Genomic DNA, 57671 nt, shown 5'->3' with positions numbered 1-57671 from the left:
CGGCACCACCACGCTGACCGTCGCCCGCGCGATCGCCGGGCGGCGGCTCACCGTCGTCCCGCTCGACCTGCACGCGGCCAACGCGCTGAGCGGTGCGCCGCAGGTGCGGCTGCTGGTCCCCGGCGGGCGGACCGCGCCGGGCGCGCTGGCGTTCACCGGGCCGCTTACCGAGGCGTCGCTGGCCTCGCTGCGCGTCGACACCGCGGTCCTCGGGGTGTGCGGGCTGTCGGCCGAGCACGGGCTCACCGCCCACGAACTCGACGAGGTGCCGGTCAAGCGGGCCGCGATCGCCTCCGCCCGGCGCGTCATCGCCGTGTGCGACGGGGCCAAGTTCGGACGCACCGGCCTCGGGCTCGTCTGCCCCGCCGCCACGCTGGACATGGTGGTGACCGACCGCTCGGCGCCCGCGGCGGCGGTGGCCCGCCTCCGCGACGCCGGCGTGGACGTCCGCCTTGTCTGACCAGCGGAGGAAGTTGCGGGCGGGACGGGCGGCCACCTTCGCCTACTTCGGGCTGAACGGGTTCGTGCTGGGCATGTGGATCGTCCACATCCCGGTCATCGAGGACCGGGTGGGGGTGGGGCACGCCGTCCTCGGCTGGCTCCTACTGCTGCTCGGTGCGGGCGCGCTTGCCGGGATGCAGGCCGCGGGTCGGTTCACTGACCGGGTCGGCGCCCGCGTCATGGTGCCGCTGAGCGCGGTGTTGTGCAGCGCTGCGCTGGTTCTGCCGGCCCTTGCCGTGAACGCCTGGACGCTGGGTGCGGCGCTGCTGGTTCTCGGCATCGGTAACGGCACCCTGGACGTCTCCATGAACTCCCACGCCGTGCAGGTGGAGCGTGGTTACCGGCGGCCCGTCATGTCGGCGTTCCATGCGACGTTCTCGCTCGGTGGAGTGCTTGCCGCGTTGGTCGGTGCCCGCACGCTTGGGTGGGGCTGGTCCCCGGTGGTGTCGCTGGGGGCGGCGGCGGTCTTCGGGGTTGTCGTGGCCGTGCTGACCGCCCCGGCGCTCCTGCATAGTGAGTCTCCCCAAGGGACTGCTCCCGGGAGTGGAGCCCGCGCCCGGACGCCTAAGCGCATCTGGATGATGGCTGCCCTCGCGCTAATGGTCATGTTGTCGGAGGGTGTGGCCAACGACTGGAGCACCCTGCATCTGCGTGATGCCCTGGACGCGTCCGCCTCTACTGCCGCCTTCGCCTACGGGGCCTTCGCCACTGCCATGACCATCGGCCGTCTGCTGGCCGATCGGGTGGCGGCGCGCTTCGGGTCGGTCGCCGTCCTGCGGTATGGCGCTGCTCTGGGCGCGTTCGGTCTGGCGGTGGCGGCGCTGTCCCCGTGGGTCCCTTCGGCGCTCGCCGGCTGGGCCTTGGCCGGGGCCGGGTTGTCCGGCTGCGTGCCTCAGTTGTTCAGTGCCGCCGGTCACCACGACCCGGACGCCGTCGGCGCCAACGTCTCCCGTGTCGCCGGGCTGGGCTACCTGGGGATGCTCGCCGGGCCCGCCGTCATCGGCCCGCTGACGCACGTGATGCCGCTGAACCTGACGTTCTTCCTGCCAGTCGTGCTGTGCGCCGTTGCCGCCGCCACGGCGGGCATCCTGCGCACCCCGCAGAAGGCCCCGGGCGTCGTCCACCCTGCGGAGGCACCGAACGGCTGACATTTCCGGCGAACTTCCGAGGGGGTCGGTAGCGTCACAGCGGCTGGTGATCAAGCGCGGGTGACGCGACGGACGGAGTGATCGGATGCCGGATCCGCTGGAGCCGGGAGACCCCGAACGGATCGGGGAGTTCTGGCCGGCCGGGCGGCTGGGCGCCGGCGGGCAGGGGGTCGTCTACGACGCCTACGCCCCCGACGGGACGCGGGTGGCGGTCAAGGTGCTGCACGGGGCGCAGGAGTCGCCCAAGGAGCTGCAGGCGATGGCGGCCGAGGCCCGGGCGGCGCAGCGGGTCGCCTCGTTCTGCACGGCGCGGATCCTCCAGGTGCGGCTGGAGCCGCCGCGTCCCTACATCGTCAGCGAGTACATCGACGGGCTGAGCCTGCAGGCCGTCGTGCGGGGGACCGCCGACCGGGACGGGCGGCTGTTCGCCGGCGACGACCTGCACCGGCTCGGCATCGGGATCGCGACCGCGCTCACCGCCATCCACCGGGCCAAGGTCGTCCACCGGGACCTGAAACCGGGCAACGTGCTGCTCGGCCCGGACGGGCCGCGGCTGATCGACTTCGGGATCGCGCGGGTGCTGGACACCCGCTCGGCCGACGCCGGCACGTTCGCCGGGACGCTGCCCTACATGGCCCCCGAGGTGTACGCGGGACGGCAGGCCGGGGCCGAGGCCGACGTGTTCGCCTGGGGCGCGATCATGCTGTTCGCCGCGACCGGCGAGCACGCCTTCAAGGGCCTCACGCTGCCGGAGATCGCGCACCGCGTCCGCACGCACGAGCCCGACCTGGACGTGCTGCCGGAGACGCTGCGCCCGCTGGTCGGGGCCGCGCTGGCCAAGGAGCCGCTGGCCAGGCCGTCCGCGACGGAGATCCTCACCGCGCTGACCGGCGATCCGCGCGACGGCTCCGACCTGGTCGCCGCGGGGGCCGCGCAGGCCGTCCTGGAGGCCCGCTGGGAGCCGGGCGACCCCGCCCTCGGCAAGGTCGCCGAGGACGCCTATACCGCCCTGCCGCCCGCGGCGCAGCGGCTCGTTCCCGAGCTGTTCCTGCGGTTCGTGGTGCCGGGCGAGGACGGCGGTCTGACCACGCGCCCCATCCCGGAAGACGAGCTGTTCGACCGCCAGGACGACGCCGAGGCCCGGACCCTGCGCGAGGTGGTGCAGGCGTTCGGGCGGCTGCTGCTGATGTCGGGCGGCCAGTTCGTGCTGACCCGCCCGGCGCTGCTGCGGGCCTGGCCGCGGCTGCGGGGCTGGGTCGAGGCCGAGCGCGACGGCCTGCGCACGCACCACCGCATCCGCCAGGCCGCCCGCACCTGGGCCGAGCACGGCCGCCGCCGCGCCGACGTCCTGACCGGGGCGCACATGGACGAGGCCGTCCGCTGGGCCACCTCGGGCGCCCGGCGGCCCGCGCTGAGCCGCCTCGAACGGGACCTGCTGGACGCCAGCGCCCGCGCCCGGTACGCGCACAAGCGCCGCAACCGGGCGATCGCGGGCGTGCTGGCGGTGACCGCCGTGGTGGCGCTGGGCGCGACGGGATGGGCCGTCGACGCACAGCGGACGCGGAGCGAGGAGCGCGACATCGCAGCCTCGCGGCAGCTCGCCGCGCAGAGCCGGCAGTTCGCGGGCGCCCCGGAGACGGCGGCGCTGCTGGCCGTCGCCGCGCAGCGCGTCCACGAGACGCCGGAGAGCCGCGCCGCCCTCCTCGACGTCGTCACACGGTCCGGCCGGGGCGCGGTCGCCGGGTACGGGCCGAACCCGATCACGGTGGCGGCGGGCGGCGGGCGGCTCGCGTTCGGCAACGACGACGGCACGGTGGCGGTCTGGGACGTGAAGGCCCGCAAGCAGCTCGGAGCGCCGCTGCGGCTGCTGCCGGACGCCGACTACCGGGACGACCTCGTCCTCCCCGTGGCGCTGAGCCCCGACGGCCGGGTGCTGGCCGCCGCCGGCAGCAGGGGCAACCCCTCGGAGGCGCCGGGGGCCGCCGGTGACGTGGTCGGGGGCACCGTCCGGCTGTGGGACGTGACCACCGGCAAGCCGCTCGGCGACCTGCCCGTCGCCCATGCCTCCTCAGTGACCTTCTCCCCGGACGGCAAGACGCTGACCGTCATTGGCGCCGACGGAGTCACCGTCTGGGACGCGCAGACCCGCCGGCGCACACGCCTGGTGCCCTTCCCGCCGTCCTTCACCTATCAGCCCCGCTCCCACGAGGGCAGCAAGGCGGCCCTCAGCGCGGACACGGGAACAGCCGTCTTCGCCCTGCCCGGCGCACTGGAGATATGGGACGTGCACGCCGGCCACCGCAAAGGGACCATCCCCGGCCCGATCGATGAGGTCGCGCTAAGCCGGGACGGCCGGACCATCGCGGCACGGCACAACAAGACGATCCGGCTGCGCGACACAGGAAGCGGCCGGACGATCGGCACGCGCATCACCATGAAGACGGAGTACGTCCAGAGGCCACTGTTCACGCCCGACGGTAAGACCCTGCTCATCGGCACCGACATGTGGGACGTCGCGCGGGGCGTGCGCGCGGGGGCCATCAGCGGCACCGGCCAGGAGCAGGTCCTCGCGGGGGCCTTCACCGACGAGCGGACGCTGGTCACCGTCAGCGGCGTCGCCGGCCTGTCCGACAGCAAGAACGCCGTGCGGCTGTGGGACACGAAGGTCCATCAGCCGCTTCCCGGCCCCTTCGTCCCCGTCGAGAAGGCCGACGAGGTGATCCTCCCCGCGGCGAGCGGCGACGGGCGGGTCCTCGCGGTGGCCCACGCGCCCGGCGGCGCCGGCATCGCCTACGCGTCCTACAGCGCCGCGACCGGCGGACGCGTCGCCGGACCCGTCGGCCCGCCGCCGAACCTCGCCGACATCCTGGGGACGGCGATGGCCGTCAGCGCCGACGGGAAGAGCATCGCCTCGGGCAACACCTACGGCCAGATCTCCATGTGGTCCGGCGGCCGCTGGGCGGGGCCGTTCGAGGGCGGCCCGGGATCCATGCTCAACGTGATGGCGTTCAGCCCCGACGGCCGAACCCTCGCCACCGGCGGCGGCGCCCAGACCCAGATCTCGACGCCGGTCGTCGACGGCAAGGTGCAGCTGTGGGACGCCCGGACGGGCCGCATGCTCGCCGTGCTGGGGGACTCGTCCCAGCAGGTGGCCTCGCTCGCCTTCAGCCCGGACGGCCGCACGCTGGCGGCCGGGATGGGCGCGGCGGTGCACCTTTTCGACACCGCGAGCCGCCGCGACCTCGGCGTGCTCGACAACCCCTCCGGCTCGGCCACCGCGCTCGCCTTCAGCCGCGACGGCCGGACCCTCGCCACCGGCGGGAACGGGGCGGTCTCGCTCTGGGACGTCCGCACCCGGCAGTCGCGCGGTGCCCCCATCAGCGGCCACAACGGCCAGGTCACCTCCGCGGCCTTCGACGCTTCTGGCCGCACCCTCGCCACCGGCGGCGCCGACGGCACCGCCCTCCTCTGGGACGTCGCCAGCCACCGCCAGCTGGGCTCACCCCTCACCGGCCACACCAAGGCGGTGACCGCCGTGGCCTTCGACGCCGGGGACAAGACCCTCATGACGACCGACGGCGCCGCCGTCCTCCGCCACTGGAACATCGCCATGCCCGCGAACGCCACCGGCGCGGCCTGCGCCATCGCCGGCCGCTCCCTCACCCGCAAAGAATGGACGAAGTACGTTCCCTCCGGCGTCCCCTACCGGGCCATCTGCCCGACTTCCCGATAAGCCGGAAGAACGACAAGGCGGAAGAGAACGCATTCCATAAACCTATTGACCAGCGGTTGCCCCGCCGTGGAATATCAGGCGCCCACATTTTCCGGTGGGAGTCTTTCGTCGTGGTGGAGGTGCCTTGGACGGCTATATCGACGTGGTGCGGGAACGGGTGGTCGGTGATGGGTGCGAGGTGACCACCGAGGAGGTCGCCGGGGCTCCGGCCCTGGTCGCCTACCGGTCGAACTGGCGGGCGCTCTCCAAGATGCACCTGTTCACCGTCGTCGCGGAGAGGGAGAGCGTCGATGCCGCGACGCTGGAGCAGTTCACGCGCGAGGCGAGCCAGCTCGGGAAGAACCGCAAGGGGGCGATGCGCGGGGCGCAGTCGGGCGTCCTGGTGATCGCGGCGCTGGTCACGGAATACGCGGACGAGCCCGCCAAGGTGGTGGCGAGCAAGCCGTTCCGGCAGGGAACCGGCGGATTCGCCGCGCTCGTCCAGCCGGCGGTGGTCGACCTGACCGAGAAAAGCGTCTACTCGTTCCGGGGACGCAGGATCTGGGGCGCGCTGCTCGCCTCGTACCTTCGCAAGAAGAACATGTTGTACCTGCCGGACCCGCAGTAGCGAGCGCTGGGGGACGGGCGCCTCGCCCGTCCCCCAGTGGCGCGGGTCATTCGTGGGAGACCTTCATGGTGATCGAGCCGTCCCTGTTCAGCCTGGGGCTGAACGTGATGCCGTTGTAGGTCACGCTGGAGTTGGAGCGCGAGGCGTTCATCGAGCTGGACATCACGGTGCCCTGGCCCCGGCTGCTGAGGGTGATCCGGTTCTCGTCGACCCTGATGCGGATCGGCGCCATGCCGTACTTCTTGTCGAGCTTGATCACCTGGCCGTCGCGGACCTTGACCTCGCAGTCGGCGTCCGCGCACTCCTTGAGCTCCTTGGCGTGCTTGCCGTCCTTGCCGTCCTTGGTGTCCTTGGTGGACGGCTTGGATTCCGGCGGAGCGGCCTCCGACGGCTGCTCCGCGGCGGGCGGGGCCGCCTGCGACGGCTCCTCCGCCTCGGACGGCGGTGCCGCGTCGGACGGCTCGTCCGCCGCGGGCTGGTCGGCGGCGGGCTGTTCCGCCGCGGGTGGTTGGGCCACCGCGGGCGGGGCCGGGTCGGGTGCGGGCGGCGGCGCCGCGGCCGCGGCGGCGGCGATGCCGGCGGTGAGCGCCACCGAGGCGGCGGCGGTCGTGGTGAGCAGGCCGAGAATCCTTGTCGACATCCTCTGGTCTCCTGGATAGGTGACTTCGATCTGTCACTGATCCACTACCCAGAGTGATCAAGTGGGGAAACCTGGTCAGCGCCGCTCGTCCACCAGGAGCGTCTGCAGGGCCCGGCCGATCTCGCCGGAGCGGTCCGCGAGGGTCGCCTGGCAGAGGGCGCTGCCGCCGGCGCTGGCGTCCAGCGACGCGGCCATGCACAGCCACTCGCCGACCGGGTCGCGGTGCAGCGCGACGGTCAGGTCCGTGTTGATGATCAGCCATTTGCCGAGGTCGAGCTGGCTGCCGATGCCGGACGCGCTGTCGGCCAGCGTGAGCGCCCGGACGAGCGGCGTGTCGGGCTCGCCGGCGACCAGCGGGACGCGGGCGCGGGCCCACGTGGTGCCGGGGCCCGGCTGCCCGAAGTCGCCCGCGACCGGCCGCCACTCCATCGCGGACAGGTAGCCGTCCATGTGCAGGTCGCGCCATGCCTCGAACGGCGGCGTCGCGGCGGGGAGGGCCGGCGGGGCGGGCGCGTGCGTGACCGAGTCCAGGTGGGACGGGGCCGCCATGATCCGCCAGGCGGCGGCGCGGACGACCGTCCGGCCCTCGTGGGCGATCTCGCCTTCGAGCAGCGTGATCCGCTTGCCGGGCCGGACGGTCCGGACGCGGACGACCAGCTCGGCGACCGGGACGGGGCTCATGATCTCGACCGTCACGCGGGCCACCCGGGTGCCGGGGACGGGATCGTGCCGCTCGAACGCCCGGCCGATCAGGCCCGACACCGGACCGCCGTGCTGGAGGCCCGGCGACCAGGGCCCGGCGGTGGCGACCGTGCTGGCGAACCGGCCGTCGCCCAGCGGCTCGTAGAACGCCTCGGCGGGCACGTCCTCGGTCATGCGGCTCCCTCCCACGTCCACTAGAAGATTATTCTAGTGGCGGGGCGTCAGGCGCAAAGCTTGGAGGTCGCGGTGCCCGTCTCCACCTCGGGGGACGCCGACGGCGACGCGCTCGGCGACACCTTCACCTTCTCCACGCCGTCCCAGTCCGCGCCGACCATGACCTGCACGCGGGAGCCGAGCGAGCTCACCTTCTTCAGCTTGGCGCCCGGGATCGCCGCGGCCAGCGTCTTCGCCGAGTCGGCCCGGTCGGGGCCGTACTGGATCTGCGTCGTCTGCAGGCCGCGCCGCGCGACGCCCGGCGCGACCGTCACCTTGAAGCCGGCGTCGCGCAACTGGCCGCCCGCCTTCGTCGCGAGGCCCGGGGTGCCGATCGCGTTCAGCACGCGGACCGAGATCTCGTCCGGCGGCACGGTCAGCTCGTCCTCGGGCTTCTCCGTCGGCGTCGCGCTCGGCTTCGGCGTCTCCTTGGCCACCGGCTGGTCGCGCCTGATCCGGGTGAACAGGTCCTGCGCCTTCCCCCGGTCCCACTGGACGGTCGACTGCGGGGTCGGCGCGTTCCACAGCACGGCGTTGTAGTCCGGATTGGCGAGCGGCACCTTCGCGAACGTGAGGTCGTCGGTCGACAGGTTCTTCATCTGGTCGGCGAGCTTCGGCAGCTTGTCGGCCAGCTTGTCGTCCACGCGCAGCGACTTCAGCGCCGCGTTCAGGAACTTCGTCGACTTCACCGGGTCGCCGAGCGTCTTCGTCGACAGCGCCTGCTTCATCATCGCCGCCATGAACTGCTGCTGCCGGTCGATGCGGCCGAGGTCGCTGCCGCCCGTCAGCGTGTAGCGGGCGCGGGCGAACGCGAGCGCCTTCAGGCCGTCCACGTGGGACTTGCCGGCGGGCAGCTTCAACCCGCTCTTCGGGTCGTTCACGGCCTCCTCGGTGCACACGTCCACGCCGCCGAGCGCGTCCACCATGTGCACGAAGCCGAAGAAGTTCACCTCGACGTAGTGGTCGATGGACACGCCCGTCGCCTGCTTGACCGTGCTGACCGTGAGGTCGGGCCCGCCGAACTGGTACGCCCAGGTCAGCTTGCCCGGACGGGCCGGCACCCGCGCCCCCTTCGCGCCCTCCGACCCGTTCGACTTGTGCGCCGGGATCGTGACGTAGGAGTCGCGCGGCAGGCTGACGACCGACACCCGGTCGTGGTCACGGGACACGTGCACCAGCAGCATCGTGTCGGAGCGCTCGCCCTGGTCGTGCCCGAGCTTGGCCGCCTTCTGCTGCTCCTTCGTCAGCCCCTGGCGCCGGTCGACGCCCGCGACGAGGATCGTCATCGCGCCCTTCGGGCCGTCGCCGCCCTTGCCGAGCCCGTTCACCGACACCTTGTCGATCATGCCGGTGACGTAGTTCTGGAACGCCCACGCGCCACCCGAGGTCAGCAGCACGAACACCGACATCGTGCCGGTCAGGGTGAGGAAGCGCTTCTGCCGGCGGGCGCTCATCGCCGCGCGCGGGCTCAGCCCGCGGCCGGGCCGACGCGGCCCGCGAGGGCCGTCGACCGACACCCGCGGCGCCGGCATCCCGTCGATCGTGACGCCCTCGATGCCGTCGCCGGCGTCGCCGTCCGGCGCCGGGTGGGAGCCCGGCCGCGGCCGGAAGTAGCGCTCCAGCGGGTCGGGCTCCGGCGAGCGAGGGCCGCCGCGACCCGAATCGTGCCCGTCTGCCATGCCGGCCGCCGCCTCCCGAAGATCACGTTCCGCCGTGGGTCCCCACCACTCTAAAGTGGGGGACACCCGTCCGTTCGCTACCTGGACCTCGTGTCCTTGCAGTAACGTGGCGCCGTCTTGACCACACCCCGGCGGCCCGCACGCGAACCTGGGTGGCGTGGGCTGCGTCAGGCAAGCGAGCAAGAGAGAGGAAGGGGCGCCCGCCTCCGGAATCCGGACGGCGCGCGTCCGCGAGCCCACATGAATTCGTCTCCCCGTGCCCATCGCGCCACGAACCAGGAAACCCGCTACGCCGTGAAGACCCGTCCCGACTCCGGTGAACGCACCTGGCCCGCGGTCTCTGTGGTGATGCCCGTCCTCAACGAGGAACGGCACCTCGCCGAGGCCGTGGGCGGCATCCTGACCCAGGAGTACCCCGGCGAGCTGGAACTCGTGCTCGCGATCGGGCCGTCCCGCGACCGCACCGAGGAGATCGCCCGGAAGCTGGCCGCCGAGGACCCGCGCGTCCTCGTCGTCGCCAACCCCACCGGGCGCACCCCGCAGGGCCTCAACATCGCGATCAAGGCCTCGCAGTACTCGATCATCGTCCGGGTGGACGGGCACTCGCTGCTGCCCGCCGACTACGTCCGCGCCGCGGTCGAGACGATGGAGGAGACCGGCGCCGACAACGTCGGCGGCATCATGGCGGCGGAGGGCGTCACGCCCTTCGAGAAGGCCGTGGCGCGCGCGATGACGTCCAAGCTCGGCGTCGGCAACGCCCGGTTCCACACCGGCGGCGAGGCCGGCGAGGTCGAGACCGTCTACCTCGGCACGTTCCGCCGCAGCGCGCTGGAGCGGGTCGGCGGCTACGACGAGACGTTCGTCCGCGCGCAGGACTGGGAGATGAACCACCGCATCCGGGAGACCGGCGGCCGGATCTTCTTCACCCCGCGGATGCGGGTCACCTACCGGCCCCGCCCGAACCTGCGGGCCCTCGCCAAGCAGTACTTCCACACCGGGCGCTGGCGGCGCGTCGTCGGCCGCGAGCACCAGGGGACGCTGAACCTGCGCTACCTGGCGCCGCCGATCGCGGTGGTCGCGATGGCGGCGGGCGCGATCGCCGGGGCGTTCGGGTTCTGGCCCGGCTGGCTGCTGCCCGGCGGCTACGCGGCCGCGATGATCGCGGGCGCCGCCGTGGAGGGCCGCGGGCTGCCGCTCGCCGCCTGGGTCCGGCTGCCGCTGGTGTTCGCCACGATGCACGTGACCTGGGGCGTCGGGTTCCTGACGAGCCCGCCGCGGCTCGGCCAGCCGACCCCGGTGAAACCCGGCGAAAGCGTCCAGTAACGGGCAGACGGCATATCCATCGCCGAACCGACGTGCAATGCTGTGCGTCTCAGGGTTAGGTTCGACGGGATCTCGCCCGCGAACCTCGGGCCCTGGAGGGTGGACATGTCCAACGGAGCACGCCACGGCCTCGGCGTGTTGGTCGGTCTCGTCGTGACGCCGGCGATCGCCGCGTGCCTGATGTACGGGACGAACAAGCTGCGCCTGGTCCTCACCCTCGGCTACGCCAGATTCCAGAGCTACCACGGCAAGGAGATGTGGATCGGCGCCGGACTGGTCCTGCTGGTGGGGATCATGCTCGGCCTGGTGAGCGGCAGCCGGCTGTCGCCGCTCGCCTCGCTCGTCCCCGGCGCCCTCTTCACGGTCGTCGGCCTCATCTGGTTCGCGTCGCCCCGCTGGGCCGTGCTCCACCCCGGGCCGGACGTGCTGCCGCGCGACCTGGGCCTCGGCTACACCACGCTCGGCTCGCTCGGCGTCTTCTTCATGCTCGGCGTGATGCTCCTCGTGGCGTCGCTGGCGCCGTCCCGCTGGAAGGCCCGCACCTCCGCGGGCGCCGCACCGCACTTCGCCGGCCCGCCGCCCGCCCCGATGGGCCCGCCGATGCCCGGCGCCGCGCACCCCATGCCCGGCGCTCCGGCGCCCATGGGCGCCCCGGCGCAGAGCCCGTCCTGGCAGGGCGCGCCCCAGCCCCAGTTCGGCCAGCCGCCCGCGCAGCCCGCCTCGTCCGGCCCGCCGCCGCTCCCGGCGTCGCCGCCGCCCGCCCGGGAGAAGAAGGCGGAGCCGTCCGCCGACGACGAGGACGACGGCGGCCCCGGCGAGTGGACCCGCATGTACGGCGGCAACAAGTAGCTAGACGGCCGCGAGGACGCCGGGGACGTCGTTGACCACCATCGCGTCGAACCCGGCCTCCGCGTAGGTCGGCGCCGCCTCCGCGGACGGGCACCAGGCGATCGTCTCCAGGCCCGCCTTGTGGGCGACGTCCACGCAGTGCTCCAGCGGGCGCAGCCGCGTGTCGGGGTGCTCGATCCCGCACGACCCGGTGTGGACGGCGACGACGTCCAGCCCCAGCCCGGCGGCGGCCGGGACGGCGTGCCACAGCGGGAAGCGCAGCCACGTCAGCAGCCCCAGCGGGACGCCCGGCAGCTCCTCGCGCAGGAACATCAGCAGCGACGGGTCGAACGAGGTGACGAGCAACTGGCGCCGCTTCGCCTCCCGGCGCAGGACCGGGGCGAGCAGCGCGCCGGTGCGGCGGGACGGCTCGTCCAGCGCGTCCTCCAGGACGGTCTTGACGTCCACGTCCACCGCGACGTCCGCCGGTAGCGCGTCGAGGATCTCGGTGAGCAGCGGCAGCCCGCTGTCCGTGGCGGGCAGGTCGACCAGGTGGTCGCCCTCCACGGTCGTCGGGTCGTGCCGCAGGACGAGGTGGTCGTCGGCGGTCCGGGTCACGTCGATCTCGACCCAGGGCCCGCCGGGGGCGTCGCGGAGCGCGTCGGCGGCGGCGAGCAGCGACGGCAGCGTGTTCTCGGCGACCGGCATGACCGCACCCGGCGGCAGCAGATCGCCCGACCCGTACCCGCGATGCCCGATGACGGTGGGGGATTTCTCGAAGATCAAGAGTTCACCTGCCTTCTGGGGGTGGAGGCCCCGTCTTTGGGGGTGAGGAGGCGACATTTGCAAACGGCCATGTTCTGTCGGCCCTCCCCGCTAGCTTGGTGCGCATGCCTCGTTACCGTCTGCAGCCGACGCCGGCCCAGGAGGCCGGGCTGTTGGAGCATTGCGGGCACGCCCGGTTCGTGTGGAACCTCGCTGTCGAGCAGCACGGCCACTGGCGGCTGGGCCGCAGGGGTGCGCCGGGGTTCGCCGAGCAGTGCCGCCAGCTCACCGAGGCGCGCGCCGCGTTCGCGTGGTTGCGGGCCGGGTCGGTGATCGTCCAGCAGCAGGCCCTCAAGGACTTCGCTCAGGCCATGGCGAACTTCTTCGCCAGTACCCACCGCCGGCCGACCTGGCGCAAGGCCGGGCGGCACGAAGGGTTCCGGGTCGTCGGTCAGCGCGGCCTGCATTGGGACGTGCGGCGCCTGTCGCGCAGGACCGGTGAGGTGCGGATCCCGAAGGTGGGGTGGGTGCGGTTCCGCTGGTCCCGGCCCGTCCCCGGCGGCGTGAAGTCGTTCCGTGTCACCCGTGACCGTGCCGGACGCTGGCATGTGGCCTTCGCGCACATCCCCGCCCCGATTCCGGCACCGGGCAACGGGCAGGCGGTGGGGGTGGACCGTGGCGTGACCGTGTCGGCCGCGCTGTCCACCGGCGAACTCCTGCACGGTCCTTCCCTCACCGCCTGGGAGGCAGAGCGGTTGCGTCGGCTCCAGCGCAAGCTCGCGCGCGCGAAACGGGGTTCGAACCGACGCGCGCACCTCAGAGCCCTCATCGCGCGGCTCAGAGCGCGGGAGGCCGACCGGCGCCGCGACTGGGTGGAGAAGACCACCACCCGCCTGGCCACCGGCTTCGATCTGATCGCGGTCGAGGACTTGAACGTGCGGGGCATGACTCGGTCCGCCAAGGGCACCCTCGGTGCGCCTGGTACGGGCGTGCGGGCCAAGGCCGGTCTCAACCGGGCGATCCTTGCCGCCGGGTGGGGGCGGCTCGTCCAGCGGCTGGAGCACAAAGCCCCCGGCCGCCTCATCAAGGTCGATCCGCGCTACACCTCGCAGACGTGCCATGCCTGCGGGCACCGCGCCCCGGAAAACCGCGAGAGCCAAGCGGTGTTCCGGTGCGTGGCCTGCGGGCACCGGGCCAACGCCGACATCAACGCCGCCCGCAACATCCAAACCATCGCACGCAACATCCAAGACACCGCCGTGGGACGCACGGTGGCAGCGCGGGGAGCCCTCCAGCCACCAGGCGGGGCAACGAACCGCGAACCTCAACCCGACCTCCTCTCAGCGTGAGGAACGGTTGGAATCCTCCGCCCTCCGGCTGGGGGAGGACGTCAACTCGGTGGCGAGATGTTCGGCGACGACGGCGTCGAGGGGCTGGGTGACCTTGAGGTTTCGCTCGCTGCCCTCGACCACGCGGATGGGGACGTCCGGCAGGTAGCGGTGCACGATGCCGCAGTCGTCGGTGGCGCGCAGCGCGGGGTCGGCGAGCGCCAGCTCGTACGCCTTGCGGATGGTGCCGAGCCGGAAGCCCTGGGGGGTCTGGAAACGGCTCAGCGTCTCGCGGGGCGGCATCGAGGCGACCACGCCGTCCGCCACCACCACGATCGTGTCGGACGACGGGACCCCGACGGCGACGGCCTCGTGGTCGTCGAGGGCGGCCAGCACGCGGTCGATGACCGGGCGGTCGACGAAGGGCCGGGCCGCGTCGTGGAACAGGACGCGGACGTCGTCGGGGCGCCCGTCCAGCACGCGCAGCGCCGCGACCGTCGACGCGGTGCGGGTGTCGCCGCCCTCGATGACGGCGGCGGTCTTGGAGAAGGGCGCGGCGATCGCGGCGGCGTCGCGCAGGTGGCCGGCCGCCATCACGACCACGACCTCGTCCACGCCGGGATGGGCGTCGAAGGCGCCGACCGCGTGCGCCAGGATGGGCCGCCCGCCGACCTCGATGAGCTGCTTGGGGCGCCCCGCGCCCATGCGCTCGCCGACCCCGCCGGCGAGCACCACCGCAACCGTCCGCGCCGCCATGTCCTTCGATCCTCCGACAGGTCTCCCCGGCACCCGTTCCCGGCATCACCGGCCATGCTCAACGTACCGGACGGCCCCCGGGGCGGGACGGAAGAAGCGGCCCGCCCGCCCGATCGCGCGGGATCGAGTATGGTTACCTCGCCGTGCAGGGCTCAGTGCAGGCGGTACCGGCACCGCCGCTCCGCCGCGGCGGCGCCCGCGCGCCGCGCTCCCGCCGAGGGCCCGGCCCCGGTTCGCGCGCGCCGCGCCGACCGCCTACTTTGGCGTCCTGACCCGGCGGCGGGAACGCCGCCGCGCGCGGACCCGTTCGACCTGTGAGGAAAGAGGAAGCATGATCGGCATGGTGCTGGCGGCGGGTGCGGGCCGGAGGCTGCGGCCCTACACCGACACCCTCCCCAAGGCCCTGGTCCCGGTGGACGGCGAGACCACCATCCTGGACATCGCCCTCCGCAACCTCGCCGAGGTCGGGCTGACGGACGTCGTCATCGTCGTCGGCTACTGCGCGGGCGCGGTCGAGGAGCGCAAGGCCGCCCTTGAGGAGCGGTACGGCGTGAGCATCACGCTGGTTCACAACGACAAGGCCGAGGAGTGGAACAACGCCTACTCCATGTGGCTGGCTCGGGAGCACTTCTCCAAGGGCGTCCTCATGGTCAACGGCGACACGGTCCATCCGGTGAGCGTCGAGAAGACGCTACTGGCGAACCGCGGGCCGGACATCCTCCTCGCGGTGGACGACGTGAAAACTCTCGCCGACGAGGAGATGAAGGTCATCCTCGACGGTGCGGGCCACCTGAAGACCATCACCAAGCTGATGGACCCGTCCGCCGCCGGCGGCGAGTACATCGGCGCCACCCTGATCGAGCCCGCCGCCGCCGGGCCGCTGGCCGACGCGCTCAAGGCCACCTGGGAGCGCGACCCCGACCTCTACTACGAGGACGGCTACCAGGAGCACGTGAACCGCGGCGGCGTCATCGGCGTCGCGCCGATCGGCGACGTGGCGTGGGTCGAGGTGGACAACCACGACGACCTGGAGAAGGCCCGCGGCATCGCCAAGGGTTACTGACCCGGCGGTACTCCCGGACACGCAGACCCCCGGACGACGCGGATCCCGGCGAAGCAGGCCCCGGAACCAGGCGCCCGACCCCGAGCGAGGAGGCTCATGCCCCTGCTGACGCGGATGCTCAACGCGCCGCTCTCCATCGACGTGCGGCGCGGTGCCGTCGCGGCCCTCGGCGAACTGCTCGCCGACCGGCGGATCGTCACCGAGGGACGGGTGGCGATCGCCGTCGGCCCCGGCCAGGGCGACCAGATCGCCGAGCAGGTACGGCCGTCCCTGTCGGCCTGCGACGTGTTCCAGGTCGAGGGCGGCACCGTGGACGCCGCGGTCGCGCTGGGGTCCAAGCTGCGCGCCGGCTCCTACGAGGCCGTCGTCGGCATCGGCGGCGGCCGGACGATCGACGCCACCAAGTACGCGGCGACGCTGTCGGGCATCCCGATGGTGTCGGTCGCGACGAACCTGTCCCACGACGGCATCTGCTCGCCGGTCGCCTCGCTCGTCCACGACGGCGGCAAGGGCTCGTTCGGCGTGGTGATGCCGCTCGCGATGGTCGTCGACCTCGACTACGTGCACGCCGCGCCCGCCCGGCTGATCCGCGCCGGGATCGGCGACGTGGTGAGCAACTTCTCCGCGGTGGACGACTGGCTGCTCGCCGCCGAGCAGTGCGGCGAGCGGGTCGACCGGATGGCGCTGACCGTGGCGCGCACCGCCGCCGAGGCGCTGCTGCACCAGCCCGGCTCGATCGAGGACGACCGGTTCCTCACCGTCCTCGCCGAGAGCCTGGTGCTGTCGGGGATGTCGATGGCGTTCGCCGGCGACTCCCGGCCGGCGAGCGGCGGCGACCACGAGATCCTGCACGCCATCGACCAGCTGTTCCCCGACACCGCGAACCACGGGGAGCTCGCCGGGATCGGCACGGCGTTCTGCTACCACCTGCGCTCCACCCGCCTCGGCGTGGGCGGGGAGCGGCTGCACGAGATCCTCGACTGCCTCGCCCGGCACGGCCTGCCCCGCCTGCCGGGCGACATCGGGCTCAGCGTCGAGCAGTTCAGCGAGGCCGTGCGGCTCGCGCCGCAGACCCGGCCCGGCCGCTACACCATCTTGGAATACCTCGATCTCGACGAGGGCGAGACCCGCAAGGCGGTGGAAGAGTATGTCCAGGCCCATGGAGGCTGAGCTCCCGGGGCAGAACGACTCCGCGGCACCGCCCGGCGACGGCGACCACCGGCCGCACCGCAAAGGAGCCAAGGTCGCCGACGTCCGCCGGTACGGGCAGCCTCCCGGCCTGAAGGACCGGCGCAACGAGGAGCACTGGGCGGGCCGCCTCTACATGCGGGCCCTGTCGCCCTACTTCGGGTGGCTGGCGCTGCGGCTCGGCTTCAGCCCGAACCAGCTGACGTACCTGATGATGGCGAGCGGCGTCATCGCCGGCGTCGTCGTGTCGCTGCCCGCGCCCGAGCTGTGGACGGCGATCGGCGGCGCCGTCCTCATCCAGGTCTACCTGCTGCTCGACTGCGTGGACGGCGAGGTCGCCCGCTACCTGCGGCAGACCTCGGTCGCCGGGGTGTTCCTCGACCGCATCGGCCACTACCTGTCCGAGGTCTCGCTGCTGATCGGGCTCGGCTTCATGGCGCAGGGCGGCTGGAAGAACGGCGGCTGGGTGGAGCTCGGCCTCGTCGCCGCGCTCGGCGCCGCGCTGATCAAGGCGGAGACCGACAACGTCGTCGTCGCGCGGGCGAAGTCGGGGCTCGCCGCCGACCCGACCGGCGGCGACCGGGCGCTGCGGCCCCGCTCCACCGGCATCGCGCTCGCCCGGCAGGCGGCGTCGATGCTGCGCTTCCACCGGATCATCGGGGCGGTCGAGCTGTCGCTGCTGATCCTCGCGGCGGCCGTGCTCGACACCGTGCTCGGCACCGAGACCCCCGCCGCGGTCCGCGTCCTCACGGTCGCGGTGGCCGCCGTCGCGGTGCTGCAGACCCTGCTCCACCTCGTCAGCATCCTGGCCTCCCGGAGGCTGAAGTGAAACTCAGCGTCGTCGTCCTGACGATGGGCAACCGGCCGGCGGAGCTGGCCCGCGCCGTCAGCAGCGCCCTGGAGCAGGAGCACGTGGACGTCGAGGTCGTCCTCGTCGGCAACGGCGTCGACCCGGTCGGCGACCGCGCGGGCGTCGCGCCGTTCGACGACGAGCGCGTCAAGACCCTCACCCTCCCCACGAACCTCGGCATCCCGGGCGGGCGCAACCGGGGCGTGGAGGCGTCCTGCGGCGACGTCGTCCTGTTCCTGGACGACGACGGCTGGTACCGCTCCCCCCGCCTCGGCGTGCACCTGCGCGACCGGTTCTCCGCCGAGCCAGACCTCGGCGTCGTCTCGTTCCGCGTCCGCGACCCCGAGGGCGGGCGCGGCGAGCGCCGGCACGTGCCGCGGCTGCGCGCCGGCGACCCGGAGCGCTCGTCCCCGGTCACGACGTTCCTCGGCGGCGCCTGCGCGATCCGGCGGGCGGCGTTCGACGCGGGCGGCGGCCTCCCCGAGGACTTCTTCTACGCCCACGAGGAGACCGACCTCGCCTGGCAGATCCTCAACGCGGGCTACCGCATCGTCTACGACGCGTCCGCGGTGATGTTCCACCCGGCGGTGCTGCCGACGCGGCACGACATGTTCTACCGCTACAACGCCCGCAACCGGGTCTGGCTGGCGCGCCGCAACCTGCCGTGGCCGCTGGCGCTCACCTACCTCGCCGTGTGGGTCGGCATGACCGTCCTGCGCGAGCGCAGGCCGAGCGCGCTCAAGCCGTGGTTCAAGGGCTTCCTGGAGGGCTGGCGCAAGTCGGCCGGGCCCCGCCGCCCGATCTCCTACCGCACCGCCTGGCGGATGACGCGGACGGGCCGCCCGCCCATCATCTAGGGGCGGTTCATCTGGGTGCGGTGACCGCGGCCAGGATGAGGTGCGTGAGTTCGGCGGTGATGTCGTCGAGCGGGACGTCCTGGTCGCGGGCGGACCAGTGGTGGACGAGGTTGTTGACGGCCCCGATCACGGCGATCATCGTGAGCCGGTGGTCGCGGTCGGCGGCCTCGCCGCGCTCGACCGCCTCCCGGGTCATCGTGAGCAGGGTGTCCTCCCACCGGCCGCGCCAGCCGAAGCGGTGCCGTTCCAGGTCCGCGCTGACGCCGATGACCTCGACGAACGCGATGCGGGCCCAGCGCGGGTCGCTGGCGGTGACGGTGACGAACGCGCGGACGGCCCGCTCGACCCGGGTGGGGAGGTCGGCCTCGGCCGCGCCGGCGTAGGCGTCGGCGAGGGCCTGCGCGGCGCGCTCGTTGATGGCGGTGTGGAGCGCGGTGAGGAGTTCCTCGCGTCCGGAGAACTCCTCGTAGAAGTTGCGGGTCGACACGCTCGCGGTCGCGCACAGCCGCTCGATGGAGGTCGCGGCGTAGCCGCGGGTGCCGAACAGTTCGAGCCCGGCGGCGAGCAGGCGCTCCCGCCGCTCGGCGCGGCGCTCCTCCGCGGACCGGCCGCCGTAGCTGCGCCTGGGTGCGGGATTCCGGCCGCTCATTGGTCTCCGTTCACCCGTGCGTGCGAAAGGGGGCAGCGTCAGCCTAACCCGCACGCACGGGCCGATATCACCCTTGCGCGGGCGGGCCGGCGGGGCCCGTTCAGTCGGTCAGCAGGGTGTCGCGCCATTCGGGGTCGGCGGTGAGGACGGTCAGCCGCTGCGTGGCGCGGGACACCGCGACGTACAGGACGCGCAGCCCGCGCGGCGACTGGGCGGCGACGGTCTCCGGCGCCACGATGACGGCGGCGTCGAACTCCAGCCCCTTGGCCTCCAGGACGTCGAGCACCTGCACGCGCTCGGGGAGGCCGTCGCCGAGCCGCTCCCGGTCGGCCTCCGTCCACGCCACCGCTCCGCCGGTGGGGGCGGGTTCGGCCGGGGCGTCGAACAGGGACGCCTGGGCGGGCTCCGGGGCTGCGGCGCGGTCGGTCTCTCCCGCGGGCATCGGGACGATCAGGCCGATCGTGCCCTCGACCTGGCCGAGGAGTTCCTCGGTGGCGGCGCGGGCGGCGGCGGGCAGGTCGGGCTCGGGCACGACCCGCACGACCGGGTCGATCCCGGACGTGCGGACGGCGCGGGCCGGACGGGCGTCGGGCAGCGCGCGCGCCAGCACCCGCGCGGACACCGCCGCGATCTCGGTGGAGTTGCGGTAGTTCGTCGTCAGCTCGTACTCGTGCCGCGTGCGCGGCGCGGCCTTGCGCGGGCGGCGGCGGCCCCGCGCGGGCTTCTCGCCGCCGAGCGCCGCCTCCATCGCGCCGCGGGCGGCGTCGAGGTCCTCCCAGGCGCTCTGGGCCGGGTCCTCCACGATCGTCCAGCTGGCCTGGCGGCCGCGCCGGCCGAGCATCCGCCACTGCATGGGCGAGAGGTCCTGCGCCTCGTCGACGACGATGTGCGCGTACTCGGGACGCTCCTCCACCACGCCGTCGTCGACGCGGCGGGACCGTTCGAGCCGTTCGATCGACGTGGTCAGCTCCTGCATCTCCGGCTCCCACGTGTCGTCCGCGACCTCCTCACCGGTGAGGATGTTGACGCCGTCCACCACGAACGGGTCGTCGTCGGCCGCGGCCCTGCGGCGGCGGGACGGGCGGGGCGGCGAGCCGAGCAGCGCGTCGAGCTCGTCCAGCAGCGCGACGTCCTGGTAGCTGAGCGGGGCGTCGGCTCCGGCCCAGGACGCGGCGAGCGGCTCGACGTCGGCGCGGTCGAGGTCGCGGCCGGCGGCGCGGCGCAGCCGCTCGGGGTCGCCGAGGGAGCGCAGCACGTCCAGCGGGCGGCGGAGCGGCCACCAGGCGACGAGGAAGTCGGTGAACGAGCGCTGCTCGCGGACGCGGGCGTCGAACTGGGCGCGCTTGGGGTCGCCGTTCTGCCGGGCCCCGCCGTTCTGCCGGCCGCGGGCCGGCTCGTCGTCGAGGGAGGCGAGGCCGTCGGCGGCCAGGATCGCGTTCCACAGCCCGGTCTCGGCGTCCTCCTCGGCCGCGGCGGCCTCCGGCCCGCCGACGTCGGTGAAGCGGCGCCAGAGGGCGTCCAGGAGCGCCTCGGCGGCCCGGCCGCGCGCCGCGTTGACGCTGCCGCGGCTGCGCCGGTGGAGGTCGTTGCGGAGCCGGTCGAGCCGGGCCCGGTCGAGGGTGACGACGATGCCCTTGAACACGACGCGCAGCTCGTCCGGGGCGCCGGGGGCGTGGTCGGCGACGGCGCGGCGCAGCACGGCCGCCATCGCCTCGCCGCCCTTGACGCGGGCGAGGCGCGGCGGGTCGTGGACGGTCGCGGCGGCCCCGTCGACGAGGTCGCCGAGCGAGCGCAGGGTCGCCGAGCCCTCGCCGAGCGACGGCAGCACCCGCTCGATGTAGGCGGTGAAGCGGCGGTTCGGGCCGATCACCAGGACGCCGCGCGACCCGAACCGGCGCCGGTGCCGGAACAGCAGGTAGGCGACGCGGTGCAGGGCGACGGCCGTCTTGCCGGTGCCGGGGGCGCCGCGCACCAGCACGGTGCCGTCGGCGGGCGCGCGGATGACCTCGTCCTGCTCGCGCTGGATCGTCGCGACGATGTCGCGCATGGCGCCCTCGCGGGCGCGGGCGAGCGAGGCGAGGAACGCGCCGTCGCCGACGATGGTCATGCCGTCGGCCGCGTCCGGGTCGAGGAGGTCGTCCTCCAGGTCGACGACGGTGTGGCCGCGCGAGTGCAGGACGCGGCGGCGGACGACGCCGCGCGGGTCCTCGGGGGTGGCGCGGTAGAAGTCCTCGGCGGCGGGCGCCCGCCAGTCGATCACCAGGGAGTCGTGCTCGCCGGTGCGCACCCCGACGCGGCCGATGTAGCGGACCTCGCGGTCGCCCTGCTCGGCCGGGTGGAGGTCGAGCCGGCCGAACACCAGCCCGTCGTCGGCGATGTCGAGGGCCTGGGCGCGCAGCGACGCCTGGTGGACCATGGCGTCCCGGTCGACGAGCGAGCCCTTGGTGCCGGCCAGCGACTGGCGGTAGCCCTCGCGGATCATGGCCTGGGCGGCGGCGCGCATCTCCTCCAGCCGCGCGTAGGCGATGTCGACGTAGCGCTGCTCGGCGGCGATCTCTTGATCCTTGACCGTGCCGCCGGGACCGGTCGGCCGCCCGGTGACCTGGGACGACATGCAGGCTGCTCCTCGCACGTGTGTCGTGCCGGGGACGTCCCCCGGCCCGCCTAAGGGGCGAAGGAGACAGCTTATGCGGTCGGCCTTCGGTTCAGTGCGGAGCGGCCGTCCGGGCGCGGGCGAGGCGGCGCGCGGCGCGGCCCGGCGCGACCAGGGCCGCGCGGCCCTGACCTGGCCGTACGTGCAGGTCGCCGGGCGGGCGCGCGAACGAGCGGTCCAGCGCGTCGAGGACGTGGCGCGGCGCCGTCTCGCCGTCCTGCCGGACGCACCGGAACACCACGCCCTGCCCGCCGTACTCGCGGTACAGCGTCTCGGTGTAGGCGGCGACCGCCCCGGACGCGGCGGCCGTCGCGCCCGCCGCCGGGGGCGGCGCGCAGAGGACCAGCTCGCCGGAGCCGCGCTCCAGCATTCCCGGCAGCGTGGCCCGCGCGATGTGCACCGCGCCGAGCACATCGGTGCGGAGAACGTGTTCTACCTCAGTGAGGGGCTGGATCAGCGGGGGTGCGGCGGGCGCGATCGCGGCGGCGTGCACGACGCGGTGCACGGGGCCGATCACCGCGAGCAGGTCGGCGACGGCATCGGAGTCGCCGACGTCGCAGGCCCGCACGTGCATGTTGGGGGAGCGCAGCGCCGTCTTCGCCAGGCCCACCTCGTCGACGTCGACCGCGACGACGTCCCAGGCCGCCGCCGCGAGCCGCCGCGCGGCCAGCGCGCCGAGGCCGTGGGCCGCGCCGGTGACCAGTGCCGTCCGCCTCACGGGCGCACCTCCTCGGCGCCCTCGAACACCATTTGCAGGTGGCCGACGCTGCTGGTGCTCAGCGCGCGCGCCCGGTCCAGCCCGAGCCCGCGCAGTTCCTCCGCCACCGGGTGGTCGCCCAGGACGACCTTGGCCCCGCCCGGACGGGTCCGGACGTCGGACGGCGTGAGCGTCCATGGTGTGCGGCGCGTGACCCCGTCCAGGCACGAGTAGGCGTCGACCTTGGGCGCGGCGGTGCTCCCCGGCATCGGCACGCCGGGCTTCACGGCCAGTTCGATCGCCGTGCGCCCGCCGAACCGCACCGCGCACCGCTTGACGCGCGCGGACAGGTCCATGGGCATGTCGGCGATCTCCTTGGGGAAGCCCCAGATCGTCCGTCCGGCCTCCAGGGTGAACTCCTGGTTGACCGGCAGCCAGTGGATGAACGCGCCGATGCCGCGCAGCCCGCCGAGGAGCCCGGACGCCGGCGCGCCGGGCGGCCGCACCAGGAACGCGACGGCGAACTCGTGGTAGGGCCCGAGGTCGCCGTCGGCGTACCGGACGAACGCCAGCGAGCAGATCGCCCGGCCGGGCAGCGGCTCGGCCACGGTCAGCCCGGAGTAGGCGATGACGGCCTGGGCGGCGCGGGCGGGCACGGCGAACATCGCCGACGCCACCGCGGCGTCGCGGATCCGCACCGGGAGGGTGACCCGCTCGCCCTGGATGGCATGCGCTTGCACGGTGCTTGTCACACCGCTTAGTAGAACAGGTTCTCGTTTTGCTGCCAAGGACCGGCCGGGGCCTCAACCCCGCTCGACGGCCGTCCGGATGCGGTCGAGCGTGGCGCGCATGCCCGCGCGGTTCACGGCGGCGCGCCGCTCCGCCGGGACGCCGGTGAAGACCTTGCCGAGCAGCGAGACGAACGCCGCGCCCCGGCCGTCGCGGCGCAGATCCTCCCAGTACTCGGTGAGCCGCGTCCGGGGCTCCGCCGCGCCGTCCGAGACGTCCTCGAAGCGGTACCCCCACAGCGCGACCGGCATGCCGAAGCTCGACACCCGGAACGCGAACGCCTCGCCCGGCACCGCCGCCGTCACCTGGCATGTGGTGAACCACACACGCCACCCGATCCGGTTGAACCCGACGAACCGCGTGCCGGGCGCGATCGACCGTCCGCGCACCCAGACCGCGAACACCTCGGGGCTCCAGTCGCCCATCCGGCGCAGGTCGGCGACGGCCGCGTACACGTCCCGGGTCCCGGCCGCGACGGCCGTGCTCTCCTCGACCACCCACTCGCGTTCCATGGCGGAATCCTCCCACCTCATGACCATTCGGTCATAGGGGTGCGGTCACAGCGACGGTCACAGCAGGTGGGCGTATTCGGCCCGCCAGGCCGCGTACCAGCTCTTGAACCAGGGCTCGGCCGCGGCCAGCGGGACGATGTAGGTGATCGTCTCGGCGTAGTAGCGGCGCTGGAAGTCGGGCGGCATCCGGTCGAGGGTCTGGACGTTGCTGGCCCGGTCGGCGAGCTTCACCCGGACGGCCTCGGGCGGGGCGTCGCCGAGGCGGCGCAGGTAGGCGGCCTTGGCGGCGCGCTTGGCCTGCCGCCCGGCCCCGCCCGCCGGGGGCTTGGTGACCCAGTCGACCAGCTCGGTGACCTCCGGGCCGAACTCGTCCTCCACGTCCCGCAGCGTCGCCGGGGTGTCCTCGACGACGTCGTGCAGCACCGCCGCCGACAGTACGGACGGCGTGGTCACCCCGGCCCCGCGCACGAGCACTTCGAGGGCCTCCAGCAGATGCTCGACATAGGGTGCGCCCGTGGGGCGCTTCTGGTCGCCGTGCCAGCGCTCCGCGGCGGACACCGCCCTTCCCAGGGCGTCCACGTCGATCGGGGCGCCGGACGCCTCGATGTCCGCACGGGCCGTGTCCCAGGTGTGCCAGCGAGTGAAGACCTCCATGGTTCAACTCCGTTCTGTCGCGCCGGACGCCCCGCACACGGCATGGTGGGTGTCGTCCCAAGACACAGTAATCAGCAGGCACGGTAATCAGCGGGCACGGTGAACGGCGGGCACGGTGCAGTCGGCGGAGGGAGGCGGCGCGGTCGTGGTCGGGAGCCGGCAGCGGCCTGGTGGCCGACCGGAGACCGTGGGCAGGGTCCGCGTCGCGCTCGGCCTGGTCTCCGCCGCGGTCTCCGTCGTGCTGTGCGTCGTGCTGGTCGAGAAGTACGTGCTGCGCGCCGAGTGGTGGCAGGTGCGGCACACGGTGACCGGCGAGCCCGTCACGCCGCAGCGCGAGGTCGGGCCGCCGCCGGGGCCGCTCGCGGTGAGCTGGGAGCGGACGACCCCGACGCACCACGGCTCCGTCGCGGGCTACGACGGCGTCTCCTACCAGGTCGCGCTCGGCCAGGTCGTGACCGCGTCCGGGAACGGGATCGAGGTGCGGGACGCGCGGACCGGCGCCGACCGCTGGAGCTACCGCCGGTCCGGCTGGACGATGCTCGGCTGGACCGCCACCCGGTCCCGGCTGGTCGCCTACTTCGAGCGCAACGGCGAGCGCGCCGACCGGGTGCTGGTGGCGTTCGACGCGCTGTCGGGCGGGCTGCTGTGGCGGCGGGAGGGCGAGCGCCCCGCCGCGGTGTCGCGGTCGACGCTGCGCTGGCCCGCCGGCTCGGACATCGTGCTGACCACCGACGACGCGGACCGGACGCTGTTCGGCGTGTCGGCGGTGACCGGGAAGCGGGTGTGGCGGCTGGCGCTGCCGCGCGGCTGCCGGCTGTTCGAGGGCGGCGCGCACCCCGCCGACGGCCGGGAGGTCCTCGCCGCGTTCGGCCTGGACTGCCGGGAGGACGGGCGGCGGCGCAGCCGGCTGCTCGCGGTCGATCCGGCGAAGGGCACCGTCGCCTGGGACGAGCGGCTCGGCTCCAAGGAGTCGCCCGAGGTCTCGATGCTGGACGGCGTCACGCTCGTCTCGGACGGCACGGCGCTGCGCGCGTTCGACGACGAGGGCGACCAGTTCGGGATGTGGGAGGGCGACGGGGTCTGCGGCGACCTGATGTGCCCGGGGGTGCTGGTGCCGGGGCGGCTCCTGGTCGTCTACCACCCGGAGGGGTCCCGGTCCGGCGCGACCCGGATGGAGGCGGTGGACGTGCCGTCCGGACGGATCGCCTGGGGCCGCGACGTCCCCGCGTACGTGGCGCTGGCGCAGGCCGGCGGGCAGGTCTTCGCGCTGCGCCCGCGCCTGTCGGAGGGGCTGCTTCCCGCCGGGGTCGACATCGTCGAGCCGTCCGGCGGCGCCACGATCACCGCCCCGGCGCCGTTCTCGATGGACCCGGACCTGCCCGGCGCGCGGCCCTGGATGGCGGCGGCGGGCGGGCTGCTGTACGCGGCCGTCCCGCAGGCGGCGCCGCGCCCGGACGGCGCGGCGCGGCTGGTCGCGCTGCGCGGCGGGCTCACCGGCACCGGCCCGGCCGAGCTCGGCGGCGTGCCCGCGGCGGACTGGCCGGACGCGTGCTCGCTGCTCACCGGGCCCGACCTGGCGGCGGCCCGGATGACCGGCTACGCGGCCGAGCCGCACCGCGCGTCCGCCGGGGGCGTCCGGCTGCCGCGCCCGGTGTCGTGCAGCTACGAGCGGCGCGGGGACCGCGGCGGGCGCGACGAGCCCGAGTCGAAGGACGGTCCGGAGGGCGAGAAGAGCGCGTCGCCGGAGGCGGAGCCGAAGCCGAAACCGAAGCCGACGTCGAGCCCGAGCGCGTCGGGGTCGGCCAAGCCGAAGCCGTCCGCGAGCGCGAGCGCGGACGCCGAACCGCCCGTGCGGGGCCTCACGGTGAGCGTCCGCTGGGTGGGCGAGACCGACGAGGCCGCCGCGCGGATGCTGGACGCCCTGCAGGCCGCGCAGTCGCAGGCCAGGAAGCGCCGCGACATCGGCGGGGACGAGGCGTACGAGATCGGCCCGACCGCCGGGATGATCGCGCTGCGCGTCGGCCGGTACGTCGTGGTGGTGGAGGCGAACCGGCCGCCGGGGGCGGCGGCGCGCATCGCCCGGTCGGTCGCGTACCGGCTGCACCACCCGGCCTGAAGCCGGGCCGGCGTCGGGCCGGGTCAGTACTCGGGGACGGGCTCCGGCTCGGCGGCGACGTCGGCCGACCGGTCGGCCCACGCCTCCAGCTGCGCGACGAACCGCGCGGCGTGGACGGGCCAGTGGAACCGGGCGCGGGCCGCCTCGTAGCCGCGCCGGCCCTGCTCCGCCCGCCGCTCGGGGTCGTCCCGCAGCCGCAGGACGGCCTTCGCGGCGGCCTGCGGGTCGCCGAACGGGACGACGGTCCCGCAGTCGGCGGGCTCGACGATGTCGACCGCGGGCGGGTTCGGCGTGGTGACGACCGGGATGCCGCGGGCCATGTACTCGACGACCTTCGTCGGCATCGAGTGCCGGTAGTTCGGCTCGTCGTGCAGCAGCGCGAGCCCGGCCATCGCGCCCTCGGCGATGCGCAGCGCCCGGTCGTTCGGGACGAACCCGTACCAGCGGACGACGCCCTCGCGCTGCGCCGCCCGCAGCGCGTCCCGGACGTCGGCGTCGGCGGCGCCGATCAGCTCGACCAGGATGCCCTCGGCGGCCAGCGGCCGGGCCATCTCGATCATGTCGAGGGCGCCGCGCGCCCGGGACAGCTGCCCGACGTAGACGGCGCGGCGGCCGTCCGGCGGGCCGGGCGGCCGCTCGGCGACGTAGGTGGTGTTGGGCACGACCGGGTGGTCCCCGCGGAACCGGTCCCGGTAGCCCTCCTCGGCGAGCAGCAGCCGGTGCCGACGCTCGCTGCGCCGCTCCAGGTGGTGGACGGCCGGGCGCAGCACCGGCCGCGCCGGGCCGGGCAGCCAGCCCTTGGCCGACAGCGCGGCGGCGGTGTCCTCGTGGACGTCCCAGACGACCGTCCGCTGCCGGACCTCGCGGGGCAGCCCCACCAGCAGTTCGGGGTCGTGCAGCAGGACGAGGTCGGCGTACGCGGCGTGCTCGGTGAGCGCCCGGTGGGCGGCGCGCAGCGCCCGGAGGCGGCGCCGCCCCGTGGCGCGGGGGATGTCCACCGGGCTGAGCTCCCGCCACGGGGTCGCATTACATGCCCGAAATGGAGCGATATATGTGACCTCATGGCCGGCATCGAGCAGCGCGCGGATCTGCCGGTGCAGAATGCGTGCGTCCTCGGGATGGTGCACCACCGTGCAAACGCAGACCCGCATCACACTCACTCCGTAAGGCGCCGAAATCGATCGTCTTAGGACGAGTCTCGGCCGCCGATGGAAATTGCCGATGAATTCCGCCCGTCCGCGACATGTCCGGTGACCGGCGACTCGTCCCTGTGTGGTCGTGCCTGGCCGGGTGCTGCGGGCTAGAGCAGCTCCACGGACTCCCGGCGGGCGTCGCGCGTCCGGCCGCGGGTGTCGAACAGCAGCCGCGCGTGCCGGGTCAGCGTCCCGGCGTCGTAGGCGGCGTGGGCGGCCAGCACGATCGTCAGATCGGCCTCGCGCAGCGCGGCGGCGAGGTCGCCGCCCGCGTGCCGGACCTGCTCGCCGTCCACCTCCCAGGACTCCACGAACGGGTCGTGGAAGCTCAGGTCCGCGCCGAGCCGGGCCAGCCGCCGCGCCACCGGGCGGGCCGGCGACTCGCGCTGGTCGGCGATGTCGGCCTTGTAGGTGACGCCGAGCAGCAGGACCTTCGCGCCCTTGAGCGCGCGGCCCTCCCGGTTGAGCAGCTGCTGCGCGCGCTCGGCGACGTACCGCGGCATGCGGTCGTTGATCTCCTGGGCCAGCTCCACGAACCGGAACGGGTAGCCCAGCGACCTGACCTTGTACGACAGGTAGTTCGGGTCGATCGGGATGCAGTGCCCGCCGACGCCCGGCCCCGGCCGGAACGCCTGGAACCCGAACGGCTTGGTGGCGGCGCAGTCGATGGCGTCCCACAGGTCGATGCCGAGCTCGTTGCAGAACACCGCCATCTCGTTGACGAGCGCGATGTTGACGTGCCGGTAGGTGTTCTCCAGCAGCTTCGCCATCTCCGCCTCGCGGGTGCCCTTGGCCTCCACGACGCGGTCGACGAACTTGCCGTAGAACGCCGACGCCGCCGACGCGCACGCCGGGGTCAGCCCGCCGACGATCTTCGGGGTGTTGCGCACCCCGTAGACGGGGTTGCCCGGGTCGATCCGCTCCGGCGAGAACGCCAGGTGGAACTCCTCCCCGGCGACCAGGCCGGAGGTCTCCAGGATCGGCCGGACGACCTCCTCGGTGGTGCCCGGGTAGGTGGTCGACTCCAGCACCACCAGCGTCCCCGGGACCAGGTGCCGCGCGACCGTCTCGGCGGCGCCGCGCACCGCGGTCAGGTCCGGGCCGCCCTCCGGGGACAGCGGCGTCGGCACGCAGATGACCACGGTGCGGGCGTCGTCCAGGACGTCCTCGTCCAGGCTCGGGGCGAACCCGGCCTCCAGCATGTCCCCGATCTCGGCGGGCGAGACGTCGTCGATGTGCGACAGCCCGGCCTTGAGCCCGGCCACCACCCGCGCGTCCCGGTCCAGCCCGCCGACCCGCAGGCCGGCCCGGCACGCCTCGCGCACCAGCGGCAGGCCCACGTAGCCGAGTCCGATGACCACAAGATCCATGCGCCCGGCTCCCTTCGGTCTATGTCCGTCGGTAGGCCGCCCGGTATCCCGCGGTCACGGCGCGCCAGGTGCGCTCCGCCGCGACCCATTCCCGGGCCGACCGCCCGATTTTTCGTCTCAGTTCGGGAGCGTAAGCCAGGTCTTCCAGACAATTCGCCCATGCTTCCGGGTCTTCCGGAACTGTTAACGTCCCCGTCACGCCCGGTTCCACGATTTCGCGAAGAGCCTTGACATCACTGGCTATTACAGGGATTCCTCCTGCCATCGCCTCGATCGGCTTCAGGGGCGTCACCAATTGGCACACCCGGTCCGCCCGGCGCGGAACCGCGAACACATCGAGGACGGCGTGGTATCGGCGAACGGACTCCATCGGCACGCGGCCGGTGAACACGGCGTGCACGCCGTGCCCGGCGGCGCGCCGCTCCAGCGCGCCGCGCTCCGGGCCGTCCCCGACCAGCAGCAGCGTGACGGGCGCCCCGCGGTCGCGCAGCAGCGCGGCGGCGTCGATGAGCGTGTCGATGCCCTCGTAGCCGTAGAACGAGGACGTGAGGCCGACGACCGTGGCGCCGTCCGGGATGCCGAGGCGCGCGCGCAGGTCGCCGGGGTCGGGAAGCGGCTCCAGGAACGCCTCGTCCACCCCGTTCGGCACCGTGAAGATCTTCTCCTCGGGGACGCCCCGGGAGGCGATCTCCGCCCGCATCGCCTCGCCGAGCGTCACGACCGCGTCCGCCTCGGCCATCCGGCGCGTCTCCAGCTCGCGCGTCAGCCGGTAGAAGTCGTCGGTCTCGCGGTGCGCGGGGTCGCGGGAGAGCCAGGAGTCCTCCAGGAAGCCGCGCACCTCGTAGACGACCGGGATCCCGTGCCGGCGCCCCAGCTCCAGCGCGACGGCCGCGTTGAGGTGGTTGCTGACCGCGTGCAGGACGGCCGGGCGCAGCTCCTCGACCAGCCGTCCGGCCAGGTCGGCGCTCGTCGCGACGGCGTCCCGCGGGTCCGCCGGCGGGAGCCAGGGCAGCAGCCGGTGGTAGGGGACGCCGTCGACGTCCACCCGCGCCCGCGCGTCGCCGACGCCCTGGTTGAGCGGGTAGCCGAGCCTGGTGACCACATGGGTGTCGAGGCCCGCCTCACGCTGGGCGAGCGCGATCCGGTGCGTCCGCACGGTGTAGCCGGCGTTCGTGCAGGGCAGCGCGTTCGTGACGAACTGGAGCACGCCGTCGCCGGGCCGGGGCTCGCCCCGCACCGGGCGCACCGGCTGCGCCAGCAGGGCGCGCAGGTCCGCGGTCTCGCGCCGGACGTCCCGGGGCTTCGGCACGGCCAGCGGGGAGCCCCGGAGCCGCGCGCCGAGCGGGGTCCGCGCGGCGAGCCGGACGGCCAGCCGCGGCGCCCGCGCGGGATCGTCCCGCAGCTGCCTCCAGGCCAGCCCGGCCAGGTAGACGGATTTCTTCACCACAGCTTCTTCACCACGGGTTTCTTCACCACGAGGCCGGACGTTAGGCGGCTCCGATGAACAGAAGGGAAATTGTGTTGGCACCCATCGTGCACGTCCTCGGGGCGCGGCCCAACTTCGTCAAGGCGGCCCCGGTGATCTCCGCGCTGCGCGCCGCCGGTGCCGAGCAGGCGGTCGTCCACACCGGGCAGCACTACGACGCGCGGATGTCGGAGATCTTCTTCGACGAACTGGGGCTTCCGGAGCCGGACGTGAACCTCGGCGTCGGCTCCGGCGGGCACGCCGAGCAGACCGCCGCCCTCATGATCGGCCTGGAGGGGGAGTTCACGAGCCGTTCACCCGCGCTGGTCATCGTGTACGGCGACGTGAACTCCACCATCGCCGCCGCCCTCGTCGCGGCCAAGCTGCACATCCCGGTCGCCCACGTGGAGGCCGGGCTGCGCAGCTTCGACATGACCATGCCGGAGGAGGTCAACCGGCGGATCACCGACCAGCTCTCCGCGCTGTGCCTGGTCACGAGCCCGGAGGGGATCGGGCACCTGGCCGCCGAGGGCGTCCCGGTGTCCCGCACGCACCTGGTCGGCAACCCGATGATCGACACGCTGCTCGGGAACCTGGACTCCTTCGACACCGGCCGGGTGCGCGCCGAGCACGGCCTCCCGGACCGGTACGTCCTCGCGACCATGCACCGGCCCGCGAACGTGGACGCGCCGGAGACGGCCGCCGCGCTCGTCCGGCACCTGCACGGCGTCGCCGACCTCGCCGACCTGGTCATCCCCGTGCACCCGCGCGGCCGGGCGAATCTGCTCGCCGCCGGGCTGGACGACCACGCAGGCGTGCACCTCCTGGAGCCGCTCGGGTACATCGACTTCATCGCGGCGGTCCGGGGCGCCGCGGCGGTCGTCACGGACTCGGGCGGCCTCCAGGAGGAGACGACGATCCTCGGGGTGCCGTGCCTGACCGTCCGGCCGAACACCGAGCGGCCCATCACCATCACGCACGGCACGAACCGCCTCGTCACCTTCGAGGAACTGGTGCCCGCCGCGCGCAAGGCGCTGGAGTCGGGACCGCCGAAGCGCGACCGGACCCCGCCCCTGTGGGACGGCAAGGCCGGTCCCCGCATCGCCGAAGTGATCATGGAGTATCTGGGTGAGTGACGCCAAGGACGCGAAGGCGTACCAGCAGCTCGGGCGGCTGAAGTCGACGCTGCGCGAGCGCGAGGCGCGGGTCGCGGAGCTGGAGCGGCGGATCGCCGCGCTGGAGGCGTCCACCGCCGTCCAGTTCGGGCGGCTCGTCGCCGGCGCCGCGCGCAACCCCAAGCGCGGCAAGCGGCTGCCGAAGGAGCTGTACCGGCTGTGGCGCAAGCGGAACGCGCCCGTGGCGGCGGGATCCGGGCCGGGCCGCGGCGGCGTCCAGCCCGACCGCGTCGACCGGCCCGAGGACCGCCTCCTCGTCGCCAACCCCTGCGACGGGCTGATCGTCGCGGGCGTGCTGAGCCCCGCCACGGCGGCGCTGCTCGCCGAGCACGCCAAGGTCATTCCGCTCTACCCGCACGACGCGGCGATCGCGCTCGGCTCCGCCGACGCGGACCTGCTCGTCGTGGACGCGGAGGCCGGCGAACCCGGCGGCCCCTGGGCGTACCTGGGCGTGCCCGGCATGTACGACCGGGACCTCGCGCTGCACGAGATCCGCGAGATCGCCGCCGCCCGCGGGCTCCCGCGCGTCCTGTGGGGGGCGGCGCCGCCCGCGACCCTCGCGGCGCTGCCCTGGGACGCGACCGCCACCGCCCCCGGCCGGCTCGCCGAGATCGCCGAGGACGCCGGCACCGCCCCGGCACCGGCCCGTTGAAAGGAACCACCGTGCGACCACGTGCCCTCGTCTACGGCGATGTCGACCTGAACATCATCGACGGATCGGCGATCTGGGCCCAGGGCATCGTCCAGGCACTCGCCCGCGCCGGCTGCGAGGTGACCCTGGTCCTCAAGGCGCCCGTGCGCACCGGGCGGCTCGTCGACCCGCTGCGCGGCCTGCCCGGCGTCACCGTCCGCAGCCCGCACGCAGAGGGGCTCGCCGACGCGCCGATGGCGCCGGGGCGGGCGGCGGAGGTCCTCGCCCGGGTCGACGAGGAGGCCCCGCACGACCTGGTCGTGGTCCGGGGCCGCCGGCTCGCCGGCACGCTCGCCGCCGGCCCGCTGGCCGGACGCCTCTGGACGTACCTCACCGACGTCCCGCAGTCGGCGGGCGAGTTCGACGCCGCCGCGAAGGCCGGCCTGCGCCGCATCGCGGACGCCTCCCGCGTCCTGCTCTGCCAGACCGAGGAGCTGCGCGGCTTCCTGGAGAGCGCCGTCCCCGCGACGGCGGGCAAGAGCGTCCTGTTCCCGCCGGTCGTCGTCCTGCCGGACGGCCTGGAGACCCGCGCCCCCGGCGCCCCCGAGGGGCCGCTCCGGCTCGTCTACACGGGCAAGTTCGCGCCGCGCTGGAACACCTACGAGATGACGTCGCTGCCGCGCCTGCTCGCCATGCGCGGCGTGCACGCCGAACTCCACATGGTCGGCGACAAGGTCCACGACGACCCCGCCGACCCCGGCTTCGCGCCCCGGATGCGGACCGCGCTGGAGACCGGCGAGGGCGTCGTCTGGCACGGCGGCCACCCCCGCGCCGAGGCGATGCGCCTCACCGCGGGCTGCGACGTCGGGCTGTCCTGGCGCGACGCGTCCATGGACGCGAGCCTGGAACTGTCCACGAAGGTGCTGGAATGCGGCACGCTCGGGGTGCCGGTCGTCCTGAACCGGACGCCCATGCACGAGCGGCTCCTCGGCACCGACTACCCGCTGTTCGCCGCCACCGAGGACGACGTCCTGGACGCCCTCACCCTCATCGGCAAGAACCCGGACGTCTACACCCTCGCCGCCGACCGCTGCCGCGCGGCCGCCGCCGGGTTCACCCTCGACGCCGCCGCCGAACGGCTGCGCGGCCACCTCGCGCAGGCGTTCCCGGAGCCGTCCGAGAGCGTCCTGGCGGTGAAGGAGCGCCCGCTGCGGGTGGGCGTGGCGGGCCACGACCTGAAGTTCTTCACCCGCCTGCTCGACTACCTGCGCTCCCGCTCCGACATGGAGGTCCGCGTCGACCACTGGGCGGCGCTCAAGGCGCACGACGAGAAGCGCAGCCAGGACCTCGTCGACTGGGCCGACGTCATCGTCTGCGAATGGTGCGGCCCCAACGCGCTGTGGTTCGCGGGCCGCAAGCGCCCCGACCAGCGCCTGGTCGTCCGCCTGCACCGCTTCGAGCTGTACGCGGCCTGGCCGAAGCAGCTCGACATCGACGCGGTCGACCAGGTCGTCTGCGTCAGCCCCCACTACAGCGACCTCACCCGCGAGATGACCGGCTGGCCGGCCGCGAAGGTCGTCACGGTCCCGAACTGGGTGGACGACGCCCAGCTCGACCGCGCCAAGCTCCCCGGCGCCGAGCACCACCTCGGGATGATCGGCATCGCCCCGTCCCGCAAGCGCCTGGACCTGGCGCTGGACGTCCTCGAAGAGCTCCGCCGCGACGACCCGCGCTTCACCCTCTTCGTCAAGTCCAAGCTCCCCTGGGAGTACTGGTGGATCTGGCAGAAGGAGGAGGAGCGGGACCACTACGAGAGGGCGTTCCGGCGGATCCGCCGGTCGCGGCTGCTCTCCGGCGGCGTCGTGTTCGACAGCTACGGCCGCGATGTGGCGTCCTGGCTGCGCCGCATCGGCTTCGTCCTGTCGACCAGCGACGACGAGAGCTTCCACCTGGCCCCGGCCGAGGGCATGGCGTCCGGTGCCGTCCCGGCGCTGCTGAACTGGCCCGGCGCCGACACGATCTACGACGCCCGCTGGATCCACGAGAGCCCGTCGGCGATGGCGGCGTCCATCGCGACGACCGTTTCCCTCGGCCGCTGGCGGCAGGACGCCGAGCTGGCGAGGGAGCAGGTCAAGGCCGCCTACGCCCTGCCCGAAGTCTGCCGCCAGTGGACGGACCTCCTGGCAGGGAGGCCAACGCCCTCCGGGAGGTGAGCTGCGCGCACCGGCACGGACGGCCGGCGCCCTCAGACGGACGTGCGGATCATCATGCCGTCCTTCACCCGCACCGCCATCGCCGGAGAATGGCAGCGATCGACCTTGGTGTCGTCGTAGGGTCGTGCCCTGCTCCGGTGTGAGCGCCGAGGACCGGACCGCAGCGACGAGGAGGACGACATGCCGGAATACGTCAGCGTCGGGGTCAAGGACGCGCAGAACCTGCCGCCGGGCAAGTGGGTCACGGTCAGGTGGGACTACGAGTACTCCGACTCGGGCCACCACCACCGCAACGAGGGCGGCCCGTCCGTGGTCGAGGGCCCGGCGCGGTACACGCTCAACGCCAACGTGCGGATCGAGGACGTCCCGCCGGGCACCCGGGTGCAGGCGCGCGCCGTCGAGCGCGCCGACTCGGACGGGAACGAGGAGAACGGGCCGATCGCCGAGTACGTCGCCGCCGACGGGAGCACCTACATCAACTACTCGCTGCCGGCGGACGCGGTGAGCTCGGGCCGGCGGGTCCGGTTCCAGGTCGTCCAGCACGGCACCGGCACCGGGCGGCTCGTCGGCGGGAACGCGAAGGCGCTCGCCTGGCGCGACTGAACGCCGCCCCGCGGACCCTCAGGAGGTGCCGCCCGCGGACGTCCCGCGCGGCGGCACCCCCCGGTCGCGGACTGCGCCGAGCATGGGGCCCGCCACCGGAGAGCCGCCCCTTTCGTGATGGCGGAATGGTATCGCCGGAGTCACTTTTTCGTCGCGCTCCGTGCCCCCAACGGTCGCGACCGCCGCGAAATGCCGGTCAGCTTCCAGAGTGAGGTATTTTGCAGCGACCTGTCATTTATCGGGATCTTGACCATTAAGATCTTGGTCCGAGGCCCGGGGCCGGTGCGGCCCCGATGGCGGCGCGGCGGGTCGTTCGAAATCCAGCGGAAGGGGGCGGGACCATGGCGCATGCGGAGATCTCCGAGGTATGGCCCCGGGACGGCCGTATCGTGATCAAAGGCGAGGTCGTGTCCTCACCCGTGCCTGAGGGCGCGCGGTGGCGGCTGCGGCTCACGTCCCGGACGCGCAAGAACACCGCACGCCCCTCGCTGGGCCGGCGGGTGCTGAACAGGGCCCGCGCCATCGCGGGCGGGGCGCCGTCCCCCGCGGTGCTCACGATCCCGGCGGCGACCGACGGCAGCGGCTTCGAGGTGGAGATCCCCTTGGAGATGTTCGCGCCGCGCGACGCGCCGCCGAAGGAGCTGTGGGACCTGTACCTCGTCACGGTGGCCGACGAGCGGGACGTCACGCTCCGGCTGGGCCGCCACCTCGACGACATGCCCGGCAAGAAGCAGATCGTCACCTTCCCGCAGCAGACGGTCGAAGGTTCCGCGAAGGTCGCCGTCCGTCCCTACTACACCGACGGCGACCACCTGTCCATCCGGTGCGCACGCCGCGACCAGAACCAGCGGTGAGGGACCCCTTGCATATCACCTACCTGCTCTACAACGCCCACGGTGTCGGCGGGACCGTCCGCACGATCTTCACCCAGGCCAACACGATGGTGGAGCGCGGCCATGAGGTCGACCTCGTCACCATGTGGCGTTCGAGCGACGACCTCCCGTTCCACCTCGATCCCCGGGTGCGGCTGAAGCCCCTCGTGGACGGGCGTCCCGGCGTCGACCACACGCCGCAGGACCCGGCCGCCGAGGACACCTCCTGGCACTCGCTGTTCCCGGAGAAGATGGCGGCGACGGCCGAGAGCCGCGCCCGCGTGAACGCCCTCATCGAGTACCTGCGGGGCCTCGACGACGGCATCCTCGTCTGCACCCGCCCGACGATCACGCTGATCGCGAAGCACTTCAGCGACCCCGGGCTGGTCCGGGTCGTGCAGGAGCACGCGCACCTGTCCTGGCACAACAAGGAGTGGCGGGCCGCGATCGACTCCGCCTACCCCGACTTCGACGCCCTGGTCACCCTCACCGAGGCCGACCACGCCTCGTACTCGGAGGCGTTCCCGGGGATGGGCCGCATCGCGCGGATCCCGAACCCGCTGCACTCGCTGGACGTCCCGCAGTCCGACCTGAGCCGGAAGGTCGTGGTCTCGGCCGGCCGGCTGGACCGCGCCAAGGGCTTCGACCAGATGATCCGCGCGTTCGCGACCGTCGTCGAGCGGCACCCCGACTGGACGCTGCGGATCTTCGGCGGCGGCGCCGAGGAGGAGCGCCTCCGGAAGATGGTCCTCGACCTGCACCTCTACAACCACGTGTTCCTCATGGGCCCGACCAGCCGGCTGGACGAGGAGCTCGCGAAGGCGTCGATCTTCGCGATGAGCTCGCGGTCGGAGGGCTTCGGGATGGTGCTGCTGGAGGCGCTGAACTGCGGCCTGCCCGCGGTGAGCTTCGACTGCCCGGTGGGGCCGCGGGAGATCCTGACGCACGGACAGGACGGCCTGCTGGTGCCGACCGGCGACACCGACGCGCTGGCGGCGGAGCTGAGCCGCGTGATCGCGGACGCGGACCTGCGGAGCGACCTCGCCGCCGGGGCCCGCAAGACGGCCGCGCGGTACGGCCCCGACGTGATCGGCGACATGTGGGAGCGGCTCTTCGCCGATCTCACCGCCGCCAAGGGCTGACGCGGCGTCCGGACGGGCGCCCCTGCGCGCGCCCGTCCTTCATCAGGTGATTTACCCGGACTCCACTTGGGGGTCCGGGTCGGTGGCATAACGTGGTGCCGCAAGGCGATCCTGGCGGGGAGACGATGGGACAGCGTCCGAAATTGCCCGTGCTTTTGCGAGCCGCCGGACGGTCGTTGCTCGTCCACGGGCTCTTCCTGGTCGTGCTGGCCGGTGCGTTCGCGGTCCGCTGGGTCGCGATGAAGGGGTACCCGTCCCCCCTGTGGTTCGGTGACTCGGCGACCTATCTGCAGGGCGCACTCGACCTGGAGCCCTCGGTCCTCCGGCCGAGCGGGTACTCGCTCTTCCTCTGGGCGCTCGGCCCGTTCCACAGCTTCACGGTCCTGCTGTGGACGCAGCACCTGCTCGGCCTCCTCACAGGCGTGCTGGTCTACGTCCTGGTGTGGCGGGCCGTCCGCACGGGAGCGCGGCGCTGGTGGTGGCCGGCGAGTCTCGTCGGCGCGGCGGTGAGCGTGCCCGTCCTGTACGACGCCTACCAGATCGAGCTGGAACACCTGCTGATGGCGGACGGGCTGTTCACGGTCGTCCTGTTCGCCGCCGTCGCCGTCGTGCTGTGGCGGGAGCGGATGAGCTGGTGGACCGGGGCGCTGGCGGGCCTCCTGGTCGCCTGCGGCGCGCTCGTCCGCTCCGTTGGGCTGCCGATGCTGCTGGTCGTGGTGTTCTGCATGCTGGTGCGGCGGGCCGGCTGGCGCGCCGTCACGGCGGCGGTGGCGGCGGCCGTGATCCCCGTCGTGGCCTACATGTCGTGGTTCCACGCCGCCCATGGCCAGTTCGCCATGACGAACACGAGCAACGTCTGGCTGTACGGCCGCACGGTCGACTTCGCCGACTGCACCGTCATGAAGCCGGACCCGGAGGTCGCCGCGTTCTGCCGCGACCACCTGCCGGAGCACCGGGGCGCGGCCCCGGCCTTCAGGGCGCTGTGGGGGAACGACTCGCCCTTCCGCCAGTTCCCCGACGGGATCCGCGACCCCCGAGCCAACGAGCTGGCGGGCGAGTTCGCCAAGGAGGCCATCCGCGAGCAGCCCGGCGCCTACCTCGACACCGTCCTGCGGGACACGCTCCGCGCGTTCGAGTGGAAGCGGCACCCCTACCCGACGCGCATCACGGCCGACGAGTACGAGTTCCCGGTGGGCGCGGTCCTCCGGGACTGGGACGCCATGGTCGCCTACCCCTACGGCGGCGACACCGCGCAGCCGCGCGTGGTGGACCCCTACGCCGAGTGGATGCGCGACTACCAGGACCGCTTCTACGTCCGCGGCCCCATGCTCGGCGCGATGATGCTGATCGGGCTGATCGGGCTGCTGCTGCGGATCCGGCGGCTCGGCGGCGCCGTCCTGCTGCCCTGGGGCACGGGGCTCGCGCTGCTGGTGGTCCCGGCGGCGACGGCCGACTTCGACTACCGGTACGTGCTGCCCGCGATGCCCTTCGCCGCGCTCGCCGCCGGCCTCGCGTTCGCCCGCCGTCCGCCCGCCCCCGCCCCCGTCACGGCCCCGGAGGACGAGGACAAGGCCGAGGACGCGGGTCCGGACGCGGCGAAGGACGCGGCGAAGGACGACGGGTCCGGGGCCGAGCCGAGCGACGGGGAAAAGGAAACGTCCCCCGGGAAGAGCTCCCAGGGGACGTCCTTGGATCCGGCGCCGTCCGGTCAGGCCTGCTGACCGGCGCTCACCTGAGCCCGCTCGGGAAATCGGGCCTCCTGCTCGGCGATGACGGCCTGCACATCGGCGAGCTTGCGGCCGTAGTCCCGGCTGGACAGCCAGAACTTGTAGATGATCACGAACTCGAAGAAGAGCATGCCGGCCGCGCTGACCGCCACCACGGGGATCACCGCGCCGGAGACGACCGCCGCGATGAGCGGCGCGACGATGAAGACGCCCATCTGGAACTCGATGCCGCTGATCAGGTGCGGCCGGATGCGCCCGCGCATCAGCACGTTGCGGATCCGGGCGTACCACGGGAACCGCTGGTTGAACCCCTGCTGCAGCGCGATGTTCGGGTTCTCCGCGACGACCTGGTCCTCCAGGTCGGCCTCGGAGGGCTCCAGGTCGGCCTGCGCCGAGCGGAGCCGGTCGTCGGCCGCGGCCGCCGCGGACGGCCCGCCCTCCGCCCGGGCGGCCTCGTCCAGCAGCTCCTGCGCCCTCTCCTGCGCGGTGCGCAGCGTCGCCCGCATCTGGTTGCGCACCTTGTAGATCTCAAGGGCGTCCATGTAGCGGAGCATGTCGAGGAAGACGACGGCGAGGCCGGTCCAGATGTAGGCGGTGTTCCCGGTGTTGTGGTACTGGCCCGCCATCAGCGTGATGGCGCACGCGAGGACGCGGACGCGGTCGAAGATGTAGTCGAGCCAGGCGCCGAAGACCGAGCCGGTGCCCTTGAGACGGGCGATCTTGCCGTCCATGCAGTCGAGCGTGAACGACAGGTGGTAGAGCAGGGCGCCGACGACGAGCCAGAGCGGGGTGGCAACGGCGAAACAGGCGCCGGCGGCCAGGCCGAGGATCAGAGCTCCGACGGTGAGCTGGTTGGGGGTGATGCGTGTCCGGTTGGCCGTGAACTTGACCAGCCGGGAGGCGAGGGGGTCGACCAGCAGGACCGTCCACCATGCGTCACGCGCTTTGTACGTCCGTTGCCGGACGTCGTCGAGCGTGAAGTCCGCCATTGAAGAGCCGTCCTTTCGTGATGGGAGATCCGGGCCCCGGCCGCGGGGTGGCAGACGCGGAACCGGCCGCTGACAAGGGACGATGACGCGCCCGGGCCCGCTCCCGAAGGGAGAATCTACTCCCCCCGGGAGCGGGCCCGGCGCGTCGTTGCCGACTTGTCACCGATGATCGTCAACCCAGCAGCCGGTCCGCGATCCGCGCGGCCGCCTGACCGACGTCCATCGCACAGTAGCGGTTCTGGAACGCCGTGTAGGCGCGAAGGTGGGTCGACGCGACGCCGTCGAGGTCGCGGAGCGCGTCGGCGACCTCGTCGACCTCGCGCAGCAGCGGGCCCGGCGCCTCCGCGGTGAGGTCGAAGTAGGTGCCCCGCAGCTCCTCCTGGTAGAACTCCAGGTCCGGGGTGAAGAACAGGACGGGCCGGCCGGTCGCGGCGAAGTCGAACATCACCGAGGAGTAGTCGGTGATCACCACGTCGGCGATCAGGTACAGCTCGGTGATGTCGGGGTGGCGGGTCACGTCGATGACGTCGCCGCCGATGCCGGCCGTCCGGTCGGCGACCATGTGGTGCTGGCGCACCAGGATCGTGTACTCGTCGCCGACCGCCGCGGTGAGGCGCGCGGTGTCCAGCACCAGCTCGGCCTGCCGCCCGCGGGTGAGCCAGATGTCCTCCCGCCAGGTCGGGACGTAGAGCGCGACCCGGCGCCCGTGCGGGACGCCGAGCTGCTCCCGCACCCGCCGCGCCCGCTCCTCCCGGTCGGGGGCGAACAGCAGGTCGTTGCGCGGGTAGCCGACCTCCAGGACGTCGCCCTCGTACCGGAACGCCTGCCGGAGCATGCCGGTGACGTGCGCGGACGGCGAGATGAGGTGGTCCCAGAGGGGGACGTCCTCCTCGTAGCGGCTGAGCTTGGTGGTGTTGCTCGCGATGCGGCCGTTCTTCACCAGGTCGTAGCCGATGTGCTTGTACGGCGTCCCGTGCCAGGTCTGGAGGTAGACCTGCCCGGGCCGCTTGGCGTAGCCCTGCATCTGCAGGCAGTTGTTCACGACGATGCGCGCCGCCGCGGACAGCTCGTAGTACTCGCGGGTGCCGCGCAGCACCGTCCGGGCGCCCTCGGGCACGTCGAACTGCCCCTCGGCGGTGAACCAGACGTACTCCAGCCCCGGCTCGCGCCGCTGCATCTCCTCGAAGACGGCCCGCGGGTTGCAGGAGTACTGGCGGCCGAAGTAGCTCTCGAACACCACCAGGTCGCGCAGCGGCGCGGTGTTGGCGGAGGAGTAGTAGTGCCGCTGCAGCCTGCGCTGCGCGTAGGGGCCGCGCTCGTCGTCGCTCAGCGCCGTCCGGATCCAGAGGTGGAGCAGGTCGCCGCGGTGGGACTGGAGCGACAGCTCGTGCACGCCCACGAACCGCGGCTCGGGCAGCGCCTTGCGCGTCGCCCGGTCGATGCCCATGTTGATCTCGCCGTGCTCGCCGGGGACGTACAGGTCCCACCGGCCGGTCGGCAGCGGGAACCCGCTCTCGCGCCGGGCGTTGAGCAGCGCGGTGAACGCCGGCCCGTCCCAGCTGAGCGGCACCTCGTGGACGTCGGACGTGCGGCGGCGGCGCATGATCAGCCGGTCCGGGCGGGTGCTCTCGTCGGCGCTGGTGCCGGTCACCCGGATCGTGGTGCCGTCCAGCCACTCCACCCGGGTGATCGTGGGCCGGGGGGCGCGCTCGACCAGCGTGAGGTTGCCGTAGTTGGTGGCGATGACGTCGTACTCGCGGCCGGCCACGTCGGCGCGCAGGTCGAGCAGGTCGGCCTCGACGGCCAGCCGCAGCCTGTCCTCGCCCTTGGCGGTGAGGGAGAAGTCCCACTCGATGCTGTCGGTGACGGCCGTGCCGCCGGCGGCCGCGCCCCCGGCGCCCAGCCCCTCGGCGAGGTCCCTGAGGTCGGCGACGGTGGTGAAGCCGAGGTGCCCGGCGGGAGCGTCCTTCGTCACGGTCATCGGCCACGACACGGTCGTGGTGCCCTGCCGGTACGCCGCGGTGATCTCGCCCTTGCGCACGTAGGCGGCGTCGGCCTGCCGGACCCGGCCGGACAGCAGCAGCCGCTCCCCGTCCACCTTGACGTCGGTCACCAGGGCGCGGACCGGCTGCACGCCGACGATCAGTTCCTTGGCCTGGGTGTACTTGGGCTTGATCAGCATCCCGGGTGCGACCTCGCGGTCCGGCGGCCACAGCCCCGCGCCGCGCGGCGTGGTGAGCCTGCCCCGGCGCTTGATGCCGTGGGTGGTCACCGTGACGAAGATGTGCCAGGTGCCCTCGTTGGACCCGAGCTGGGCGGGGTCGATCTCGACGGCGAAGCCGGACCAGTCGTGGCAGGCGGTGGCCTGGCCGCTCTGCGCGGTGACGTCGGGCCGCCGGATCCGCTCCGGCTTGGGCCGCAGGATCTTCGGGACGAGCACCATCCGCCGCTTGCGGAACTCCAGCTCGATCGTGCTGTCGTCGGGGCCGGGGGCGTCCATCCGGTCGATGTAGGCGTGCCCTTCGATCCGCAGCTTGCCGTTATGCCACATGATCTCGTCGACGCCGGTCTGGAGCTTGAGCTCGTCGGACAGTGCGTAGAGGTGGTCGGGGAAGCGCGGGTCGCCGAGGTAGGGGTAGTCGCCGTACCAGGTGTCGCCGCCGCCCTCGCGCTGGATGGCGCTGTGCCGCATCGGGTTGCTCTTGGCGAACGAGACGATGTCGATCAGCTCGTCCATCAGCCGCTCGCGGACGGCGTGGAACTTCAGCCGGTCGATGGCGGCGAGGTCGTTGAGGAGCTTCGGGTCGATCTCGTCGAGGAACTCGTTGACGAGCGCGAGGAACGACTCGCGGTAGGCGTCGTCGCCCTGGTCGACGACGTTGACGTAGATCCGGATGTCGTCGGCGAGCGCCGACCGGTCGTAGGCGTCCTTCAGGTCCGGCGCGTTCTTGGCCAGGAAGCTGGAGGCGGCGCGCACCGAGCGGATCCGGTCGGCGAGGTTGCCCGGTTCGGTGCGCCGCTGCGTGATCGAGCGGGTGCCGGTCTCGCGGATGCGCCAGTGGTAGACGACCTCGCGCAGCACGTCCACCTTCGAGGCGAGGACGTGCGCCGGGATCGTCACCGGGATGTCCTCGTACAGCCCGGCGGGGAACTTGAAGTCGTGCTTGTCCCAGAAGGCGCGGCGGAAGACCTTGTTCCAGGCGGTCCGGTCGCACAGCAGCTCGGGGAAGTCCCGGACGTGCGTGCCCTTGCGGTCGATCGGGAAGATGTCGTCGTGCATGGCCGACCGCTGCAGGCCGTTGATGCCGATCCGCCGCACGGCGCCGCAGGCGATGTCGGAGCCGGTCTCCTCCAGCGAGCCGACCATCAGGTCGAAGGCGTACCGGGGGATGATGTCGTCGCTGTCGATGAACGCGAGGTATCGGCCCGAGGTGTGCGGCAGGCCCGCGTTGCGGGCGAGGCCGAGGCCCTGGTTCTCCTGGCGGACCAGCCGGAAGCGGGGGTCGCGGGTCTCGAACTCCTTGGCGATCGTCGCGCTCGCGTCGGTGGAGCCGTCATCGATCATGACGACCTCGAGGTCGCTCAGCGTCTGCTGGGCGACGGACTCCAGGCAGGCCTCCAGATAGGCCTCGACGTTGTAGAACGGGACGACGATGCTCAGCAGCGGTGACAACCGGTTCTCCCCAGGGGGACGAGCGCCAAATTGTGGCGGGATGGTGAAATCCGCTTCACTGCGGGATTAAGAGGCGGATAAGGCCGAGTTGATGATATCCGACATGGCACAACACGAGATTCGTCTCGGCGGGAGGCGCCGCCCGGCGGGCTAGCGGGCCTGCCCACCGGCCGCACGCTTGGCGCCCTTGCCGGCCGGGCCGCGCCCGGCGGGACGGCGCAGGGACGTGAATGCCCAGGTCATCTTGGGTTCGATGGCCCAGCTCATGCACCGCACCACCGGCGGGCTGCACAGCACGGTGCCGAGGACGGCGGACGCCCCGAGGAGAATGATCGTCCCCGGAACGGTGTGCATCCAGCTGAACTCCCACCAATCGAGGTAGTCCAGCAGCCGAATGATGAACCCGTGCAAAAGGTACGTGTAGAGCGTGGTGGCGCCGAGCGCGCTGAACCAGTGCCGCCCGCGCGGGACGACCGCGAGGAACGCCGCGACCAGCACCGTCGCGCAGCTGAACATCGCCAGCGTCATCACGGTGCCGGTGACGTTGTTGACGCCGAGGTCCTCGTAGGGGGTCTTCCAGAAGACCCAGTTCTCCGTCATGCGGTCCTTGGCGAAGTACGCCATGGCCAGCCCGCCGGCGAGCACCGCGGCGCCGATCGGCCGGGCGATCGGCTTCTTGAGCAGCTCGAAGTGCTCGGGCTTCAGCGTGAGGCCGAGCACGTACAGCGGGAGGAGCCCGAGCACCCGGTGGATGTTGAACGTCCCGCCGAGGTCGCTCATGTAGGACAGCAGCGCGAACAGCAGGGCGATCCCCAGCGGCCAGCGGATCTGCTGCCACACCGGGGTGGACAGCCGCCAGAGGAACAGCGCGCACATGAACCACATCAGCCAGTACGGCTTGAGCAGGCTGATCGTCAGCTCGCCGCCCTTGCCCAGCCAGGCGTAGAGCTCGTACGCGACCTCGAACACCACGTACGGCACGCCGACGTGGGTGATGAGCTTGCGCGCCTTGCCGGTGGAGAACGTCCAGTTCCGGGAGAGGTAGCCGGTGATCACGATGAACAGCGGCATGTGGAACATGTAGATGAACAGGTACAGCGCCTTGGCGATCGGCACGTCCGACCGGATGTTGGCGATGACGTGCCCCGCGACCACCAGCAGGATCGCGAAGTACTTGGCGTTGTCGAAGAAGGGGTCGCGCGGCTTGCGCGGGCGCGCGCCCTGCCCCGGTGAGGCCGCGCCCGCCGCACTGCTCGGCGGCGTGCCGGGGGCGGGCGGCGCGGTGCCCGGCGCGGGCGGCGCCATGGCCGCCGCGCCCGGCGCCCGGGGAGCGGGGGGCACCGCCGCGCCGAGGGGCGCCTGCGGTTCGTGGGCGGGGGGCGGCTCGGCTCCGGGAGGCGGCTCGGCTCCGGGAGGCCGGCTGGGGTAGGTCATGAGGCCGTCCGGGGTCAGGTGTCGCAGATGTTGTCGCTGGCCCGGATCTCGCCCTCCTGCTTCGGGATGCCGGCGCCGGCGCTCTTCAGGACCGTCCAGTTCCGCCCGACGACGAGGTCGACGACGCCCGGCGTGCCGCCCTTGCGCGCCGTCGGCTGGGGCTTGCTCGGGATCAGATCGGCGAGCGTCTGGGCCTGCTGGTCGGCACCGGCACCGTACAACACCTTGGTGGCCGGGGTGGCGGCCGGTGCGTTTCCGCCGACCGTCACCTGGAAGCCCTGCGACTCCAGGTCGTCGGCGACGCGCCCCGCCTGCCCCTGGACGCCGCTGCCGTTGTAGACGCGCACCCGCACCTGGCTCGGCGAGATCTTCGGCGTCCCGGCCTTCGGCTCCTTCGGGACGGTCTTGTCGTTGCGGACCGCCGCGAAGAACGGCTGCGCGGCGTCCCGGAGCGCGACGCGGTTCGGGTCCTGCGGGTCGGGGCCGGACGGGACGGTCACGAACCGCAGCTTGCCGGAGGTCATGCCCTGCATCTCGCGGGCGATGTCCATCATGACGTCCGGGGTCAGCTCCTCGTCGGTGGTGAGCGACTTGGTGACCGCGTTCATCAGCGTGTAGAGCTTCTTCGGGTTGCTGAGCACGCCGGCGCTCATCGCCTGGTTGGCGAGCGAGCCCATGAACTTCTGCTGCCGCTTGATGCGGTCGGTGTCGGAGCCGTCGCCGAGACCGTGCCGGACGCGCACGTACGCCAGGGCCGTCTCACCCTTGATCTTGTGCGGGCCCTTGCCCAGCCGGAGCCCGGACTTCGGGTCGTTGACCGCCTTCGGCAGGCAGACCGGCACGCCGCCGACCGCCGTGGTGATCGTCTTGAAGCCGGTGAAGTCGACCTGCATGAAGTGGTCGATGCGGATGTTGGAGATGCTCTCGATCGTCTTGATGACGCAGGCCGCGCCGCCGTTGGTGAACGCCGAGTTGATCTGGGCGCGGGACTGCGCCGGGATCGTCCCGCCCTTGCGGCCCCGGCAGGACGGCATCGGGATCATCAGGTCGCGGGGGAAGCTGATCCCCATCGCCTGCCCGCCGCCGGGCGACAGGTGCAGCAGGATCATCGTGTCGGAGCGGGGCAGCTCGTTCTTCAGCTGGCGGCCGTACTTGCCGTTCGCCCCCGCGCGGGTGTCGGACCCGAGCAGCAGGATGTTCATCGCGCTGTTCAGCTTCTTCGGCCGGTTGGGGCCGAGCTGCGCGTTGACGTCCTCGTGCGAGATGTTCCCGAACGCCTTGCGGTACAGGCCGTAGGCCGTCAGGGAGCCGGCCACCATGACCGCCGACAGCCCGATGCACACCCATCCGAGGATGCGCCAGCCGCGTCGCGGCGCCGGTTGGGGATCGGCGTCGTCGACGTACTCCATGTACATCGGATTGCTGTTCATCGGCTCCGTGGTCCGGGGTCTCAGCGGTTCTTGGGGGCGTGGGGGGTGATGGTCCCCCACACGGGATCGCCCGCTTTCCGGGGTCGGGGTCTGGACGAGGGCAAGGAGAGCGTAGGTCAGGAGAGCCGGTACGGGGACCCGGATCCGTCATTCGGACCCGGCGTGCCGGCCACCACCGTCACATGCTCCACGGTCAGGCGTTGATCTAGGATGGCTTTGTCAAAGTTTCGTTGAATTATGACGGAAGCACCCGAGGCTAGTGGTGCGAGTAGACCCGCCAGTACCCCCTCCAGTGTGGTGAACGGCACGTCAACCAACAGGCGGTCGCGTGCGTCCAGCTCCCATTTCTCGGCGGCCTCGCGGGCGGCGGCCACCAGCTCGCCCTGGCCGAGTGTGGTCTTTGTCACACTGAGCGCGGGAGCCTCCGGCGTCACCTCCGCCCCGGGCGTGAACCGGTCGCCGTGGCCGCGGACCTCGTCGGCGTAGTCGATCACGCCGGGCGGGCAGTCGGTGAGCGGGCCGCCGAGCGCGTGCAGCGACAGCCCGACGATCTCCTCGGCCTCCGTGTCGCCGACCACGTCGTCCAGCACCTCCTGAGCAGCCGCCAGGATGTAAGGGCCCTTCCGGGGGGTGTGGGGGGTCGTCCCCCCACCTGAGTACGGCCCGGAACCGCCCACCGGTTCGCCGGCGCGGCCCTTCACCGTCTCCGGGTCGACCGGTTCGGCGATGACGCCCGCCGACCAGCAGGCCATCAGCCACACCGCCGTCTGCCAGTGCGGCGGCAGCACGAGCACGGCGCGGGTGCCCGGCTCGGCGCCGAGCCCGTCCACGAGGAAGTTCGCCGTCTTGGCGACCCAGTTGTCGAACGTCTTCGCGGACAGTTCGACGCGCTCCCCGGTCGCGTCGTCGTAGAAGGTGACCAGCGGGTTGGCGGGGGCGTCCGCCACCCGCCGCCGCAGCAGCTCGGCGGGCGTGGCCGCGCCCGGGTCGGGTTCGCTCATGGCCCGAGCGTATGCCCGCATGATCGCCCGAGGCCCACCACCCGCCGGGTGCCGCTACGCTCCGCACGGGTGGACGACCACCGCACACACCATTTCTGCGCACACCGACTCGGGGCGGGACGATGAACGCTGGCCGGCTGCTCGTCCGCGTCACGGTCGCCCCGGCGCTGCTCGTGGTGGCGTGGCTGGCGGTGTCGCTGCCGCTGCTGCTGGCGGGCGTGTTCCGTCCGGTCCCGGCGATCGCGCTGTTCGTGCCGGTCGCGGCCGTGGTGCTGTGGTTCGGCCTGCGCTCCCGTCCCGGCGTGGACGAAGCCGCGAAGCGGGGGAGTCTCAACGCCCCCGGCGGCGTGGAGTCGGTGCCGCGGTGGGTCACCTGGAGCGTCCTCGCGATCACCGTCGCGTTCCTGGTGCTCCAGGTGGTGATGTGCGCGGAGCAGATCGTCGTCCGCCGCGACCCGGCGTCCTACGTCCAGTTCGCGACGTGGCTGGCGGAGCACGGGTCGCTGCCCATCCCCGAGTCGGCGGCGGCCTTCGGCGGCCGCGACCCCGTCCTCGGGTTCGCGAGCCCCGCCTTCTACCAGGACGGCGGCGCGGTCGTCCCGCAGTTCATGGCGGGCATGCCGCTGATCCTCGCGCTCGGCGGCTGGCTCGGCGGCACCCACGGCATCCTGCTGATGGCGCCGCTGCTCGGCGCGTGCTGCGTGCTCGCGTTCGCCGGGCTCGTCGCGCGGCTCGCCGGCCCGCGCTGGGCGCCCGCCGGGGCGCTGCTGCTCGCGCTGACGCTGCCGATGCTCTACGTCTCGCGCAGCACGTTCAGCGAGCTGCCCGCGATCGTCCTCCTGCTGGGCGGCCTGTCGCTGCTGTACGACATGCGCCGCGACGAGGGACGCAGCGCCGACCTGAAGGCGTTCTTGGCGGGCGCGGCGCTCGGGCTGATCGTGCTCGTCCGGATCGACGGGCTGCGGGACGTCCTGCCGGTGCTCGTGTTCGCCGGCCTCCTCATCGGGCGCAGGCGGCGCACCGGCTACTGGGTCGCCGGCGGGCTGCTGCTCGGCACGGCCGCGGGCTTGGTCGAGGGCTTCACGCTGTCGCGGCCCTACCTTTCTTATCTGGGGTCATCGCTGAAGCCGCTGCTGGCGATCAGTGCGGCGATCCTCGTCGCCACCGTCGCCATGGTCGTGCTGCTGCGGGCGGACCGTACGGGCACGCGGCTGCGGCGGCTCGGTACGGCGGTGGCGCGCGGCCGGCTGCCCGGGGTCGCCGCCGTCCTCACCGTGCTGGTGATGGCGGGCTTCGCGGTCCGGCCGCTGGTGCAGACCGTCCGCCGGGTGCCCGCCACACGCGACGACCAGCTGAACGTCCAGTTCATCGAGACGATCCAGCGGATCCAGCACCTGCCGGTGGACGGCACCCGTCAGTACTCGGAGCTGTCGCTCTACTGGGTCGTCTGGTACATCGGCGTCCCCGCGCTGCTGTTCGCGACGCTCGGCGCGGCGCTGCTGGTGCGGCGTCTGATGCGCGGGCAGTCGCCGGAATGGCTGCTTCCCTACGCGATGGTGGTCTGGACGACCGCGCAGGTGCTGCTGCGGCCGGGCATCACCCCCGACCATCCGTGGGCGTCCCGGCGGCTGATCGGCCTGGTCATCCCCGGACTGCTGCTGTTCACCGTGTTCGCGTGCGCGTGGACGGTGCGGCGCGTCCGCCGCGTCGGGTACGGGCCGAAGATGGTGAACCGGGGCACGGTCATCGGCGTCGCGCTGATGCTGGTGCCGATCGTGCTGACGTCCGGCGGGTTCCTGGTGACGCGGACCGAGCAGCACGAGGTGGGCGCCGTGCGCGGCATGTGCGACGCGCTGAAGCCGCGCAGCTCCGTCGTGGTGGTCGAGCAGTCCACGGCCGACCGGTTCCTCCAGGTCGTGCGCGGCATGTGCGGGCTGCCCGCCGCGCGGGTGAGCGGCGGCGCCACCACGGCAGACGTGCGGCGCGTCATCGCCGGCGTCGCCGGGGCCGGACGGCGTCCGGTGATCATGGCGGCGAAGCGGGAGCAGGTCGCCCCCTACGGCACGCCGGAACGCGTCCTCCACGTGCGGACGCGGCAGGACGGGCGCACCCTCACCAAGCCCCCCGGCGGGACGTGGGGACTGTCCATGGAGGTCTGGATCGCGGAGCCGTCCGCGCCTTAGCGGCTGCCGAGGTTCGGCGGGGCGAGTATCCTCGCGCTGCGTGAGCACCCAGTCTGCCGAGCCGACGACCGAGACCGCGACCGCGACCGCGCCCGCCGCGCAGCCCGCGGCCGAGCCCGTCCAGCCCGAGGCCGCCGCGCAGCCGGAGGCCGCCGCGCCGCCCGGGCCCGCGCCCGAAGCCGCGCCCGCGCCCGAACCCGAGGCCGGGCCCGTCCACGTCACGATCGTCCTGCCCTGCTACAACGAGCAGGACCACGTGATCGCCGAGGTCGAGCGCATCTGCAAGGCGATGGACGCCAGCGGCAAGACCTACGAGCTGCTGGCCGTCGACGACTGCTCGACGGACGACACGCTCGCCCGGCTGCGCGAGGCGGAGCCGCGCTTCCCGAACATGCGGGTGATGGCGTTCCAGCACAACAGCGGCTCGGGCACCGTCCGGCGCATCGGCTCCCAGCAGGCCCGCGGCGAGATCGTCGTGTGGACGGACGCCGACATGTCGTACCCGAACGAGCGCATCCCCGACCTCGTCGACGCCCTCGACACCGACCCGTCCATCGACCAGGTCGTCGGGGCGCGCACCACCGAGGAGGGCACGCACAAGGTGCTGCGCGTCCCCGCCAAGTGGTTCATCCGCAAGATCGCCGAGCGGCTCACCAACTCCCGGATCCCGGACCTGAACTCCGGGCTGCGCGCGTTCCGCCGCGAGGTGTCGCTGCCGTACCTGCGGCTGCTGCCGCCCGGGTTCTCCTGCGTCACCACGATCACGATCGCGTTCCTGTCGAACCAGCACCCCGTCCGGTACATGCCGATCGACTACGCCAAGCGGGCCGGCAAGTCCAAGTTCCACTTCACCAAGGACGCCTACCGCTACATCCTGCAGGTGCTGCGGATGGTGATGTACTTCAACCCGCTCAAGGTGCTGATGCCGCCCGCGCTGTGGCTGATCCTCATCGGGCTCGGCAAGGGCGTGTTCGACATGGTGGTGCACTTCGGCTACTTCGCCAACAACACCATCATGATCTTCGTGACCGGGTTGATCATCGCGTCGCTGGCGCTGCTCGCGGACCTGATCGTCCGGTCCCGCGGCGACGTCTAGCGGTGGCGTCCAGCGGCATGCGCATCGCGATCGTCGGGCCGGCGTTCCCGTACAAGGGCGGCGGCGCCCGGCACACGACCGAGCTAGCGCACCGGCTCGCGGCGGCCGGGCACGACGTGGCCATCGAGTCGTGGCGGGCCCAGTACCCGTCGTTCCTGTACCCGGGGCAGCAGACGATCGCCGAGCCGGAGGGCGAGCCGTTCCCCGGCACCCGGCACCGGCTCGACTGGCGGCGCCCGGACGGCTGGTGGCGGACGGGCCGCGCGCTGCGCTCGCACGACCTGGTCGTGCTGGTGGTGCTGAGCACCGTCCAGGTGCCGTCCTACCTGGGGATTCTCGCCGGGGTCCGGCGGGGGACGCGGGTGGTGGCGCTGTGCCACAACGTCCTGCCGCACGAGCGGAAGCCCTACGACGAGCCGCTGATGAGGCGCCTGCTGCGGAAGGTGGACGGCGTGCTCGTCCACACCGAGGCGCAGGCCGACGTCGCGCGCGGCCTGACGAGCCGTCCCGTACGGGTCGCGGAGATGGCCGCGCACCTGCCGTCGGGCGGGGCCGCCGCACCGGGCGACGAGAAGGTCCGCCGGCGGCTGCTGTTCTTCGGGATCGTCCGCCCGTACAAGGGCCTGGACGTCCTGCTGCGCGCCCTCGCCGAAGGCCCGGACGACGTGTCGCTGACCGTCGCGGGCGAGTTCTGGGGCGGGCTCGACGAGACCCGCGAGCTGATCGGCTCGCTCGACCTGACCTCACGGGTCGAACTGCGTCCGGGGTACGTGCCGGCCGCCGACGTTCCGGGATTGTTCGCCGCCGCCGACGCGCTCGTCCTGCCGTACCGGACGGCGACCGCCTCGCAGAACGTCTGGATGGCCTACGAGCACGGCCTGCCGGTGATCGCCACGGACGTGGGCGGCTTCGCCGACCAGGTCAGGGACGGTGTCGACGGGCTGATCTGCGCGCCGGACGACGTCGCGTCACTGGCGGGCGCGCTGCGCCGCTTCTACGAGCCGGGGGAGCCGGAGCGCCTGCGCTCCGGCGTCCGCCCGGTCGACCACGGCCCGCTGTGGGCCGCCTATGTCGACGCGCTCACAGGTGGGGTTCGATGTCCTTGAGCAGGGCGCGCTTCGGCTTGGCGCCCACGATCTGCTGGACGGGCTGGCCGTCCTTGATGAGCAGCATGGTGGGCAGGCCCATCACGCCGTAGGAGTTCGGCGTGTTCGGGTTCGCGTCGTAGTCCATCTTCGCGATCTTGAGCTTGCCGTCCTTCTCCTGCGCGATCTCCTCCAGGATCGGGGCGATCATGCGGCAGGGCCCGCACCAGTCGGCCCAGAAGTCGACCAGCACCGGGATATCGCTCTTGAGGACCTCGTCCGCGAATGTCGCGTCGGTCACGGTGATCGGGGCCGTCACGGTCCCTCCTTCGTAGGCTGCGTACCCGTCACAAGCGCCTCGGTCGGTGGTTCATTCCCGGCCCGCGGAGCGGTACGCCCCAGCAGGAACGCGACCCCGGCGTTGATGAGGTCGGCGGCGGTCAGCAGCACCCGGGACGCGATCGCGACCACGACCGGCGCGCCCGCCGGCAGCACCGGCGTCAGCACCACCGTCAGCGCCGCCTCCCGCGCCCCGATGCCGCCCGGCGCGATGAAGACCAGGAACCCGGCGACGAACGCCAGCGCGTAGGCGCCGGTCGCGACGAACGGCAGGCCCGCGCCGTCGCCGCCCACCGCCATGCACAGCAGCCAGGTGTGCACGCCGAACAGCGCCCAGCCGAGCACCGTCCAGCCGATGGCCTTCAGCGTCGCGGCGAGGCTCACCGGGTGCTCCAGCGGCGGGCGGCGGATGAGCTTGAGCATCGTCCCGAGCGCCCACGTCACGATCTTCGGGTGCAGCAGCACCAGCAGGACGGGCGCCAGCAGGAACAGCCACCAGTACTCGTCCCGCGCGGCCGCCGACGTCAGCGGCAGCGTGACCGCCGCGACGGCCAGCCCGCAGGCCGTGGACGTCGCCACCGCCAGCAGCGTCGAGCCGAAGCTGCGCTCCGGCGGCACCTTGTGCTCGCGGGTCATCTCGATCTGCGTGACCAGCGCCCACACCTTGCCCGGGACGTACTTCCCGAGCTGGGAGATCCCGGAGATACGGAAGATGGCGCGCACCGGCAGCGGCGACCCGAGCCCGGCGAGGAACTCCCGCCAGCCGAGCATCCAGACGAAGAGCCCCGCCAGCCCCGCGGCCAGCGCCGCGGCGAGCGTCGCCCAGGACATCTGCTGGAACGCGCGGACCGTGTCGTCCCACTGGGACGCCACGCTGTAGCCGCAGAACGCCAGTGCCAGCAGCACCAGCAGCACCCGCAGCGCGCGCACGGCGACGACCTTCATCTTCACGCGCCCAGCGTAGGCGAACGCGGCCTCCCACCCGCGCGCTCGGCCTAGAGTTGGGGACGATGAAGATTTCGGATGTGGTCGCCTTCATGGGGCACCAGGTGCACGTGTGCCGGTACCGGGAGGCGGGGACGCTGCTCGGCTGGATGGGACGCGACCTGCGCGGCAAGCGCGTCCTCGACGTCGCGGGCGGTGACGGGTACTGGGCCGGGCAGGCGCGCAGGCGCGGCGCCGACGCCGTCTCGATCGACCTCGCCCGCGGCAAGATGACCTACGGCCGGACGCTCGCGCACGCCCCCGCGCTGATCGAGTGCGACGCGCTCAGGCTGCCGTTCGCCGACGGCTCGTTCGACGCGGTCCTGTCGGTCTGCGCGATCGAGCACTTCGACGACGGCGGCAAGTCCCTGGACGAGATGGCGCGAGTGCTGAAGCCGGGCGGCCAGATCTTCATGTCCGCCGACGTCCTCAGCCGCGCCGACGCCTGGCCGAAGCTGCGCGACGCGCACAAGGCCAAGTACCACGTGCAGCACACCTACACCCACGACAGCCTGCGCAAGCTGATGGACGAGCGCGGCCTCGACCTCGTCCGGCACAGCTACCAGTTCCGCACGGCCGCCACGGAGCGCCTCTACCTGTCGCTTTCCACCTACGGCGGCAAGGTCGGCTTCAACGCCGCCGCGCCGCTGACCCCGCTCGTCGCCCTCGCCGACCGCAAGGCCCCGAACGAGCAGGGCAGCATTGTGCTCGTTCAAGCGCGTAAGAGATAGCGGTCGGGTAAGAGGGCCATCGTGAATCGCGTGGAACGAGGTCACCCGAGCGCCCGCCCGGCGGGCGTAGGCTCGGAACGTAAAGAGTGATCTACGCCACTGCGCTGGATGGGGGAGTGGACCGTGGCGCCTCGAATTCTCCTCGACGCCACCGCCGTGCCTGCCGACCGCGGCGGGCTCGGCCGGTACGTGGACGGGCTCCTGACCGCCCTGCACGCGCAGGGCGCCGACCTCGCCGTCGCCTGCCAGCGGGCGGACGAGAAACGCTATGAGGGCCTCGTCCCGGGGGCCCGGGTCGTCGCCGGCCCCGCGACGCTGGCGCACCGCGCGTCCCGCCTCGCCTGGGAGCAGTCGGGCCTGCCCCGCGTCGCCGAGAGCGTCGGCGCGGACGTCATCCACCTGCCCGCCTACACGATGCCGGTGGGTGCGGCCCTGCCGACCGTCGTGACGATCCACGACGTCACCCTGTTCGCCGAGCCCGAGCAGCACGACCCGGTGCGCACGTCGTACATCAAGTCGGCGACCCGCAGCGCCGCCCGCCGCGCGACCCGGCTGATCGTCCCGTCCCGCGCGACCCGCGACGAGCTGGTCGGCGTCCTCGGCGCCGACCCGGCGCACATCGACGTCGCCTACCACGGCGTCGACCACGAGGTGTTCCACCGCCCGTCCGAGGCCGAGGTCAAGCAGGTCTCCGACCGGCTCGGCCTGCACGGCCGCCCCTACGTCGCCTACCTGGGGGCGCTGGAGCCGCGCAAGAACGTCCCGAACCTGATCCGCGGCTGGGCCCGCGCCTGCGCCGGCCGCGACGACCCGCCGGCCCTCGTCCTCGCGGGCAGCGGCGGCTGGGACGACGAGGTCGACGCGGCCCTCGCCACCGTCCCGCTCGGGCTGCGCGTGCTGCGCCCCGGCTACCTGCCGTGGCCGTCCCTGCCGGGCCTCTTCGGCGGCGCCCTCGTCGTCGCGCTGCCGAGCCGCGGCGAGGGCTTCGGGCTGCCCGTCCTGGAGGCGATGGCGTGCGGGGCGCCCGTCCTCACCACCCACCGCGGCCCGCTGCCCGAGGTCGGCGGCGACGCGGTCGCCTACACCGAGCCCGACGCCGCCGGCATCGCCTCGGCCCTGACCGCGCTCATCGACGACCCGTCCCGCCGCGCCGACCTGGCCGAGGCCGCGCACACCCGCGCGCAGGACTTCTCCTGGACGGCCTCCGCGACCGCCCACATGGCCTCATACCAGCGCGCGGTCGCCCAATACGCCGCCACTCACACCCACTAGGCTCTCTCTCCAACCCGGAGAAAGGAACCGAGTGGAAGCGATCCTCCTGGTGGGCGGCCAGGGCACCCGCCTGCGCCCGCTGACGATCTCCACCCCGAAACCCCTGCTGCCCACCGCGGGGGTGGCGTTCCTGGCCCACCAGCTGGCCCGGGCCCACGCGTCGGGCGTCGAGCGGATCGTCTTCGCGACGTCCTACCGGGCCGAGATGTTCGAGGCCGCCTTCGGCGACCACGCCTACGGCGTCGACCTCGCCTACGTCAGCGAGCGCGAGCCGCTCGGCACCGGCGGCGCCATCCGCAACGCGGCGCGCGCGCTGACCTGCGGCCCGGACGACCCCGTCCTCATCCTGAACGGCGACATCCTCTCCGGCCACGACGTCCGCGCCCAGGTGAAGCTGCACGAGGAGGCCGGCGCCGCCGTCACCCTCCACCTCACCGAGGTCGACGACCCGTCCCGCTTCGGCTGCGTCCCGACCTCCCCCGACGGACGCGTCACCGCCTTCCTGGAGAAGACCCCGCACCCGGTGACGAACCAGATCAACGCGGGCTGCTACGTGTTCCGCCGCTCCGCCATCGACACGATCCCCGAGGACGAGGTCGTCTCCGTCGAGCGCGAGACGTTCCCGTCGCTGATCTCGTCCGGCGCCCTGGTCATGGGCCACGTCGAGTCGGCCTACTGGCTGGACGTCGGCACCCCCGAGGCTTTCGTCCAGGGTTCGCGAGACCTCGTCATGGGCGCCCTCGCGTCCCCCGCCATGCCCGGCGACCCGGGCGAACGCCTGACGCTCTCCGGCGCCCGCGTCGCCAAGGGCGCCGTGGTCCGCGGCGGCACCACCGTGGGCCGCAACGCCGTGATCGAGTCGGGCGCCACGGTGACCGGCAGCGTCCTCCTGGAGGACGCCTTCGTCGCCGAGGGCGCCACCGTGCGCGACTCCGTCCTGAGCCGAGGCGCCCGAGTGGGCCCCGGCGCCGTCCTGGACGGCGTGGTCCTCGGCGACGCCGCGGTGGTGGGCCCCGGCAACGAACTGCGCCCTGGCCTGCGCGTCTGGCCCGGCATAGAACTCCCCCCGACCGCGATCCGCTTCTCCACCGACACCTGACCCGCCCCGGGCAGGCACGCTGAGTGGGAGCAGGTGAGCGAGGGGAGCGGCCTTGGCGGAGCAGTGGGCGGGCGGTTTCCGCCTGATCCGGGAGTTGGCCTCGGGCGGATTCGGCTCGGTGTACCTGGGACAGGACGCCTCCGGACGCCGCGCGGCGATCAAGTTTCTGCACCCGCACCTGGCCAACGACCCGCAGGTGCGCCGCTACTTCGCCCAGGAGTTGGTCAACGCGCGCCGGGTCCAGGGCTTCTGCCTGGCCGAGATCCTGGACGCCGACGCCGAGGCGCCCCGTCCCTGGATCGCCACCGAGTACATCGACGGCCCCACCCTGGCGCAGGCGGTCCGCGAGCACGGCCCCCGCACCGGCGGTGACCTGCAGCGCCTCGCGGTGCAGACCATCACCGCGCTCAGCGCCGTCCACGCGGCCGGGGTGGTGCACCGCGACCTCAAACCCGCCAACATCCTGCTGGGCCCGGACGGCCCGCGGGTGATCGACTTCGGCATCGCCCGCGTGCTGGACGCCGACACCTCCTCGGCCACCCGGATCGGCACCGTCGGCTACATGGCTCCCGAGCAACTGGAGGGCACGACCCTGGGGCCGTCGGCGGACCTGTTCGCCTGGGGAGCGGTCATGATCTACGCGGCCACCGGAGGCGAGGCGTTCCCCAGCCCGAGCCAGGCCGCCCGCATCAAACGCGTCCTGACCGGCTCGCCCGAGACCGGCGACCTGGCCGTGCCCATGCTGGACATCGTCCTGGCGTGCATGGCCAAGGACCCCGCGGAGCGTCCCACCGCACGCCAGGTCCTCGACATGCTGATCACCGGCCGTGCCACATCGCCGCCGCCTGCGAACACCCGGTTCGACTACACCGACACCAGCCCCGTCCTGGACCCCGCTTCCTGGAACAACCGCGACACCGATTCGACGCCCTTCACCGCAGACGCCCTGCTCGCCCGCAGGTTCACCGATGAGAAGGGCGTCGAGTTCACCCTGGTCGGTGCCGGCGCCAGACCGTGCGGCCAAATGGTCACCGGCGATGGGCCGCTCACCGCAAAGGAAGTGTTCGAGGAGATCACCGCCCACGGTTGCACGCAGGTGATGGCGGGGCTCTACGAAGAGCGGGCTTCTCGTCCCGCGACCGGCCGTCCCCTCCGGGTCTCAGTCTCGATCTTCCCTTTCCCGGACGACGCCACGGCCAGGACCATGTACGACTACCTCAACGGCCTCGCGCGCTGGCACCTCACCACATGGCACCAACCGGACGGAGCCGACATCAGGCCCCTCATCCCGGGCCGCCAGTACTATCGCCACTCGCGCAACCGGGTGCACTTCCGCTACCTGGTCACCGTCATGGCCTACCGCTCCGACCTCACCAGAGACGGCGACCTTGAGCCGTGGCTGACCGCGGCGTCCGAGGAAGCCGCCAACTCCGCTGGCCCGCAAAGCTGACCGCACTATCGAGAACTCCGCAATGCCGCTCCGATGGAGGGGGCGATGCGCCGCGTATCGCGGTCGGCGGCCACGTCGCTCTGCCCGGTTGTGGCATCCACGGCCCCCGGCTGGAAGTAGTCCAGCCCTCCCAGCCGATCACGATGTTGACGTTGCCGAGACGGCAGTGACCCTTTTTCAACATTCGTTGAGCTCGCGGTTCTGAAGGACGTGGATGGCCTTGGCCAGGTGACCGGCCCGGTGGGGGCAGCACCGTAGCTTGG

Annotated in this window: 47 protein-coding genes (1 of these 47 running past the window's edge); 26 read left to right on the top strand and 21 right to left on the bottom strand. The window is 72.9% G+C overall.

The features are described 5' to 3' along the window. The 4 genes from ACGFI1_RS20265 to ACGFI1_RS20250 all read left to right on the top strand — a co-directional run. A protein-coding gene (locus tag ACGFI1_RS20265) for a DeoR/GlpR family DNA-binding transcription regulator (RefSeq protein ID WP_392787040.1) crosses the window boundary here: on the top strand, positions 1-460 show its 3' portion. Its footprint begins 347 nt before the window's first position; only the last 460 of its 807 coding nucleotides appear in the window; its start codon lies off the left edge, out of view; its stop codon occupies positions 458-460. Then, a complete protein-coding gene (locus ACGFI1_RS20260) occupies positions 453-1649 on the top strand; it encodes an MFS transporter (protein WP_387077197.1) in 1197 nt (398 codons plus the stop codon). The genes ACGFI1_RS20265 and ACGFI1_RS20260 overlap by 8 nt, the downstream gene beginning before the upstream one ends. Positions 1650-1734: 85 nt before the next feature. Beyond that, positions 1735-5382 (top strand): protein kinase domain-containing protein, encoded by a 3648-nt coding sequence (locus ACGFI1_RS20255; RefSeq protein ID WP_392787036.1) that lies wholly within the window; start codon positions 1735-1737, stop codon positions 5380-5382. A gap of 124 nt (positions 5383-5506) precedes the next feature. After that, the gene (locus tag ACGFI1_RS20250; protein ID WP_392787032.1) at positions 5507-5989 is read left to right on the top strand and encodes a hypothetical protein; all 483 of its coding nucleotides are present in this window, start codon (positions 5507-5509) and stop codon (positions 5987-5989) included. A gap of 46 nt (positions 5990-6035) precedes the next feature. Here ACGFI1_RS20250 and ACGFI1_RS20245 read toward each other — a convergent pair whose 3' ends face one another. The 3 genes from ACGFI1_RS20245 to ACGFI1_RS20235 all read right to left on the bottom strand — a co-directional run bounded on the left by ACGFI1_RS20245 (position 6036) and on the right by ACGFI1_RS20235 (position 9223). Then, on the bottom strand, positions 6036-6629 hold the full coding sequence (locus tag ACGFI1_RS20245; protein WP_386873632.1) for a hypothetical protein: 594 nt from the start codon (positions 6627-6629) through the stop codon (positions 6036-6038). A gap of 75 nt (positions 6630-6704) precedes the next feature. Beyond that, positions 6705-7505 (bottom strand): thioesterase family protein, encoded by an 801-nt coding sequence (locus ACGFI1_RS20240; RefSeq protein WP_392787029.1) that lies wholly within the window; start codon positions 7503-7505, stop codon positions 6705-6707. Positions 7506-7552: 47 nt separating this feature from the next. Then, positions 7553-9223, bottom strand: a complete 1671-nt coding sequence (locus tag ACGFI1_RS20235; RefSeq protein WP_392787027.1) for an LCP family protein — start codon at positions 9221-9223, stop codon at positions 7553-7555. Positions 9224-9463: 240 nt separating this feature from the next. On the opposite strand from ACGFI1_RS20235, the gene ACGFI1_RS20230 reads away from it, so the two are divergent. Together ACGFI1_RS20230 and ACGFI1_RS20225 are read left to right on the top strand one after the other, a co-directional pair. Continuing rightward, complete coding sequence (locus ACGFI1_RS20230) at positions 9464-10546, top strand: glycosyltransferase family 2 protein (RefSeq protein WP_387077204.1); 1083 nt, start codon at positions 9464-9466, stop codon at positions 10544-10546. Between the two features lie 105 nt (positions 10547-10651). Next, positions 10652-11395 carry a hypothetical protein gene (locus ACGFI1_RS20225; protein WP_392732528.1) on the top strand — a complete coding sequence of 248 codons (744 nt, stop codon included), beginning with the start codon at positions 10652-10654 and terminating at the stop codon, positions 11393-11395. On the opposite strand, the gene ACGFI1_RS20220 is transcribed toward ACGFI1_RS20225, so the two are convergent. After that, a complete protein-coding gene (locus tag ACGFI1_RS20220; protein WP_392732527.1) occupies positions 11396-12160 on the bottom strand; it encodes a glycerophosphodiester phosphodiesterase in 765 nt (254 codons plus the stop codon). A gap of 104 nt (positions 12161-12264) precedes the next feature. Between ACGFI1_RS20220 and ACGFI1_RS20215 the strand changes: the two genes are divergently transcribed. Next, entirely contained in the window at positions 12265-13488 is a 1224-nt protein-coding gene (locus ACGFI1_RS20215) for an RNA-guided endonuclease InsQ/TnpB family protein (protein WP_392787023.1), read from the top strand. Here ACGFI1_RS20215 and ispD read toward each other — a convergent pair. Continuing rightward, positions 13480-14223 (bottom strand): 2-C-methyl-D-erythritol 4-phosphate cytidylyltransferase, encoded by a 744-nt coding sequence (gene ispD, locus ACGFI1_RS20210; protein WP_387077213.1) that lies wholly within the window; start codon positions 14221-14223, stop codon positions 13480-13482. The two genes, ACGFI1_RS20215 and ispD, sit on opposite strands and share 9 nt — an antisense overlap. A 331-nt stretch (positions 14224-14554) precedes the next feature. On the opposite strand from ispD, the gene ACGFI1_RS20205 reads away from it, so the two are divergent. From ACGFI1_RS20205 to ACGFI1_RS20190, 4 genes are all read left to right on the top strand, one after another. Beyond that, a complete protein-coding gene (locus tag ACGFI1_RS20205) occupies positions 14555-15286 on the top strand; it encodes a phosphocholine cytidylyltransferase family protein (RefSeq protein WP_138640143.1) in 732 nt (243 codons plus the stop codon). Between the two features lie 114 nt (positions 15287-15400). Continuing rightward, on the top strand, positions 15401-16456 hold the full coding sequence (locus tag ACGFI1_RS20200) for an iron-containing alcohol dehydrogenase family protein (RefSeq protein WP_392787524.1): 1056 nt from the start codon (positions 15401-15403) through the stop codon (positions 16454-16456). Continuing rightward, positions 16446-17303, top strand: coding sequence for a CDP-alcohol phosphatidyltransferase family protein (locus tag ACGFI1_RS20195; RefSeq protein ID WP_138640141.1), 858 nt, complete (start codon positions 16446-16448; stop codon positions 17301-17303). The genes ACGFI1_RS20200 and ACGFI1_RS20195 overlap by 11 nt, the downstream gene beginning before the upstream one ends. A gap of 23 nt (positions 17304-17326) precedes the next feature. Further along, positions 17327-18181 (top strand): glycosyltransferase family 2 protein, encoded by an 855-nt coding sequence (locus ACGFI1_RS20190; RefSeq protein ID WP_138640150.1) that lies wholly within the window; start codon positions 17327-17329, stop codon positions 18179-18181. 7 nt (positions 18182-18188) lie between these two features. Here the strand turns inward: ACGFI1_RS20190 and ACGFI1_RS20185 are convergent, their stop codons facing one another. The 6 genes from ACGFI1_RS20185 to ACGFI1_RS20160 all read right to left on the bottom strand — a co-directional run bounded on the left by ACGFI1_RS20185 (position 18189) and on the right by ACGFI1_RS20160 (position 24135). After that, the gene (locus tag ACGFI1_RS20185) at positions 18189-18830 is read right to left on the bottom strand and encodes a TetR/AcrR family transcriptional regulator (RefSeq protein WP_387077216.1); all 642 of its coding nucleotides are present in this window, start codon (positions 18828-18830) and stop codon (positions 18189-18191) included. 100 nt (positions 18831-18930) lie between these two features. Beyond that, positions 18931-21444, bottom strand: coding sequence for a HelD family protein (locus tag ACGFI1_RS20180; protein ID WP_392787019.1), 2514 nt, complete (start codon positions 21442-21444; stop codon positions 18931-18933). A 91-nt stretch (positions 21445-21535) separates the two neighbouring features. Continuing rightward, on the bottom strand, positions 21536-22201 hold the full coding sequence (locus tag ACGFI1_RS20175; protein WP_392787016.1) for an SDR family NAD(P)-dependent oxidoreductase: 666 nt from the start codon (positions 22199-22201) through the stop codon (positions 21536-21538). Beyond that, positions 22198-22932: an acetoacetate decarboxylase family protein gene (locus ACGFI1_RS20170; RefSeq protein ID WP_138638167.1), complete on the bottom strand. Its 735-nt coding sequence runs from the start codon at positions 22930-22932 to the stop codon at positions 22198-22200. The genes ACGFI1_RS20175 and ACGFI1_RS20170 overlap by 4 nt, the downstream gene beginning before the upstream one ends. A gap of 51 nt (positions 22933-22983) precedes the next feature. Further along, a complete protein-coding gene (locus tag ACGFI1_RS20165) occupies positions 22984-23481 on the bottom strand; it encodes an SRPBCC family protein (RefSeq protein ID WP_364551892.1) in 498 nt (165 codons plus the stop codon). Positions 23482-23538: 57 nt separating this feature from the next. After that, the gene (locus ACGFI1_RS20160) at positions 23539-24135 is read right to left on the bottom strand and encodes an HD domain-containing protein (protein WP_392787012.1); all 597 of its coding nucleotides are present in this window, start codon (positions 24133-24135) and stop codon (positions 23539-23541) included. A 187-nt stretch (positions 24136-24322) separates the two neighbouring features. On the opposite strand from ACGFI1_RS20160, the gene ACGFI1_RS20155 reads away from it, so the two are divergent. Further along, positions 24323-26251 carry an outer membrane protein assembly factor BamB family protein gene (locus ACGFI1_RS20155; protein WP_392787010.1) on the top strand — a complete coding sequence of 643 codons (1929 nt, stop codon included), beginning with the start codon at positions 24323-24325 and terminating at the stop codon, positions 26249-26251. Positions 26252-26274: 23 nt separating this feature from the next. Here ACGFI1_RS20155 and ACGFI1_RS20150 read toward each other — a convergent pair whose 3' ends face one another. The 3 genes from ACGFI1_RS20150 to ACGFI1_RS20140 form a co-directional block, all read right to left on the bottom strand. Then, positions 26275-27402 carry a glycosyltransferase family 4 protein gene (locus ACGFI1_RS20150; RefSeq protein ID WP_387077228.1) on the bottom strand — a complete coding sequence of 376 codons (1128 nt, stop codon included), beginning with the start codon at positions 27400-27402 and terminating at the stop codon, positions 26275-26277. A gap of 149 nt (positions 27403-27551) precedes the next feature. Next, positions 27552-28814 carry a nucleotide sugar dehydrogenase gene (locus ACGFI1_RS20145; protein ID WP_392732517.1) on the bottom strand — a complete coding sequence of 421 codons (1263 nt, stop codon included), beginning with the start codon at positions 28812-28814 and terminating at the stop codon, positions 27552-27554. Between the two features lie 19 nt (positions 28815-28833). Continuing rightward, complete coding sequence (locus ACGFI1_RS20140) at positions 28834-30258, bottom strand: glycosyltransferase family 4 protein (RefSeq protein WP_392787007.1); 1425 nt, start codon at positions 30256-30258, stop codon at positions 28834-28836. Between the two features lie 56 nt (positions 30259-30314). On the opposite strand from ACGFI1_RS20140, the gene wecB reads away from it, so the two are divergent. The 7 genes from wecB (at position 30315) to ACGFI1_RS20105 (ending at position 38636) form a co-directional block, all read left to right on the top strand. Continuing rightward, positions 30315-31415: a non-hydrolyzing UDP-N-acetylglucosamine 2-epimerase gene (gene wecB / locus ACGFI1_RS20135; RefSeq protein WP_392732516.1), complete on the top strand. Its 1101-nt coding sequence runs from the start codon at positions 30315-30317 to the stop codon at positions 31413-31415. Next, positions 31408-32106 carry a hypothetical protein gene (locus tag ACGFI1_RS20130; RefSeq protein ID WP_392787005.1) on the top strand — a complete coding sequence of 233 codons (699 nt, stop codon included), beginning with the start codon at positions 31408-31410 and terminating at the stop codon, positions 32104-32106. Before wecB ends, ACGFI1_RS20130 begins: the two co-directional genes overlap by 8 nt. 11 nt (positions 32107-32117) lie before the next feature. Continuing rightward, positions 32118-34298, top strand: coding sequence for a glycosyltransferase family 1 protein (locus ACGFI1_RS20125; protein WP_392787003.1), 2181 nt, complete (start codon positions 32118-32120; stop codon positions 34296-34298). A gap of 180 nt (positions 34299-34478) precedes the next feature. After that, complete coding sequence (locus ACGFI1_RS20120; protein ID WP_138638158.1) at positions 34479-34901, top strand: hypothetical protein; 423 nt, start codon at positions 34479-34481, stop codon at positions 34899-34901. Positions 34902-35242: 341 nt separating this feature from the next. Then, on the top strand, positions 35243-35755 hold the full coding sequence (locus tag ACGFI1_RS20115; protein WP_386873650.1) for a hypothetical protein: 513 nt from the start codon (positions 35243-35245) through the stop codon (positions 35753-35755). 8 nt (positions 35756-35763) lie between these two features. Further along, on the top strand, positions 35764-36915 hold the full coding sequence (locus tag ACGFI1_RS20110; RefSeq protein WP_386873651.1) for a glycosyltransferase family 4 protein: 1152 nt from the start codon (positions 35764-35766) through the stop codon (positions 36913-36915). Positions 36916-37064: 149 nt separating this feature from the next. Then, positions 37065-38636, top strand: coding sequence for a hypothetical protein (locus tag ACGFI1_RS20105; RefSeq protein ID WP_392787521.1), 1572 nt, complete (start codon positions 37065-37067; stop codon positions 38634-38636). Here ACGFI1_RS20105 and ACGFI1_RS20100 read toward each other — a convergent pair. The 5 genes from ACGFI1_RS20100 to ACGFI1_RS20080 form a co-directional block, all read right to left on the bottom strand. Beyond that, on the bottom strand, positions 38624-39631 hold the full coding sequence (locus ACGFI1_RS20100) for a CDP-alcohol phosphatidyltransferase family protein (protein WP_364551914.1): 1008 nt from the start codon (positions 39629-39631) through the stop codon (positions 38624-38626). The genes ACGFI1_RS20105 and ACGFI1_RS20100 overlap by 13 nt on opposite strands. Positions 39632-39803: 172 nt before the next feature. Then, positions 39804-43304, bottom strand: coding sequence for a bifunctional glycosyltransferase/CDP-glycerol:glycerophosphate glycerophosphotransferase (locus tag ACGFI1_RS20095; protein ID WP_392787000.1), 3501 nt, complete (start codon positions 43302-43304; stop codon positions 39804-39806). Positions 43305-43454: 150 nt separating this feature from the next. After that, positions 43455-44738, bottom strand: a complete 1284-nt coding sequence (locus tag ACGFI1_RS20090; RefSeq protein WP_392786998.1) for an acyltransferase family protein — start codon at positions 44736-44738, stop codon at positions 43455-43457. 14 nt (positions 44739-44752) lie between these two features. Beyond that, complete coding sequence (locus ACGFI1_RS20085) at positions 44753-46168, bottom strand: LCP family protein (protein WP_386873654.1); 1416 nt, start codon at positions 46166-46168, stop codon at positions 44753-44755. A gap of 116 nt (positions 46169-46284) precedes the next feature. After that, on the bottom strand, positions 46285-47169 hold the full coding sequence (locus ACGFI1_RS20080; protein ID WP_392732510.1) for a TIGR03089 family protein: 885 nt from the start codon (positions 47167-47169) through the stop codon (positions 46285-46287). A 122-nt stretch (positions 47170-47291) separates the two neighbouring features. On the opposite strand from ACGFI1_RS20080, the gene ACGFI1_RS20075 reads away from it, so the two are divergent. From ACGFI1_RS20075 to ACGFI1_RS20065, 3 genes are read left to right on the top strand one after another with little or no spacing between them, the layout of a single operon-like run. After that, entirely contained in the window at positions 47292-49352 is a 2061-nt protein-coding gene (locus ACGFI1_RS20075) for a hypothetical protein (protein WP_392786995.1), read from the top strand. A 40-nt stretch (positions 49353-49392) separates the two neighbouring features. Continuing rightward, positions 49393-50448 (top strand): glycosyltransferase family 2 protein, encoded by a 1056-nt coding sequence (locus ACGFI1_RS20070; protein WP_392786993.1) that lies wholly within the window; start codon positions 49393-49395, stop codon positions 50446-50448. 17 nt (positions 50449-50465) lie between these two features. Beyond that, entirely contained in the window at positions 50466-51554 is a 1089-nt protein-coding gene (locus ACGFI1_RS20065; protein WP_392786990.1) for a glycosyltransferase family 4 protein, read from the top strand. Here ACGFI1_RS20065 and trxA read toward each other — a convergent pair. Then, positions 51529-51852, bottom strand: a complete 324-nt coding sequence (gene trxA / locus ACGFI1_RS20060) for a thioredoxin (RefSeq protein WP_386873659.1) — start codon at positions 51850-51852, stop codon at positions 51529-51531. The genes ACGFI1_RS20065 and trxA overlap by 26 nt on opposite strands. Continuing rightward, entirely contained in the window at positions 51849-52817 is a 969-nt protein-coding gene (locus tag ACGFI1_RS20055) for a lysylphosphatidylglycerol synthase domain-containing protein (RefSeq protein WP_386873843.1), read from the bottom strand. The genes trxA and ACGFI1_RS20055 overlap by 4 nt, the downstream gene beginning before the upstream one ends. A gap of 65 nt (positions 52818-52882) precedes the next feature. On the opposite strand from ACGFI1_RS20055, the gene ACGFI1_RS20050 reads away from it, so the two are divergent. From ACGFI1_RS20050 to ACGFI1_RS20035, 4 genes are all read left to right on the top strand, one after another. Then, positions 52883-53587, top strand: a complete 705-nt coding sequence (locus ACGFI1_RS20050; RefSeq protein ID WP_386873660.1) for a class I SAM-dependent methyltransferase — start codon at positions 52883-52885, stop codon at positions 53585-53587. Between the two features lie 123 nt (positions 53588-53710). Beyond that, entirely contained in the window at positions 53711-54859 is a 1149-nt protein-coding gene (locus tag ACGFI1_RS20045; RefSeq protein ID WP_392786988.1) for a glycosyltransferase family 4 protein, read from the top strand. Between the two features lie 31 nt (positions 54860-54890). Further along, positions 54891-55958, top strand: coding sequence for a sugar phosphate nucleotidyltransferase (locus ACGFI1_RS20040; RefSeq protein ID WP_138639523.1), 1068 nt, complete (start codon positions 54891-54893; stop codon positions 55956-55958). Between the two features lie 52 nt (positions 55959-56010). Continuing rightward, the gene (locus tag ACGFI1_RS20035; RefSeq protein WP_392786986.1) at positions 56011-57408 is read left to right on the top strand and encodes a serine/threonine-protein kinase; all 1398 of its coding nucleotides are present in this window, start codon (positions 56011-56013) and stop codon (positions 57406-57408) included. The last annotated feature ends 263 nt before the right edge of the window (positions 57409-57671 follow it).

The sequence above is a fragment of the Actinomadura geliboluensis genome, assembly GCF_043197915.1.
In the GTDB taxonomy this organism is placed as follows: domain Bacteria; phylum Actinomycetota; class Actinomycetes; order Streptosporangiales; family Streptosporangiaceae; genus Spirillospora; species Spirillospora geliboluensis.
Note: the sequence above shows the minus strand (reverse complement) of the source record. Positions and strands in the feature narration are given on the sequence as shown.

Bases quoted from the DNA above. Each gene is read 5' to 3' on its own strand.
- ACGFI1_RS20240 (WP_392787029.1), bottom strand. From the start codon at position 7,505: ATGACCGAGGACGTGCCCGCCGAGGCGTTCTACGAGCCGCTGGGCGAC.
- ACGFI1_RS20150 (WP_387077228.1), bottom strand. From the start codon at position 27,402: ATGCGGGTCTGCGTTTGCACGGTGGTGCACCATCCCGAGGACGCACGC.
- wecB (WP_392732516.1), top strand. From the start codon at position 30,315: ATGAACAGAAGGGAAATTGTGTTGGCACCCATCGTGCACGTCCTCGGG.
- ACGFI1_RS20200 (WP_392787524.1), top strand. From the start codon at position 15,401: ATGCTCAACGCGCCGCTCTCCATCGACGTGCGGCGCGGTGCCGTCGCG.
- ACGFI1_RS20115 (WP_386873650.1), top strand. From the start codon at position 35,243: ATGGCGCATGCGGAGATCTCCGAGGTATGGCCCCGGGACGGCCGTATC.
- ACGFI1_RS20065 (WP_392786990.1), top strand. From the start codon at position 50,466: ATGCGCATCGCGATCGTCGGGCCGGCGTTCCCGTACAAGGGCGGCGGC.
- ACGFI1_RS20225 (WP_392732528.1), top strand. From the start codon at position 10,652: ATGTCCAACGGAGCACGCCACGGCCTCGGCGTGTTGGTCGGTCTCGTC.
- ACGFI1_RS20055 (WP_386873843.1), bottom strand. From the start codon at position 52,817: ATGAAGGTCGTCGCCGTGCGCGCGCTGCGGGTGCTGCTGGTGCTGCTG.
- ACGFI1_RS20185 (WP_387077216.1), bottom strand. From the start codon at position 18,830: ATGAGCGGCCGGAATCCCGCACCCAGGCGCAGCTACGGCGGCCGGTCC.
- ACGFI1_RS20245 (WP_386873632.1), bottom strand. From the start codon at position 6,629: ATGTCGACAAGGATTCTCGGCCTGCTCACCACGACCGCCGCCGCCTCG.
- ACGFI1_RS20050 (WP_386873660.1), top strand. From the start codon at position 52,883: ATGAAGATTTCGGATGTGGTCGCCTTCATGGGGCACCAGGTGCACGTG.
- ACGFI1_RS20190 (WP_138640150.1), top strand. From the start codon at position 17,327: ATGGGCAACCGGCCGGCGGAGCTGGCCCGCGCCGTCAGCAGCGCCCTG.
- ACGFI1_RS20215 (WP_392787023.1), top strand. From the start codon at position 12,265: ATGCCTCGTTACCGTCTGCAGCCGACGCCGGCCCAGGAGGCCGGGCTG.
- ACGFI1_RS20145 (WP_392732517.1), bottom strand. From the start codon at position 28,814: ATGGATCTTGTGGTCATCGGACTCGGCTACGTGGGCCTGCCGCTGGTG.
- ACGFI1_RS20120 (WP_138638158.1), top strand. From the start codon at position 34,479: ATGCCGGAATACGTCAGCGTCGGGGTCAAGGACGCGCAGAACCTGCCG.
- ACGFI1_RS20085 (WP_386873654.1), bottom strand. From the start codon at position 46,168: ATGAACAGCAATCCGATGTACATGGAGTACGTCGACGACGCCGATCCC.
- ACGFI1_RS20235 (WP_392787027.1), bottom strand. From the start codon at position 9,223: ATGGCAGACGGGCACGATTCGGGTCGCGGCGGCCCTCGCTCGCCGGAG.
- ACGFI1_RS20165 (WP_364551892.1), bottom strand. From the start codon at position 23,481: ATGGAACGCGAGTGGGTGGTCGAGGAGAGCACGGCCGTCGCGGCCGGG.
- ACGFI1_RS20180 (WP_392787019.1), bottom strand. From the start codon at position 21,444: ATGTCGTCCCAGGTCACCGGGCGGCCGACCGGTCCCGGCGGCACGGTC.
- ACGFI1_RS20205 (WP_138640143.1), top strand. From the start codon at position 14,555: ATGATCGGCATGGTGCTGGCGGCGGGTGCGGGCCGGAGGCTGCGGCCC.
- ispD (WP_387077213.1), bottom strand. From the start codon at position 14,223: ATGGCGGCGCGGACGGTTGCGGTGGTGCTCGCCGGCGGGGTCGGCGAG.
- ACGFI1_RS20090 (WP_392786998.1), bottom strand. From the start codon at position 44,738: ATGACCTACCCCAGCCGGCCTCCCGGAGCCGAGCCGCCTCCCGGAGCC.
- ACGFI1_RS20255 (WP_392787036.1), top strand. From the start codon at position 1,735: ATGCCGGATCCGCTGGAGCCGGGAGACCCCGAACGGATCGGGGAGTTC.
- ACGFI1_RS20195 (WP_138640141.1), top strand. From the start codon at position 16,446: ATGGAGGCTGAGCTCCCGGGGCAGAACGACTCCGCGGCACCGCCCGGC.
- ACGFI1_RS20100 (WP_364551914.1), bottom strand. From the start codon at position 39,631: ATGGCGGACTTCACGCTCGACGACGTCCGGCAACGGACGTACAAAGCG.
- ACGFI1_RS20230 (WP_387077204.1), top strand. From the start codon at position 9,464: ATGAATTCGTCTCCCCGTGCCCATCGCGCCACGAACCAGGAAACCCGC.
- ACGFI1_RS20080 (WP_392732510.1), bottom strand. From the start codon at position 47,169: ATGAGCGAACCCGACCCGGGCGCGGCCACGCCCGCCGAGCTGCTGCGG.
- ACGFI1_RS20075 (WP_392786995.1), top strand. From the start codon at position 47,292: ATGAACGCTGGCCGGCTGCTCGTCCGCGTCACGGTCGCCCCGGCGCTG.
- ACGFI1_RS20160 (WP_392787012.1), bottom strand. From the start codon at position 24,135: ATGGAGGTCTTCACTCGCTGGCACACCTGGGACACGGCCCGTGCGGAC.